General features: G+C 61.6%; 55 protein-coding genes and 1 tRNA gene (2 of these 56 only partly in view). 16 read left to right on the top strand and 40 right to left on the bottom strand.

Annotation, left to right across the window (positions count from 1 at the left end; translation table 11 throughout):
* Both GMET_RS04420 and GMET_RS04415 read left to right on the top strand, forming a co-directional pair.
* A protein-coding gene (locus GMET_RS04420; protein WP_004513029.1) for a 4-deoxy-4-formamido-L-arabinose-phosphoundecaprenol deformylase crosses the window boundary here: on the top strand, positions 1-408 show its 3' portion. The gene continues 519 nt to the left of window position 1, outside the view; 408 of the gene's 927 nt are visible here — the last part of the coding sequence; the start codon falls outside the window, past its left edge; the stop codon is at positions 406-408.
* A gap of 121 nt (positions 409-529) precedes the next feature.
* A complete protein-coding gene (locus GMET_RS04415) occupies positions 530-1,354 on the top strand; it encodes an RMD1 family protein (protein WP_004513028.1) in 825 nt (274 codons plus the stop codon).
* Here GMET_RS04415 and GMET_RS18735 read toward each other — a convergent pair.
* The 4 genes from GMET_RS18735 to sixA form a co-directional block, all read right to left on the bottom strand.
* The gene (locus GMET_RS18735) at positions 1,351-1,527 is read right to left on the bottom strand and encodes a hypothetical protein (RefSeq protein ID WP_004513027.1); all 177 of its coding nucleotides are present in this window, start codon (positions 1,525-1,527) and stop codon (positions 1,351-1,353) included. The two genes, GMET_RS04415 and GMET_RS18735, sit on opposite strands and share 4 nt — an antisense overlap.
* A 67-nt stretch (positions 1,528-1,594) precedes the next feature.
* Entirely contained in the window at positions 1,595-3,136 is a 1,542-nt protein-coding gene (locus GMET_RS04410) for a Ppx/GppA phosphatase family protein (protein WP_004513026.1), read from the bottom strand.
* Entirely contained in the window at positions 3,133-4,023 is an 891-nt protein-coding gene (locus tag GMET_RS04405; RefSeq protein WP_011365737.1) for a CHAD domain-containing protein, read from the bottom strand. The genes GMET_RS04410 and GMET_RS04405 overlap by 4 nt, the downstream gene beginning before the upstream one ends.
* A 48-nt stretch (positions 4,024-4,071) precedes the next feature.
* On the bottom strand, positions 4,072-4,572 hold the full coding sequence (gene sixA / locus GMET_RS04400; RefSeq protein ID WP_011365736.1) for a phosphohistidine phosphatase SixA: 501 nt from the start codon (positions 4,570-4,572) through the stop codon (positions 4,072-4,074).
* 227 nt (positions 4,573-4,799) lie between these two features.
* Here sixA and GMET_RS04395 point away from each other — a divergent pair, with 227 nt between their 5' ends.
* From GMET_RS04395 to GMET_RS04385, 3 genes are all read left to right on the top strand, one after another.
* Entirely contained in the window at positions 4,800-5,123 is a 324-nt protein-coding gene (locus GMET_RS04395; RefSeq protein ID WP_004513023.1) for a YcgN family cysteine cluster protein, read from the top strand.
* A gap of 8 nt (positions 5,124-5,131) precedes the next feature.
* Positions 5,132-6,322, top strand: a complete 1,191-nt coding sequence (locus GMET_RS04390) for a DUF6178 family protein (protein ID WP_004513022.1) — start codon at positions 5,132-5,134, stop codon at positions 6,320-6,322.
* A 91-nt stretch (positions 6,323-6,413) separates the two neighbouring features.
* Positions 6,414-7,565, top strand: coding sequence for a sensor histidine kinase (locus GMET_RS04385; protein ID WP_238378974.1), 1,152 nt, complete (start codon positions 6,414-6,416; stop codon positions 7,563-7,565).
* Here GMET_RS04385 and mtaB read toward each other — a convergent pair.
* From mtaB to GMET_RS04255, 26 genes are all read right to left on the bottom strand, one after another.
* The gene (gene mtaB / locus GMET_RS04380) at positions 7,552-8,847 is read right to left on the bottom strand and encodes a tRNA (N(6)-L-threonylcarbamoyladenosine(37)-C(2))-methylthiotransferase MtaB (RefSeq protein ID WP_004513020.1); all 1,296 of its coding nucleotides are present in this window, start codon (positions 8,845-8,847) and stop codon (positions 7,552-7,554) included. The genes GMET_RS04385 and mtaB overlap by 14 nt on opposite strands.
* Positions 8,848-8,861: 14 nt before the next feature.
* On the bottom strand, positions 8,862-9,968 hold the full coding sequence (mnmA, locus tag GMET_RS04375) for a tRNA 2-thiouridine(34) synthase MnmA (RefSeq protein ID WP_004513019.1): 1,107 nt from the start codon (positions 9,966-9,968) through the stop codon (positions 8,862-8,864).
* On the bottom strand, positions 9,965-11,104 hold the full coding sequence (locus GMET_RS04370; RefSeq protein WP_004513018.1) for a cysteine desulfurase family protein: 1,140 nt from the start codon (positions 11,102-11,104) through the stop codon (positions 9,965-9,967). Before GMET_RS04370 ends, mnmA begins: the two co-directional genes overlap by 4 nt.
* A gap of 31 nt (positions 11,105-11,135) precedes the next feature.
* Positions 11,136-11,564: an Rrf2 family transcriptional regulator gene (locus GMET_RS04365; protein WP_004513017.1), complete on the bottom strand. Its 429-nt coding sequence runs from the start codon at positions 11,562-11,564 to the stop codon at positions 11,136-11,138.
* Positions 11,565-11,801: 237 nt separating this feature from the next.
* Positions 11,802-12,479, bottom strand: a complete 678-nt coding sequence (cysE, locus tag GMET_RS04360) for a serine O-acetyltransferase (RefSeq protein WP_004513016.1) — start codon at positions 12,477-12,479, stop codon at positions 11,802-11,804.
* Between the two features lie 146 nt (positions 12,480-12,625).
* Entirely contained in the window at positions 12,626-12,979 is a 354-nt protein-coding gene (locus GMET_RS04355) for a hypothetical protein (protein WP_004513015.1), read from the bottom strand.
* 64 nt (positions 12,980-13,043) lie between these two features.
* Positions 13,044-13,131, bottom strand: a tRNA-Leu gene (locus tag GMET_RS04350).
* Between the two features lie 9 nt (positions 13,132-13,140).
* Positions 13,141-13,428: an integration host factor subunit beta gene (locus tag GMET_RS04345; RefSeq protein ID WP_004513014.1), complete on the bottom strand. Its 288-nt coding sequence runs from the start codon at positions 13,426-13,428 to the stop codon at positions 13,141-13,143.
* Between the two features lie 125 nt (positions 13,429-13,553).
* The gene (locus tag GMET_RS04340; RefSeq protein ID WP_004513013.1) at positions 13,554-15,314 is read right to left on the bottom strand and encodes a 30S ribosomal protein S1; all 1,761 of its coding nucleotides are present in this window, start codon (positions 15,312-15,314) and stop codon (positions 13,554-13,556) included.
* 68 nt (positions 15,315-15,382) lie between these two features.
* Positions 15,383-16,231 (bottom strand): 4-hydroxy-3-methylbut-2-enyl diphosphate reductase, encoded by an 849-nt coding sequence (locus GMET_RS04335; RefSeq protein ID WP_004513012.1) that lies wholly within the window; start codon positions 16,229-16,231, stop codon positions 15,383-15,385.
* A gap of 39 nt (positions 16,232-16,270) precedes the next feature.
* Positions 16,271-16,978 (bottom strand): (d)CMP kinase, encoded by a 708-nt coding sequence (cmk, locus tag GMET_RS04330; RefSeq protein WP_004513011.1) that lies wholly within the window; start codon positions 16,976-16,978, stop codon positions 16,271-16,273.
* Positions 16,975-18,264, bottom strand: a complete 1,290-nt coding sequence (gene aroA, locus GMET_RS04325) for a 3-phosphoshikimate 1-carboxyvinyltransferase (protein ID WP_004513010.1) — start codon at positions 18,262-18,264, stop codon at positions 16,975-16,977. The genes cmk and aroA overlap by 4 nt, the downstream gene beginning before the upstream one ends.
* 38 nt (positions 18,265-18,302) lie before the next feature.
* On the bottom strand, positions 18,303-19,163 hold the full coding sequence (locus GMET_RS04320) for a prephenate dehydrogenase (RefSeq protein ID WP_004513009.1): 861 nt from the start codon (positions 19,161-19,163) through the stop codon (positions 18,303-18,305).
* A gap of 12 nt (positions 19,164-19,175) precedes the next feature.
* Positions 19,176-20,243, bottom strand: a complete 1,068-nt coding sequence (pheA, locus tag GMET_RS04315) for a prephenate dehydratase (RefSeq protein ID WP_004513008.1) — start codon at positions 20,241-20,243, stop codon at positions 19,176-19,178.
* A 105-nt stretch (positions 20,244-20,348) separates the two neighbouring features.
* Positions 20,349-22,277, bottom strand: coding sequence for a GspE/PulE family protein (locus GMET_RS04310; protein ID WP_004513007.1), 1,929 nt, complete (start codon positions 22,275-22,277; stop codon positions 20,349-20,351).
* An 18-nt stretch (positions 22,278-22,295) separates the two neighbouring features.
* On the bottom strand, positions 22,296-23,885 hold the full coding sequence (locus tag GMET_RS04305; protein WP_004513006.1) for a LysM peptidoglycan-binding domain-containing protein: 1,590 nt from the start codon (positions 23,883-23,885) through the stop codon (positions 22,296-22,298).
* A gap of 145 nt (positions 23,886-24,030) precedes the next feature.
* Positions 24,031-25,515, bottom strand: a complete 1,485-nt coding sequence (locus tag GMET_RS04300; RefSeq protein ID WP_011365733.1) for a hypothetical protein — start codon at positions 25,513-25,515, stop codon at positions 24,031-24,033.
* Positions 25,516-25,631: 116 nt separating this feature from the next.
* Complete coding sequence (locus tag GMET_RS04295) at positions 25,632-26,531, bottom strand: cation diffusion facilitator family transporter (protein ID WP_004513003.1); 900 nt, start codon at positions 26,529-26,531, stop codon at positions 25,632-25,634.
* Positions 26,525-28,261, bottom strand: a complete 1,737-nt coding sequence (gene recJ / locus GMET_RS04290; RefSeq protein ID WP_004513002.1) for a single-stranded-DNA-specific exonuclease RecJ — start codon at positions 28,259-28,261, stop codon at positions 26,525-26,527. The genes GMET_RS04295 and recJ overlap by 7 nt, the downstream gene beginning before the upstream one ends.
* A gap of 71 nt (positions 28,262-28,332) precedes the next feature.
* Positions 28,333-28,929 (bottom strand): tetratricopeptide repeat protein, encoded by a 597-nt coding sequence (locus tag GMET_RS04285; protein WP_004513001.1) that lies wholly within the window; start codon positions 28,927-28,929, stop codon positions 28,333-28,335.
* Positions 28,930-28,947: 18 nt separating this feature from the next.
* The gene (secF, locus tag GMET_RS04280) at positions 28,948-29,856 is read right to left on the bottom strand and encodes a protein translocase subunit SecF (protein WP_004513000.1); all 909 of its coding nucleotides are present in this window, start codon (positions 29,854-29,856) and stop codon (positions 28,948-28,950) included.
* A gap of 9 nt (positions 29,857-29,865) precedes the next feature.
* Positions 29,866-31,467, bottom strand: coding sequence for a protein translocase subunit SecD (gene secD / locus GMET_RS04275; RefSeq protein WP_004512999.1), 1,602 nt, complete (start codon positions 31,465-31,467; stop codon positions 29,866-29,868).
* A gap of 31 nt (positions 31,468-31,498) precedes the next feature.
* A complete protein-coding gene (gene yajC, locus GMET_RS04270; RefSeq protein ID WP_004512998.1) occupies positions 31,499-31,819 on the bottom strand; it encodes a preprotein translocase subunit YajC in 321 nt (106 codons plus the stop codon).
* Positions 31,820-31,885: 66 nt separating this feature from the next.
* Positions 31,886-32,998 (bottom strand): tRNA guanosine(34) transglycosylase Tgt, encoded by a 1,113-nt coding sequence (tgt, locus tag GMET_RS04265; RefSeq protein ID WP_004512997.1) that lies wholly within the window; start codon positions 32,996-32,998, stop codon positions 31,886-31,888.
* 45 nt (positions 32,999-33,043) lie between these two features.
* Positions 33,044-34,075 (bottom strand): tRNA preQ1(34) S-adenosylmethionine ribosyltransferase-isomerase QueA, encoded by a 1,032-nt coding sequence (gene queA, locus GMET_RS04260; RefSeq protein ID WP_004512996.1) that lies wholly within the window; start codon positions 34,073-34,075, stop codon positions 33,044-33,046.
* A complete protein-coding gene (locus tag GMET_RS04255; protein ID WP_390139140.1) occupies positions 34,065-35,195 on the bottom strand; it encodes a SpoIID/LytB domain-containing protein in 1,131 nt (376 codons plus the stop codon). Before GMET_RS04255 ends, queA begins: the two co-directional genes overlap by 11 nt.
* 378 nt (positions 35,196-35,573) lie before the next feature.
* On the opposite strand from GMET_RS04255, the gene GMET_RS04250 reads away from it, so the two are divergent.
* From GMET_RS04250 to GMET_RS04230, 5 genes are all read left to right on the top strand, one after another.
* Positions 35,574-37,706, top strand: a complete 2,133-nt coding sequence (locus GMET_RS04250; RefSeq protein ID WP_011365732.1) for an HD domain-containing phosphohydrolase — start codon at positions 35,574-35,576, stop codon at positions 37,704-37,706.
* 118 nt (positions 37,707-37,824) lie between these two features.
* On the top strand, positions 37,825-38,787 hold the full coding sequence (locus tag GMET_RS04245) for an ABC transporter ATP-binding protein (RefSeq protein ID WP_004512992.1): 963 nt from the start codon (positions 37,825-37,827) through the stop codon (positions 38,785-38,787).
* On the top strand, positions 38,784-39,761 hold the full coding sequence (locus GMET_RS04240; protein ID WP_004512991.1) for an ABC transporter ATP-binding protein: 978 nt from the start codon (positions 38,784-38,786) through the stop codon (positions 39,759-39,761). The genes GMET_RS04245 and GMET_RS04240 overlap by 4 nt, the downstream gene beginning before the upstream one ends.
* Positions 39,762-39,885: 124 nt before the next feature.
* The gene (locus tag GMET_RS04235; RefSeq protein WP_004512990.1) at positions 39,886-40,161 is read left to right on the top strand and encodes an ArsR/SmtB family transcription factor; all 276 of its coding nucleotides are present in this window, start codon (positions 39,886-39,888) and stop codon (positions 40,159-40,161) included.
* A gap of 67 nt (positions 40,162-40,228) precedes the next feature.
* A complete protein-coding gene (locus GMET_RS04230; RefSeq protein ID WP_004512989.1) occupies positions 40,229-41,416 on the top strand; it encodes a class I SAM-dependent rRNA methyltransferase in 1,188 nt (395 codons plus the stop codon).
* 57 nt (positions 41,417-41,473) lie between these two features.
* On the opposite strand, the gene GMET_RS04225 is transcribed toward GMET_RS04230, so the two are convergent.
* Genes GMET_RS04225 through bioF form a run of 3 tightly spaced genes read right to left on the bottom strand, consistent with a single transcriptional unit; the run spans position 41,474 to position 44,288 of the window.
* On the bottom strand, positions 41,474-42,283 hold the full coding sequence (locus GMET_RS04225; protein ID WP_004512988.1) for a methyltransferase domain-containing protein: 810 nt from the start codon (positions 42,281-42,283) through the stop codon (positions 41,474-41,476).
* Positions 42,276-43,094: an alpha/beta fold hydrolase gene (locus GMET_RS04220; protein ID WP_004512987.1), complete on the bottom strand. Its 819-nt coding sequence runs from the start codon at positions 43,092-43,094 to the stop codon at positions 42,276-42,278. Before GMET_RS04220 ends, GMET_RS04225 begins: the two co-directional genes overlap by 8 nt.
* Before the next feature lie 3 nt (positions 43,095-43,097).
* Entirely contained in the window at positions 43,098-44,288 is a 1,191-nt protein-coding gene (gene bioF, locus GMET_RS04215; RefSeq protein ID WP_004512986.1) for an 8-amino-7-oxononanoate synthase, read from the bottom strand.
* 149 nt (positions 44,289-44,437) lie between these two features.
* On the opposite strand from bioF, the gene GMET_RS04210 reads away from it, so the two are divergent.
* The 6 genes from GMET_RS04210 to GMET_RS04185 all read left to right on the top strand — a co-directional run bounded on the left by GMET_RS04210 (position 44,438) and on the right by GMET_RS04185 (position 50,436).
* A complete protein-coding gene (locus tag GMET_RS04210) occupies positions 44,438-45,118 on the top strand; it encodes a metallophosphoesterase family protein (RefSeq protein ID WP_004512985.1) in 681 nt (226 codons plus the stop codon).
* Between the two features lie 70 nt (positions 45,119-45,188).
* Positions 45,189-46,424, top strand: coding sequence for a GGDEF domain-containing protein (locus GMET_RS04205; protein WP_004512984.1), 1,236 nt, complete (start codon positions 45,189-45,191; stop codon positions 46,422-46,424).
* Positions 46,425-46,562: 138 nt separating this feature from the next.
* A complete protein-coding gene (locus GMET_RS04200; RefSeq protein WP_004512983.1) occupies positions 46,563-47,180 on the top strand; it encodes a glycine zipper 2TM domain-containing protein in 618 nt (205 codons plus the stop codon).
* A 33-nt stretch (positions 47,181-47,213) separates the two neighbouring features.
* Positions 47,214-47,678 carry a (2Fe-2S)-binding protein gene (locus GMET_RS04195; protein WP_004512982.1) on the top strand — a complete coding sequence of 155 codons (465 nt, stop codon included), beginning with the start codon at positions 47,214-47,216 and terminating at the stop codon, positions 47,676-47,678.
* Positions 47,675-49,849: a xanthine dehydrogenase family protein molybdopterin-binding subunit gene (locus GMET_RS04190; RefSeq protein WP_004512981.1), complete on the top strand. Its 2,175-nt coding sequence runs from the start codon at positions 47,675-47,677 to the stop codon at positions 49,847-49,849. The genes GMET_RS04195 and GMET_RS04190 overlap by 4 nt, the downstream gene beginning before the upstream one ends.
* A complete protein-coding gene (locus tag GMET_RS04185) occupies positions 49,846-50,436 on the top strand; it encodes a nucleotidyltransferase family protein (protein ID WP_004512980.1) in 591 nt (196 codons plus the stop codon). The genes GMET_RS04190 and GMET_RS04185 overlap by 4 nt, the downstream gene beginning before the upstream one ends.
* Before the next feature lie 87 nt (positions 50,437-50,523).
* Here the strand turns inward: GMET_RS04185 and GMET_RS04180 are convergent, their stop codons facing one another.
* The 7 genes from GMET_RS04180 to GMET_RS04150 form a co-directional block, all read right to left on the bottom strand.
* Positions 50,524-50,859 (bottom strand): hypothetical protein, encoded by a 336-nt coding sequence (locus GMET_RS04180; RefSeq protein WP_004512979.1) that lies wholly within the window; start codon positions 50,857-50,859, stop codon positions 50,524-50,526.
* 56 nt (positions 50,860-50,915) lie between these two features.
* Positions 50,916-51,326, bottom strand: coding sequence for a bacteriohemerythrin (locus GMET_RS04175; RefSeq protein WP_004512978.1), 411 nt, complete (start codon positions 51,324-51,326; stop codon positions 50,916-50,918).
* Between the two features lie 94 nt (positions 51,327-51,420).
* On the bottom strand, positions 51,421-53,274 hold the full coding sequence (locus tag GMET_RS04170) for an alpha-amylase family glycosyl hydrolase (RefSeq protein ID WP_004512977.1): 1,854 nt from the start codon (positions 53,272-53,274) through the stop codon (positions 51,421-51,423).
* Between the two features lie 62 nt (positions 53,275-53,336).
* Positions 53,337-54,323 (bottom strand): NAD(P)H-quinone oxidoreductase, encoded by a 987-nt coding sequence (locus GMET_RS04165; RefSeq protein WP_004512976.1) that lies wholly within the window; start codon positions 54,321-54,323, stop codon positions 53,337-53,339.
* A gap of 108 nt (positions 54,324-54,431) precedes the next feature.
* The gene (locus GMET_RS04160; RefSeq protein WP_238378973.1) at positions 54,432-56,273 is read right to left on the bottom strand and encodes a hypothetical protein; all 1,842 of its coding nucleotides are present in this window, start codon (positions 56,271-56,273) and stop codon (positions 54,432-54,434) included.
* Positions 56,274-56,705: 432 nt separating this feature from the next.
* Positions 56,706-57,380, bottom strand: coding sequence for a roadblock/LC7 domain-containing protein (locus GMET_RS04155; protein ID WP_004512974.1), 675 nt, complete (start codon positions 57,378-57,380; stop codon positions 56,706-56,708).
* A 27-nt stretch (positions 57,381-57,407) separates the two neighbouring features.
* Positions 57,408-57,671 carry the end of a DUF4388 domain-containing protein gene (locus tag GMET_RS04150; protein ID WP_011365729.1) on the bottom strand. 450 nt of this gene lie beyond the right edge of the window, so 264 of the gene's 714 nt are visible here — the last part of the coding sequence; its start codon lies beyond the right edge, outside the window; its stop codon occupies positions 57,408-57,410.

The raw sequence follows: 57,671 nt of genomic DNA, 5'->3' as shown, positions 1-57,671 counted from the left end.
GACAGCCGGGGGATCCACCCCTTCTACCCCGTGATGGACGACCGGCGTTTCCATACTCTCCAGATTCCGACTACCCTTCCCACTATGGACGAACTCTTGGGGGAGAACGGTATCACGGCGGAAACCGTGAACGACCACTACCTCTCCCTGATCCAACCGGGGCTCAACGTTCACACCATCCATGCCGAACTGGAGGGGGGAGTGCTGTCCCCCGTCTTTATCGACCTTCTGGAGCGGCTCCAGGCGAAGGGCTGCCGCTTTGTCACCCTTGCCGAAGCGGCTGAAGAGGCCCATCGGGGAGAAATCCCCTGCTGCAGGCTGGCGATGGGAGAGCTTCTCGGCCGGGCCGGCGAAGTGGCAATCCAGGGGAAGATGACAAGAGAGCCGAGGAAGAAGATTCGGGATTGAAAAGACGGCATACATGGACAAGGAAGGCGTACCGGAGTGTACGCCTTTTTTCATTTCTCCAGGGGAGGTCAGGATTTGCGTCCACGTATCCCGTCGGGTAAGCTTTTTTCAGGAGGATGCGATGATCGATTTCGCCGCCTATGCCCTTTCGGGGGAACTGGACCTGAACCGCTTGGCGGGGTCCCTCGGATTTCCCCGGCGCTATCGCTGGGAAGAGCCCATGGTGCTCGACCTGACAAGCCTCAGACCTCTTCCGGGGGATATGGGAGAAACCAAGAGGGTCTATCTCTACTACTTCGGCGGGGTGGTCTTCGTGAACTGCACGGAGGAGGAGATCGGCTCTTTCTTCTGGAGCATGGGGCACCATGGGGAGGCATTTAAGGAGTACCCTGCCGTCCGGTACCGGGACGAGTATTCCCTGAAGCGGGGGGAGGGGGAACGGGTTGAGGTCACCAACGACGTGGCGACCATGCCGGGGTACGATCCGGCCTACGTGGACACCATCTGTTTCGTCATCGCCAAGTCGGTGGCCCTGGAGCGGATCGAGGAGCGGGTTGACCAGGTTCTCGACGAGATGGAAACCATCATCGCCCTTCTCGACCGGGGGAAGTTGGGAATCTCGGACCGGCGCCTGGCAAAGCTGGCGGCCAACGTCCTCACCTACAAATACCAGTCCATCTCCCACATCATGGTCCTGGAGAAGCCGGAATTCACCTGGGAGAACCCCGTGGCAGACCGGCTCTACCTGACCATGGCCAACATCTTTGAGCTGAACCAGCGCTACAACGAGATCAAGCACAAGGGGGAGACGCTCCTGGACATCACCGGCGTCTTCACGAGCCTCGCCCACGCCCGCCGCGCCTCACGGCTGGAATGGATCATCATCATCCTCATCTTCATCGAGATCGTGATCTACATCTTCGAGCTGATGCGCAAGACAGGCTAAAATCCGCCGCACAGGGCGAAATGCTCACCCTCCCGGGCAGTTGTGTCGAAGTGCTTGTGGCAGGCTCCGCAGCTCACAACACCGACAGCGAATTTCTGCTGAAGGGTAAGATTGCGCGTGTCGCACCAGTCGCAGTACCAGACGTAGTAGTCACCGAGGAGCTTGATGTTCATGTTGGACCTCCTATCAAGGGTTTTACCCATCATAGCCGGTCCATGTTGCGGCGCCGTTACGATCGCCTTAACTCTGGGTGTGCTCTGCCACGAGGAGAAGCCGCTTCCTGAACGCCTCCTCGAAGAGATCACCCTTAATCTTCCCGCCGAAGAGCTCCACCGAGATATCCTCGCTGCTGGCGATGGTGACGATGACCGTGCCGTTGGAAACGGAGCAGGTGACGCCGGAGACGACACCGCTGCGGCGCCGGTCGAGGCCGTCGGCCAGCCGAAGAACCCCCCCCAGGCGGCTCACCAGCTGCCGGTCGGGCTCGGCGAGGCGCACGTAGGCGTCGTGCTTCTTCTTGGGGAGAGCCTTGCGGTGATAGCGGGCCGCGTTGGCAATGATCTCCCGCTCCCGAGGGGTGAAGCCGAAGAGGTCGGCGTGACGGATGAGATGGTAGGAATGCTTGTGGTGGCTGGAATAGTTGATGAAGTACCCCACGTCGTGGAGGATGGCGGCCGCCTCCAGCATCCGACGCGCCCCGGCCCCCAGCCCGTAGGCCGGCTCCAGCGCGTCGAAGAGTTTGAGCGCCAGCTTGGTCACGTGGAGGGCATGATCCTCGTCCATGTGACAGGAGCGGCCGAACTCCAGCACCGCGTCGCGCCAGGTCCGGGGCTCCGCCGCGCCGGGGATGAGGCCGTGGGTGCGAAGCGCCTTGACGATGAGCCCTTCCCGTATTCCCCGCTCGTTGACCCGCAGAACGTTGGCGTCGAAAAAGCGCATGAGCTCGTCCACCACCGTGACCCCGGCCACGATGATGTCGGCCCGGTCCGGGTTGAGCCCCGGCACCTCCCGCCGCTCCTTTACCGTTTTGCGCGCCAGCATGGCGAGGAGGTGCACCACCTCGGAACGGAGCACCTCGTAGCGGTGGACCGAGCCGTACCCCTCCCCCCGCATGGCCATGACCATGGCTGCGATCGCGGTGATGGTGCCGCCGGAGCCCACGAGGCACTGGAACTGGGACCGCTCCCCGGCAAAGACCTCCTTGAGGCTTGAGCGGACGTATTTGCGGAGCTTATCCTGACCGGGCTGCCGCGCGGAATCCCCCGCCATGAACTTCTCGGTGAGAAAGACCGCCCCCAGCTCCAGGGAATAGATCTCCTCGATGTGGGTGCCAAGGGCCGACACCACCTCCAGGCTCCCGCCGCCGATGTCGACCATGGCGTAACGGGCGCCTTCCATGTCGAAGTGGTTCCGCACCGAGAGGGCCGCCAGCTCCGCCTCCTCCTCGCCGCTGATGACTACCACCGCAACCCCCACCTGCTCGGCGATGGCAGCGATGAACGCCGCGCCGTTGGCGGCCTTCCGAACCGCGCTCGTGGCCACCGCCTCGATGGCCTTCACGCCGTAGCCGTCCACGATCTTCTTCATCCGCGTGAGAGCCGTCACGGCTCGCTCCCAGGCGGCCTGCGAGAGGGAACCGCTGGCGGCCAGCCCCTCCCCCAGGCGCACCGTGGCCTTCTCGTCGTCCAGGACGCGGAAGGAGCCGGTCTTCGTCACCTCCACCACGATGCAGCGGATGGAGTTGGTCCCGATATCGATGGCTGCAAGCCGGTTCTTCTTCACAGCGCTCTCCTCACCTCTTCTCCGATCAGTTCGAAGGGATGCCCTCCGAGCAGTTCCCCGAAGCGGGCAAAAGACTTCCCGCGCCGCTCGGCAATGGCATTCAGGATGACACATTCAACTTCCGGAGGCAACCCCCCGTGCCGCACCATGTCGACGAAGACATCCAGGTCGTGCATGGTTCCCAGGCAGTCCTGGTAGGCCTTGATCGTGGCGTGGATATCCCCGTACCCCTCCGCGGCCATGAGGAACGAGAGAATCTCGACGCGGTAGCGGTAGTGCTTGACGGCGATCCGTAGCGCGTGCTGGGCCGCCGCTGCTTCTTCGTCACGCGCTGAAGGCACCAGGGGGAGAAGATCGGCGAGGCTTCCATCTAGGGCCGCGGCGGCAAAAGAGCCGATGGGGGTGAAGGGATCGACGGCGACAGGGGGTTGCGGAAAAACGGCCGGCCGTGCCATGGCCCGGACAAAGGCGGAGTTGGTCTTCCCCGCGCCGAGACTCTCAAGCCCCTTCGCGAGCCGCCGATGTTCTACGTTCCTCAGGGCCTCCTGACGGCCCATGAGGACGCCGAGACTTTCCCTGCACGGCTCCGGAAGCGCCACGGACAGCTCCCGGAAAAAGAAAACAGCCTCGTCGGCATTGCGGAGGGGGCCCAGGAGCCTCGTCACCTTCCGCACCCGCCGGATGACCCGGGCGAGTCCGTCCGGGTAGAGGGGAGAGAAAAGGACACATCCCTCCCGGAGCCGACGGGAGGAGACCCGCAGATCGTGAATATCCTCAGAATCCAGGGTCTTCAGTGCCCTGCGCCACCGGCCGAAGAAATCATCGGTCCGGGCCGCCAGAAGCGCCGGTGCTGCGACCCAGAGAGGCGTTTCGTCCGTGATCGTCAAGGGCTTCCCCTTCCCTGCGCCGGTCAAATTTTCGAATTTCACCGAACCTTAACCGGGTTCGGGAAGTTCACGAAACTTCTTGCCCCGCTGAATCATCCACAGGAACCGGGCAGGCGTTCCGCTCTCCGCCGAATCCAGCCTCAGTGCCACAATCGCCCCTTTTTTGAGGGGAAGCGCGCCGTCGCGCCCCAACAACCGACCGAAAACCTCACCCAGGTCGGGCTCGTGCCCTACCACAGCCAGGCTCCGGGGCGATCCGCGGACACCTGCCAGGCGGAAGAGCCCCTCTGAACTGAACCCCGGCGCCAGCTCCTGCGATACGGTGACTTCGCCGGAAAAACCGAGAACCTCGGCGAGGATATCGGCCGTCTGCACGGCCCGCACCAGGGGACTCGTAACGATTACTTCGGGAGCGACCACCTTCTTTGCCAGACGTCGGGCGTTTGCCCGGAACCCGTCACGCCCGACGGCGGTAAGCCAGCGGTCCTCCTCCCGGACCGTCTCGCCCCGCTCGACGGCCTCCCCATGGCGGATCAGATAGAGTTTCACGTTTCCTCTCCTTTCCCGGAGAAGGCCCCGCGGGGACTCCTCCGGCATCCAGCCGACCTGCTCCCTTCGCTGGTTAAGTAAAACAGAGCCCGGGGAGTTTTCAATGGCCGCTTGCCCCCCTGTTGCGGGTCCGAGGGTATTTTCACCGTTGTAACACAGTCCCTGCCGGTGCCGTCAGCCGGCATCATCCGTTGACAGGTTGACGACCCTTCCGGTATCCTCACCCCATGAAACAGCCCGACAACCACGACGCCGCCTGGGAGTCCCTCTGCCGACAATGCGGCCTCTGCTGCTTCGAGAAGATCGAGGACGACTCCGGCACCATCTTTTTCACCCAGACCCCGTGCCGCTACCTAGATGTGGCCACCCGCCAGTGCGTCATCTACGAACGCCGCTTCGAGATAAATCCCGAATGCGTCAAGCTGACCGAAGAACTGGTCCGAGAGCTCCCCTGGCTCCATGACGACTGCGCCTATCGCCGGGCGCTGGGGATAAAGCGTACGCGGACAACGATGAATGGGCGGCCGAAACGGTCCAAGACAAAGGAGTGATCCGATACATGGGAAATAATGACACGATAGCCGCCCTGCGGGAACTGCCGGCGAAGCAGCGGATGGACCTCATCCTTGCCGATCCGGAGGCGAAGTCCCTTGCCCGGTCGCTCCCCGAACAGGAACTCTATTGGCTCATCAAGGAGATCGGCGAGACGGACGCCATGGGGCTCTGGGAACTGGCGTCACCCGAACAGCGAACCTTCATCCTCGACATGGAGCTCTGGGACAAATGGAACTTCACCGCCGACAAGTCCTACGAATGGCTCGGCCATCTTCTTGAGGCGGGGGAGGAGGTGGTTGCGGAGCAGCTTCCTCACCTGGACCTGGAGCTTCTCCTCCTCATGCTCGAAAAGGAGATCAGCGTGGGGGGCGGAATCGGCGAGCTCCTGCCGGACGAGGAACGGACCGCCGACTGGGACCATACCTTCGACAACCTCTATTTCATCACGTTCAAAAATGACAAGCACGCCCGGACCGTCGGCAGTTTCCTCGACATCGTCTATCGCACCAATCACGAGTTCTACCTGGGAATTATGGAAGGGGTGAAGAGTGAAGTCGAGGATGAGCTGGAAGAACTCGCTTTCCGCTTCCGCTCGGGGCGGCTCGCCGACCTGGGGTTCCCCGAACAGGAGGAGGCCCAGTCCCTCTATGCCCGCATCGATCCGGCGTCCTTCGTCCTCGAGGGAGGAAAGGAACTCTTCCCGGCGGCGGTCCACCGCCACCTTCCCGTCCGCCCCGGCGCCGCCGAATCGCTCCTCGGACGGCTCCTGGCACGGCCCGGCGCCGAGGAGATCAACCAGGAGCTCACGTATCTGGTGAACAGCGCCCTGGTGGTCGACGGCACCGCCCTCCACGACCGGGAGGCGATGCTGGCGATTTTCGAGCGGGTCCACGGCTACCTGAACATAGCCCTGGAATTTCTGGCCCGCAACGACGAGGAAAAGGCCGCCGCCATCCTGGCCGGCGAACGCCTCAAGCGCCTCTTCCGGTTGGGTTTCAGCATCGTCATGGACCTGGCGAAACAGGCCCGCGGCCTCACCAGTGACGATTACGCCACCGGCAAGGCACTGCGTGCCCTCACTGCCACGCCCCCCCGCTACCACCGGGCCTTCGACCCCGATGGCGTTGATGGATTCCGGGAATTCCGGGAGATGGCGGACGTGGAACGGGTCAGGGAGTTCCTGGTCCGTGTCTGAATCACTGCTGGCTAACCGGGAATTCTCCAGTCTGCCATGACCAAACCGCCACTGGGCAGAAACTGGTAAACAGAGAATAGGGAGGCACTGTTTGACGGGAGAGACGCTTCGCATCCTCCACCTGGAGGACGATTCGATGGATGCGGAACTGGTGCGGGCGAAGCTTGCTTCAGAGGAAATTTCGTGCACCATAACGGTTGCACCTGATGGGAAACAGTTCGCCCGCGTCCTGGAGGAGAGTGCAGACTGCTTCGACCTCATACTGGCGGATATGAGCATCCCCGGCTACGATGGGGTCGCAGCCCTGAAACTGGCTCTGGAACAGTGCCCGGACACCCCATTCATCGTCATTTCCGGAACAGTGGGCGAGGAACGGGCCGTAGAGACCCTCCGCAAGGGGGCGACGGACTTCATTCTGAAGGGTAACATGGGACGCCTTGGGTCGGCGATACGACGCGCCCTCAAGGAAGCGGAGGAACATTGCAATCGCCAGCGGGCCGAGGAGTCCCTGCGCCGCCTTAACGCGGAACTGGAGCAGCGGGTCCAGGAGCGAACCGCCCAGTTGGAAGCGACCAATCAGGAACTACAGGCCTTCAACTTCTCAGTCTCCCACGACCTCCGGGCACCCCTTACCATCATCGACGGTTTCAGCAAGGCGATCCTGGAGGATTTCGGCACCGATCTTCCCTCCGAGGCGCTGGACTATCTCCAGCGGATCCAGAAAGCGGGCCAGCGGATGACCAGGCTCATCGATGCGCTCCTGAACCTGTCGAGACTTGGCCGAGAGCCCATTACCCCGGAACAGACCGACCTCTCCGCCATCGCCGGCACCATCGAGCAGGAACTCCGCTACATCCACCCGGACCGCACCGGGGTCACCATCCGGATCACCGACGGCATCACCGTCCGCGGCGACCGGCGGCTCCTGCGGTCGGTCGTGGAAAATCTTTTGAGCAATGCCTGGAAATATACGGCAAGGCGGGAACAGGCCGAGATCGAATTCGGCGTCATGAAACAGGGGGAGAAACCGGTTTACTTTGTCCGGGACAACGGCGCCGGCTTCGATATGCGCTACGCCGGGCAGCTTTTCACCCCTTTCCAGCGTATGCACCGGTCTGAGGAATTCGAAGGGAACGGCATCGGGCTCGCCACGGTCCAGCGGATCGTTCACCGCCACGGGGGAAGAATCTGGGCCGAAGCAGAAGAGGGCAAGGGTGCAACCTTCTTCTTTACCCTCGGATGATTCCCCCCACTCCGTCCGGCGTCACCTCCGTGACCATGACCGTCGCCTCGGCGTTCATCTCCCCTGCGTAGCCGGGCACCCGGACCGGCAGGTAGTTGCGCGACAGCCCCACAGCTTCGCCGTCACGGCCCCGGTTCTGCATCAGGACCGCCAGCTCACGCCCCACGAACCGCTCGCAGAAAGAGCGCCGCTTACGCTCGCCAACCTCCCTCAGGATCTCAGCCCGGCCGCGAATCACCTTCCCATCCACCTGTCCCTCCATCCGGGCAGCCGCCGTCCCCTCCCGCCGGGAATAGGGGAAGACGTGGAGGGAGGCCACCGGCAGTTCCTCGATGAGACGTACGGTGTTCTGGAACTCCTCGTCAGTCTCTCCCGGAAAACCGGCAATGACGTCGCAGCCGATGAAGATGTCGGGGACCACCGCCACGAGCCGTTCCACCCGTTCCCGGAAGAACGCCGCCGTGTAGCGCCGCCCCATCCGTTCGAGCACCCGGTCATCGCCGCTCTGGAGCGGGATGTGGAGGTGGGGGCAGACCGTCTCCGACCGGGCCAGGAAATCAACGAGAGCGTCGGTCAGTTCATTGGGCTCCACCGACCCGACCCGGAGCCGCGGCACCGCCTTTTCCGCCTCGGAGGCCTCCAGAAGCGCCAGGAGGTTCGTCGGCGGGGCAAGGTCAAGGCCGTAGGCCCCCAGGTGGATGCCGGTCAGCACCACCTCCCGGAACCCCTGGGCGGCGAAGTTCCTGATCCCTGCGAGGGCTTCGCTGAAGGAGACGCTCCGGCTCCGCCCCCGGGCATAGGGGACGATGCAGTAGGAGCAGAAGGCATCGCACCCGTTCTGGACCTGGAGGAAGGCCCGGGTATGCTCGGCAAAGCTTTCGAGACGGAGCCCCTCCGCGGTCCGCTCCCGGGAAATGTCCGACACCATGACCTTTTCCGCCGGGGCAGCGTCCCGCAAAAGCTCGCCGATGCTCCGCTTCTCGCTATTCCCCACCACCAGAGCCACGCCAGGAAGATCTTTCACCGCATCGGGGGCCACCTGGGCGTAGCAGCCGGTCACCACCACCCGGGCCGCGGGATTGCGGCGCAGGGCGCGACGAATCAGGCGCCGCGACTCGGCATCGGTTTTCGCGGTCACCGTGCAGGTGTTGATCACGTAAATGTCGGCATCCTCGTCAAAGGGGACCACCCGGAACCCTTCCCTACCGAGGCTCTCGGTCATGGCCGCCGACTCGAACTGGTTGATCTTGCAACCCAGGGTTGAAATCGCCACTCTCTGCATGAATCCCTCTTCCGCTACCCCTCGGTCATCGCCGCATCGATCCAACCGCCACCGAGCACCTCGTCACCGTGGTAGAAGACCACCGCCTGCCCCGGCGTGACCGACTTCTCCGGCTCCCGGAACCGGACCTGTGCCCGGTTGCCGGCAAGAACCGTCACCGTGCAGGGCACGGGATGGTGCCGGTAGCGGATCTTGCACGCTGCCTCCAGGGTCTCCGTTGCCAGGGCAATGACCCACGTCACATCCGTGGCCACGAGCCCCGGGGCCAGGAGTTCCTCCTTGGGCCCGACAATCACCTGCCGCCGCTCCGCATCGACCCCCACCACGTAGAGGGGATGGGGATGGGCAATGCCGAGCCCCCGGCGCTGCCCCACGGTGTAGCGGTAGGTCCCTTCGTGGTGTCCCAGTACGGTGCCAGCCCGGTCGACAATCTCCCCGACCAGTTGACCTGCGCCCCGCTCATCCTCCAGAAACCGGACGTAATCGTTGTCCGGGACAAAGCAGATCTCCTGGCTCTCCCCCTTCTCTGCCACCCGCAGGCCGAACCGGGTCGCCAGCTGCCTCACTTCCGGCTTAGTCATCCCCCCCAAGGGGAAGGTGACCCGGGCAAGCTGCTCCTGGGTGAGGGTGAAGAGGAAGTAGCTCTGGTCCTTGCCGGGATCATCCCCCCGCAGGAGATGGAACAGACCGTCACCACCACGCTCGATCCGGGCGTAGTGGCCAGTGGCCAGGAGGTCGGCTCCCAGCTCCCGGGCCTTCCGGAGCAAGAGCTCAAACTTCACCCGCTGGTTGCACCGCACGCAGGGGTTGGGGGTTCGCCCCCGAAAATACTCGTCCACAAAGTCGTCAATGACCAGCCGCTGGAACTCCTCCTCGAAATTCACCACGTAGAAGGGGATCCCGATCTGCTCCGCCACCCGGCGGGCGTCGTGGATGTCATCCAGGGAGCAGCAGGTGTCGAACTTCTCTCCCTCCGGGGCGCTGAATTTGGAGTAATCCCAGACCTGCATGGAGATGCCGATGACCTCGTGCCCCTCCTCCTTCAGGAGCGCCGCCGTCACCGACGAATCGACCCCGCCGCTCATGGCGACGACAATCCGTTTTCTCGCTTTTTCCGTCATGATTCTCCCCGCAACCGGGCAACGATGGCCGGCAGAACCGCCAGCACCCGGTCTATCTCCTCGACGGTATTCCCCTTCCCCAGCGAGAACCGCACCGAACCCTTGGCCTCCTCGGGAGTGCGTCCCATGGCGGCCAGGACCGGCGAGAGCTTGAGGGTGCCGGAACTGCACGCGGAGCCCGATGACGCAGCTATCCCCTCCAGGTCCAGTGCCATGAGGAGCGAATCGGCCTCCACACCGGGAATCGTGATATTGGTAGTGGTGGGGAGCCGCTGCTCCCGGTGGCCGTTCACGCAGGCGCCGGAAACCCGTGACAGTATCCCCTCTTCCAACCGGTCGCGCAATCCTTTAATCCGCCCCATTTCGCCATTCATGGTTTCGCGGGCAATGGCGCACGCCCTGCCAAAGGCCACGATGCCGGCCACGTTCTCGGTCCCTCCGCGGCGGTTGCGCTCCTGGGAGCCACCATGGATCAGCGGGTGGCACTTCACCCCGCGCCGCACCACCAAGGCTCCTATCCCCTTCGGGGCATAGAGCTTGTGCCCCGAGAGGGCCAGAAACGAGATGCTGTCATCCCGGACCGAGAGTGGAATCCTGCCGGCCGCCTGGACCCCGTCGCAGTGGAAATAGACACGGCGGCACGCTGCAATCTCACCGATCTCGCGTACCGGGAAGAGGACGCCGGTCTCGTTGTTGGCGGCCATGGCCGAGATGAGAATGGTCCGGTCGGTGATGGCCGCCTCCAGCCGCTCCAGGTCCAGAAGGCCGTCCCGGTCCACGGTCACGCGGGTCACCTCGAAACCGAGACTCTCCAGGTAGAGGCAGGGGTTTGCCACTCCTGGGTGCTCCACCTGGGTGGTGACGATGTGGTTGCCGCGCCCCCCAAGGGCCGCAGCGACCCCCTTGATGGCCATGTTGTCGGCCTCGGTTCCCGACGAGGTGAACACCACCTCACCCGGCTCGCATCCCACGAGCGCCGACACCTGTTCCCGGGCCTCCTCCACCGCCCCCTTCACGGCCCGACCGGCCCAGTGGATGCTGGACGGGTTGCCGAACTTCCCCTGCAGAAACGGCAACAACGCCTCCACCACATCAGGGTGGACCGGCGTTGTCGCATTGTGGTCCAGATAGATCATCATGCAGTCTCAAATGCGGGCAATACCGCCCTCACTCCTCGCCTCCGCGCCCCCGTGCCTCGATTACCAGGTCCTCCAGGGTAATGGAATCGAGAAAGGTTCTGATCCGCTCGCCGAGCATCTCCCAGACATTGTGGGTGGTGCAGGCGGCCGTCCGGGTGCAACGCCCCTTCCCCTTGTCCATGCACGAAACCGGCGTCAGGGGTTCCTCAACCGTGGCCACGATCTCCCCCACCCGGATTGCCGAACTCTCCCGGGCCAGGAGGTATCCTCCCCCGGGTCCCCGCACACTCTCCACGATGGCACCGCGGCGCAGCCGGTTGAAGAGCTGCTCCAGATAGTTGAGGGGAATATCCTCCCGCAGGGCAATATCCTTGAGCGAGACCGGTCTCCCCTCCGAGTGGAGGGAAAGATCCACCATGGCCCGAACCGCATACTGTGCCCGTGTCGAAAGCCGCATAAATCAGCCTCTTCTCCTTCTACGTTGTCACCTTTCCCACCACTGGTTCCCGGAAGGGGCGGAGCTCTCGCGGAGAACCGATCCCCGCAAGAAACCACCTCCGGTATCAGCGGAGGGAAAGCCTCGGGAATAGCTGTTCACATGCCACGAAGACCGGCTAGTGACGCTGGATCGGTTCGGAGCGAGAGCTCCGCTCCTTTCCGACGCCATCCGCCGACACAAGGTGACACAGTAGAACTACTTCCCTGACTCCACCCGACGCCTGAGCGCGGCATGTTCGTCCGCAAGATCGGCATACTTGCGCTCCAGTTCCCGCAGTTGATCGAAGAGGCACGAAATGGCTTTCGCTTCCGGGTCGGGAAGCTTCCCGTGCTCGAAGTCTGCTTTCTTGGCCGGCTCATCGGCAGCCATGACCACCCGTCCCGGAATGCCGACTACCGTTGCGTTCGCCGGCACCTCCTTCACCACCACCGAGTTGGAGCCGATCTTCGCCCCCACCCCAACCGTAAAGGGGCCGAGCACCTTGGCGCCGGAGCCGATGACTGCATTGTTATCCACCGTGGGATGGCGCTTCTTCTTCTCCAGGCTCACGCCACCAAGGGTGACCCCGTGGTAGATGGTGACATCGTCGCCGATCTCGGCCGTCTCGCCGATCACCACCCCCATGCCGTGGTCGATGAAGAGCCGCCGCCCGATGGTGGCGCCGGGATGGATCTCGATGCCGGTAAAGAAGCGACCAATGTGCGAGAGAAATCGGCCGAGAAAAAAGAACTCACGCATCCAGAACCAGTGGGCAAACCGATGGAACCAGATGGCGTGAAGGCCGGGGTAGCAGAAAAAGACCTCAACGCTGCTGCGGGCGGCGGGGTCCCGTTCTTTGACCGATTGGATATCCTCATGCAGGCGTGCGAACATTGGCGATCCTTCCCGGGGACAGCGTCCCCTCAACGGGAGTGGAAACAGAACGAGTGCCGACCTTCTCTGGCAGACACTCGTCTCACTGAATAGCTGTACATATGTCAGGTATCATACCTTACAAAATCTGTCAACTATAGTTTCCCTCACTCAAGATTCCACTCTCCCCGCTCCCAGCGCTCAAGGGCCATGCCTGCCCGAAAACCCAAGAGCCCCTCTTCAGCGGAAAGCCTGCGAAGCACGGTAATGGCACGCTCGGGGCAGTAGCGGAGCGAGTAGACTGCCGCCATCCCCGCCACAGCCTTTCGGTCGCTGTCCACAAGGGCAAGGAGACCCTCTCTCCCCGCTTCCCCTGTCAGCACTATTTCGCGATAAAGCCCCTGGAGCACAAACGCGTGCCGGTTGACCTTATTCTCGTCCATGGCTTCCATGGCAGCGGCATGGGCCTCGGCAGCAGCAGCGAAACGGTGCAGGAACCTGGTCATTCGTTCATCGGTCATTTATCCCATCCAAAAAGAGAAGGGGCTCAGCCACTGAAAGCAAAGCCCCTTCACGCCCATCCATTGGTGCCCGAAGCCGGGGTCGAACCGGCACAACACTAAGTGTCGAGGGATTTTAAGTCCCTTGTGTCTACCAATTCCACCATTCGGGCTAAGAAAATCTACTCTTCCTTGGTGTTGACCCGCTCGCGAAGTTCCTTGCCGGTCTTGAAGAACGGCGTTTTCTTGGCGGGGATCTTCACAACATCACCACTCTTGGGATTTCTCGCTTCGCGGGCGCCGCGCTCGCGGACGGTAAAACTGCCGAAGCCGCGAATCTCCACCTTTTCGCCCCTCTTGAGCGCATCGCTGATGCTGTCGAAGACAAGGTTCACTATCATCTCCGAATCCTTGCGGGTAAGCCACGTATTCTTCTCTGCCAACTGTTCTACCAGTTCACTTTTCGTCATTCATGCACTCCTTGCTGCAAGGTTCCGTGAGCCGGGCCAGCGGCCCGCCCCCCTCCTGCGGAAGTTCCGCCGGGATTGCCTACCCGGTCGGCTCATGCTCATTCACGTTAACAGCACCAGCGCGGTTAGTCGTTTCCGTCACCGTTTTTCCGGAACCCCACCTTGAGAAGCTCGCCGAGGTTGGACGTGGCCTCACCCTGGGCCTGCATGTACGACTCGATCTCTGCTTTTTCAGCCGCCATCTGGAGAGATTTGATGGAAAGGGCAATTTTCTTTTCCGACTCGTCGACGCTGAGCACCACCGCGTCAAGTTCGTCGCCGACATTGGTGAACTCCTTGGGAGATGCCACCTTTTCCCGTGAAAGTTCAGACACGTGAATGAGCCCTTCGATCCCTTCCTCGATCTCCAGGAAGACACCGAAGTCGGTGACCGACGTGACCTTGCCGTGAACGCGGGTACCGGGACGATACTTGACCGGAATCTCGCTCCAGGGATCGAGCAGAAGCTGCTTGATGCCGAGGGAGAGGCGCTCGTTCTCGGGGTCGATGTTCAGCACGACAGCCTGGACCGTCTGCCCCTTGGTGAACACTTCACCCGGGTGCTTGATCCGTTTTGTCCACGAGATGTCGGAGACATGGACAAGACCGTCGATCCCCTCTTCGATGCCGATGAAAACACCGAAGTCGGTGATGCTCTTGATCTGCCCCTCAAGCTTGGTGCCCACGGGGTACTTCTCCTCAAGCTGCGTCCAGGGGTTCACCTGCACCTGCTTAAGGCCGAGGGAGATACGGCGATTGCCCATATCGACACCGAGGACCACCGTTTCCACCTCGTCGCCCACGGTAAGGATTTCCGAGGGATGACGCAGCCTGCGGGTCCAGGACATTTCAGAGACATGGACAAGCCCCTCTACCCCGTCCTCCAGGGCGATAAATGCCCCGTAATCGGTCAGGCTCACAACCTTCCCCTTTACCCGGTCGCCCTGGTTGTACTTCTGCTCTACGGAGACCCAGGGGTCAGGGGTAACCTGCTTGAGGCCAAGGGAGATTTTCCCTTTTTCCTGGTCGTACTTGAGCACCTTGACATTCAGCTTGTCGCCCGGCTTGAGAATCTCGGAAGGATGCCCGAGGCGGCCCCACGACATATCGGTCACGTGGAGGAGGCCGTCAACACCGCCGATGTCCACAAAGGCGCCATAATCGGTAATATTTTTGACCACCCCTTCACGGACCTGCCCTTCGGCAAGGGTGGCGAGGGTCTCTTTGCGCGAAGACTCCCGTTCCTCCTCCATGAGTACCCTGCGGGAGAGAACGATATTGCCCCGCTTTTTGTTGAGCTTGAGGACCTTGAACCGGTCGGTGGTGCCGATGTATTTGTCGAGGTTGCCCCCGGGCCGGAGATCGACCTGGGAGGCGGGAAGGAAAGCCTGAACGCCGATATCGACGGTAAGCCCACCCTTTACCTTACCGGTAATCTTGCCTTCGATGATGCCACCTTCGCCGCCGGCTTCATCGATAACATCCCAGACGGCCAGACGCTCGGCCTTGCGCCGCGAGAGAACCGCATACCCCTTTTGGTTCTCCTTCCGCTCGAAGAGCGCCTTCACTTCGTCGCCGACCTTGACGGTCAGATTGCCGTCTTCGTCAAGGAATTCGTCTATGGCAATGCACCCCTCGGACTTGTAGCCGATGTCGACAAGCACAAATTCATTGCTGATGTGAACAACCTTGCCGGTGACGACCTCTCCCACGCGGTGCTGCTTGATGCTCTCCTGGAAAAGCTCGGCGAACTCCCCCGACCCCCCGTGCTCCCCATCCTCCTCCACATCGACGAATCGCTTGATCGTCATGGCGTTGCGGTTCTTCATGTCCTTGTCTTCACTCATTAAAGCTGGCCTCCCTGAATCGTTTGTGGATTAGGATATGCAAACGTAACACATATCTATTTGAAAATTCAACTAGTTTTAGCACTATCAATCTCTCTGATCCGCTCGATCACCTCATCGATGAGCCACTTGGGAGTTGACGCTCCGGCGGTCACCCCCACCTTGGCTACCCCCTCGAACCAGGCAGGGTTGATCTCCTGGGCCGTCTCAATCTGATGGGTCCGGGGTTGGAGTTCAGCGCAGACCTCGGCGAGGCGTTTGGTATTGGCGCTGTTGTAGCCACCGATAACGATCATGCAGTCAACCGTGCGGGCCAAAGCCGTCGCCTCCTGCTGGCGCACGGCCGTCGCATCACAGATGGTGTTGAAGATGCGAATTTCTGCCCCCTTGCGAAGACATTCGAGGACCACATGCTTCAGATTATCGAAAGATTGAGTGGTCTGGGCGACTATGCCGATCTTCTTCATCTTCGGCAACCGTGCCGCTTCCTCCTCGGACCCGACCACGCAAACCTTCCCCTTGGCGTAGGAAACGATCCCCTGGACCTCGGGATGATCGGCATCCCCCACAACAACCACTTCGTAACCGGCCTCGGAGAGATTCTGAACATTCTCTTGGGCCTTCTTGACAAAGGGACAGGTGGCATCGACGACTTCAAGTTCCTTCCGGACCGCCTCTTCCAACTCCTCCGAAGTCACGCCGTGGGAACGGACTATGATGGTCCCGTCGGTTATTTCGCCGAGCCCCTTGAGAACCTTAACACCCATCTCCTCAAGCCGGTGCACCACCTGAGGCGAGTGGATTATGGGACCGAGGGAGTAGGTTTTCCCCTCTTTTTCGGCCGCCTCGAAGGCCATCTGGGTGGCCCGTTTAACGCCGAAGCAAAAGCCGGCCCGCTTGGCCAGAATTATTTCCATATGATTGAGACTCCAGAGTGTTCTTTATTCGTTGGTTTTTCAGGGGGCGCAGACGCTGTGGGCCTGCTCCTTTTCCCGGACCATCCCCTCCATGATGGCGATCACCTGATCTATGGAAAGGCCGGTCGAATCGACGTCTATGGCGTCATCGGCTCGCCTGAGGGGAGCATGCTCGCGCCCCGAATCCTGTTTATCCCTCAGGGCGACGGCCGAAACCGTGTCTTCCAAGGTGACATTCACGCCCTTGCCCGTCAATTCGAGCCAGCGGCGTCGTCCGCGCTCCTCCACCGACGCAGAGAGGAAGAATTTGACATCAGCATTGGGGAAAACCACGGTGCCGATGTCCCGCCCCTCCAGGATCACGCCCCCTTCATTCCCCATACGGCGTTGGAGCGTCAGAAGAAAATCACGGACGACCTTGCGGGCCGAGATGGCCGATGTCAGGGAACTGATGTCCGGCGTCCTGATGGCTTCGGTCACATCCTCGCCGTTGACGATGACGCGGCAGCAGCCGTTGTTGCGAAAAAAATCGATCTCTATCCCACGGCACAACCGCTCAAGGGACTCGTCGTCGGCACCGTCCAGGCCTGCCCGTTTCGCAACGAGAGCCACTGCCCGGAACATGGCGCCGGTGTCGATGTGGACATAGCCGAGGCGGTCGGCCAGGCGCTTGGTGATGGTGCTCTTCCCTGCGCCGGAGGGTCCGTCAATGGCTATGATGAGTCCCCGTCTTCCCACGCCGCTCACCGGGCCGCAACCTTTTCGAGCAGCGGGAAGAACGTGGGGAACGACGTGCCGATACACTCGGTGTCGGTAACGGTAATATCGCCCCCTGCCGTGAGGCCCGCGATGAGCATCGACATGGCGATCCGGTGATCGCCGAAGCTCTCCACGGTGCCTGCGGCAATCTGCTCCGCCCCCTCGATATCCATGCCGTCTTCGCTTTCGGTGACCGTCACACCTACCGCCCGCAGGTTGGTGGCCATGGCGGCAATCCGGTCGGTCTCCTTGACACGGAGTTCCCGGGCCTCCCTGACGACAGTGCGCCCCTCGGCCACGGCAGCGGCGACACAGATGACGGGGAATTCATCGATGGCCCGGGGGACCACCTCGCCGGCAATTTCAATCCCCTTGAGGCGAGACGAGCGTACCAGTATATCGGCAACCGGCTCTCCGGAAACCTCCCGCTGGTCGAGCAACTCCAGGGAGCCTCCCATGGCGGTCAGGATGTCGATGATGCCGGTGCGTGTCGGGTTCACCCCGACCCCGCGGATGAGAAGCTCGGAGCCGGGGACGATGAGGGCCGCCACCATGAAGAAGGCGGCAGACGAGATATCTCCGGGAACTATAATGTCCCGCCCTTCCAACTCCCGGCCGCCGCGGACGACTACTCCGGCGGGGCCGTTCTCGATGTCGGCTCCGAAGTGGCGAAACATCCGCTCCGAGTGATCCCGGGAAAGGTGCGGCTCGGTAACCCGCGTCTCACCTTCTGCATAGAGCCCGGCCAGCATGAGCGCCGACTTCACCTGGGCACTCGCAACGGACGACGTGTAGGAGATCCCTTTCAGGTCCCGTCCGACAATGGCAAGGGGCGCCTTTTCCCCTCCTTCACGACCATGAATGCAGGCACCCATCCGTGAGAGGGGCTCCACCACCCGCCGCATGGGACGGCGCCGCAGGTACTGGTCGCCGGACAGCACCGAGTAGAACCGTTGGGGAGCCAGAAGACCGGTCAGAAGCCTCATGGAAGTCCCGGAATTGCCGCAGTCAAGGACGTCCGTCGGTTCCGCGAGGCCACGAAGTCCTTTCCCGGCGATGCGGAGCGTCTCGCCGTCGTCGTCGATGACAACGCCCATGGCCCGGAAGGCGTTCAGGGTGGCAATATTGTCCTCGCCCCGGAGAAAGCCGCGCACCGTGGTTTCCCCGCGGGCAATGGAACCGAGCATGATGGAACGGTGGGATATGGACTTGTCGCCGGGAACGGTGATCTCGCCACGAATCCCCTTGGCCGGCCGAACGGTATAGCTCTGCACGATTAACCACCTTGGCTGAGATTTAGGAACTGCCTTCCCTACAGAATAGCGTCTCTGCTTTCCTTCGATTCCCGGAAGAAGCGTTCGAGTCCAGGGGCGTCGGCCGCTGCCACCAACTCCCGGAGTCTCGCAAAGTATGCGGCAAAATGGTCCATCATTTCGATGACCGCTTCCCGATTCATGAGGGCGATGTCCCGCCACATGGCCGGGTCCGACGAGGCTATCCGGGTAAAGTCGCGGAACCCGCCGGCGGAGTAGCGAAGGATACTCTCCTCGAAGCGGTCGTACCCTTCAACGGCATTCACCAGAGCATAGGCAACCATGTGGGGGAGATGGGAAATGGCCGCAAGCACCCGGTCGTGCTTCTCCGTATCCATGATGACCACTTCGGAACCGGCGACCTCCCACATCCGCACCACCTTGGCAAGGGCATCCTGGCTGGTACGGGAGGTAGGGGTCACGATGCAGCGCTTTCCCACATAGAGGGAGGAAAACGACGCTTCCACACCCGAGTGCTCGGTGCCGGCGATGGGGTGCCCGCCGACGAAATGAATCCCGTTCGGCATGAGGGGTTCGCAGGCGGAAACAATCTCTTCCTTCACGCTCCCCCCGTCGGTCACCACGCAACCGGGAGCCAGATGGGGGGCAATCTCGGCCGTTATGGAAGGAATGGAGCAGACCGGCGTGGCCAGGAAAACGACGTCAGCACCCTCGACGCCGGCTACGGAATCCAGGGAGTACCGATCGATAACCCCAAGTTCCACCGCCTTGCGCAGGTTTGCTTCGCCGCGCCCGATTCCGACAATCTCCCCCACCGCCCCCTTCTCTCGCAGGATGCGGGCCAGGGAGCCGCCGATAAGGCCAACGCCGATGATGGCTAATCTATGGATGAAGGGCATTGTATCCAACGGCTATTTCGCCCGGGGGTATGATCCGAGGATCTTGACAAACTGGCAGTAGTTCTTCAGTTCCTGGACCGCGTCGGACACCACCGGATCTGAGATGTGGCCGGCCAGATCGAGGAAAAATATGTACTCCCAGGCCTTTTTCTTGAGGGGGCGCGACTCGATCTTGGACAGGTTGACCCCCCGTTTGGCAAAGGGCTCCAGCATCCGGTGGAGGATTCCCGGCTCGTCCTTGACCGAAAACATGAGGGAGGTCTTGTCGTCGCCGCACCGATCTGCCATTTTCCGCCCCACAACCAGGAAGCGGGTGAAGTTGTTCACCTGGTCCTCGATCCTGTGGCGCACCACTTTCAGATCATACAGCGCCGCAGCAAACTCGCTGGCAATGGCGGCGGCGGTATAGTCCTCCCCGACGATCTGGGCCGCCAGGGCCGTGGAGGCCACATCCACCACCGGCACGCCCGACAGATTCTCGTCGAGCCAGTTGCGGCACTGGGCAATGGCCTGGGGGTGGGAGTAGACCTTCTTCACATCCTCCAAGCGGCCGGTGCGGGAGAGGAGATCATGGGAAACCTCCAGGAGTATCTCCGCGTTGATTTTGAGATCGCTCTCCATGAACATGTCGAGGGTGTGGGAAACCATCCCCTCGGTGGAGTTTTCCACCGGAACCACGCCGTAGAGGGAACGCCCCTTGCTGACCTCCTCGAAAACAGCAGGGATAGACTTCTGGGGGACGAGTTCCGCCGACAGGCCGAAATGCTGCAGGGAAGCAAGATGAGTGAACGTCGCCTTGGGGCCGAGAAAGGCAACCTTCATGGGGGATTCGAGGGCAAGGGAAGCAGAAATGATCTCCCGGAAGACGCTCCGGACCGCCTCGTTCGGGAAGGGTCCAGAATTCCCGGCCGCAAGCCGCTCATAGATTTCCCGTTCACGGCTCGGGACGTGGAAGTCGCGGTTCTCTCCCGCTTTGACCTTGCCGACCTCTATGGCCAGCCGGGAGCGGCTGTTAAGAAGATCCAGGATCTGATCATCAATGGCGTCGATATCACGACGCAGCTCTTGGAGCGTTTTCATGGTGCGTATGGGACCATCCGGTGGGGAGTTAGCGGACATGCCGTGGAGGGGGTAATGTATAGGAAAGATGGCAAAAATGCAAATCTTTTCTGGTTTACACAAACATCATTTCAGACAAACCTTGCGGACCTCGTGGATGTCGGTGAGGCCCTGTAAGACCTTAAGTATGCCGTCCTGACGAAGGGTCGTCATCCCTTCGTCCATGGCCAGGCGGCGGATAAGTTCGGTTTCAGACCGCTTTTTTATCAGGCTTTTCAGACCATCCGTACATTCGAGCACCTCGTGGATACCGAGGCGGCCGCGGTAGCCGGTCTGGCCACAGGAAGGGCACCCCACTGCCCGGGCAAGGACGAGTTCGTTTCCCACGAGGCCGGTGGCGGCGAACTGCTCCTCGCCGTACTCCGCGATGATCTCTGCAAGCTCCTGCCTGTCAGGACGGTAGACCTCGCGGCACTCCTCGCAGAGACGCCGGGCCAGGCGCTGGGCAACGATACAGATAAGCGAATCGGAGAAGCTGAACGGATCAAGCCCGATCTCCAAAAGGCGGGTCACGGTTTCGGGGGCCGAGTTGGTATGGAGTGTGGAAAGGACCAGGTGTCCGGTCAGGGAAGCCTCCACGGCGATGGAAGCGGTTTCCTCGTCCCGCATTTCCCCCACCATGATGACATCGGGGTCGAGCCGCAGGAACGAACGAAGCGCCGCCGGGAAGGTGAGGCCAATCCGGGGGTTGACCTGCACCTGCCGCAGTCCCTTCTGAGTGATCTCCACCGGGTCCTCGGCGGTCCAGATCTTCACCTCGGGACTGTTTATCCGGGAAATCGCCGCGTGGAGCGTGGTGGTCTTGCCGCTCCCCGTGGGGCCCACCACGAGAACCAGGCCGTAGGGCTTGCTTACGGCCTCGCTGAAGATGCGCATGTTCCGTTCGGTCAGGCCCAGTTTATCAAAGGAAAAGGTCTCGCCGGTATTAACAAGCCGGATCACCACATCCTCCAACCCGCCGGCGGTAGGCATGGTGGCGATGCGAAGCTCCATGTCGAGGGGACCGAACTTCTTGAAATTGATCTTTCCGTCCTGGGGCTTGCGTTTTTCGGCAATGTCGAGCTCGGCCATGATCTTGAGGCGGGAGGGGATCGCGTACTTATAGCGGTAGGGGATGCGCTGGTAGACCTTGCACCGACCGTCCACCCGCATCCGGACAACAATATCGTTCTTGCCGTGGTACGGCTCGATATGAATGTCGGAGGCACGGCTCTGGTGGGCGTCGAAGATGATCTTGTTGACGAGCTTCACAATAATGCTGTCACGCTCGGATACCTTCTTGACCTCGTCCTCGATGTCGGGTTCATCGTCGGCATTGGCCCCCAGGATTTCCGAGATGCTTCCCGGACCGATCTCAAGGTCAGCCTCATCGAAGGTGGCAACAGAACTGGCAGCGGTCCGGTAGAGGCGCTGTTGGGCCTTGAGGATTTCACTCTCCACGGCGATAACGGGAATAATCCGCGAACGGATGCTCTGCTCGAGATCCTTCAGCTCCTGGAGTCTTATCGGATAGGCCATGGCCAGGGTCAGGGTATTGCCAATCTTGGAGATGGGGACAATCCGCTGCTTCTGGGCATAGGAGGGGTTGATGTAGCGGGCAAGCTCCGCTTCAATCTCAAGGGTATTGATGTGCACGAAAGACAGATCGTACTGGACGGCCACCGCCTTGGCGAGGGGTTCCTCCTCCACAACGCGAAGCTTGCGCAGAGCCCTGGCGAGGGGGATGCCGTCCCGCTTGGCGACCTCGCGGGCCTGGCCAAGACGTTCCTGGTCGATGAGCCGCTCACGCACGAGGATATCGCCAAGCTTCTGGCGCTTGCCGGTCTGTTCAAGGATGTAGGAGAGATCGCTTTCGGTAAGGAAGCCGAGCTTGCAGAGGAGCTGCCCCACGGGCTGATCGGGGAAGACCTTCTGAAGTTCCAGGGCCTCCCGCAGCTGATCTTCGGTAATCAGCCGATTTTCAACAAGTATCTCTCCGACCTTCTTTACGGACATGGCAGCAGGAAACCCTCTTTAATGGGAAATGACCGAGTAGCCGCTGTAATCGAGGAGATCCCTGAAGAGCGGATCGAGCTCGACATTGGTAAGAAAGACCGACTCTCCCCCTGCCCCCTGGGCACGCATGCGGACCCCCGACATCTGGATGCCGTAGGGCGCGTCCCGGTACTGGAGGAGATCGTGCTGGGCGAAAACACCGGGAAGCCGGAGCCTAGCCAGTAGTTTTTCGGAAACCTTCCGGAAGTCGTCCTTCGGGTCAAGGACAACGACCCGATACCCCCGGGTCTCAAGGAGCCTCGTCAGGGTATAGGAAACCGGATCTCCATCAAAGTAGCTCACGACATAGCGGTCGCGCCCGTCCTCGAAGTAGCGGTCGGCCCGCACTTCGAGCCTGAGCCCGCCGTCGGACATACCGTAGAGCTCTACGCTGCGGTCAGCCTCGTAGCGCACGTCGAGTGCCCGCAGAAGACCATCGACGATCCCCCGGGTATCGTGGGCAGTGATCTGGTGAAGGGTCCGCCCGCCACGGGGCAATGCCTGGTCACCGGCGGGAAAGGGCTCCAGAACCTGAAACCCCTCGCGGCGAAGAAACTGGACCAGAACCGGCGGCATACCGCGCCGGTACTCCTCGACGCTCATCAGCACCACATCGTGATTCAGGACGCTTTCCGGGGTCTTTTCGATCTTGAAATCGGCGTTGACCGTCAGCTTGGGATCGGCGCCAAACGAGAGGGCGACATTGTCCGCCACCGAATAGAAGCGGGCGCCTTCCAGAAGCGACGCCATAAAGCGCTTGCGGTTGCGGGGGCTCTCGGAAACGATGCGCACCGACGGATCCTTCTCCTCAATGAGGGATCTCACGAGAGGAGGAATCTTCCCCCCGGCATCCACAAGCACTCTTCCCCCATCTGCCGCGGGGAACGAGGGGAATGATTCCGGGTCGAGGGACAGGGAAAAGTTCTTGTCCTCGATGGAAATCGGCCGAGAGGATACCGGCCGGGAAGGGACAAGGCCACCCCAGACTTGACGAACCGCGTCGAGATTGGCCGGTTCCTGCTCGGGGGAGAGATTCATCATCCGCATGGTGTGACCCGCGGACTTCCCGTCACTGCCGGCTGAGGCTGCGGCAAGAGACCCCGGCCTTTTCCCTCCAGCACCGTCAGTCCTTGCAGGCGCCCCGCGGACAATCTTCGATTCCTTCCGCTCAGCCACATCGGCATGTTCGCGCCGGTGCGTCAGCGGGATGCGCAGGGACTGCCCCGCATGGAGTCTCCTGATGTCCGTGATTCCGTTAAGACGCTTCACTTCGGGCACGAGGGCTTCGGCCTCGGCATTGGAAAGACCGTACTCCTTCATGAGAATTTTGAAAATGTGGTCCCCCGGCTTAACGGTATAGGTATAGTGAGACGCCCCGGTCGCCGACCGTGCCGCTTTTCGAACCGGCCGTTCCTCCCGTTCCTTGGCAGGTGATTCAGCGGTCTTGTCAAGGAAACGCGGATCGAGCTCAAAGCGCGGGTCAATGGCGCGCACCTGCGTCGGCAGAGCGCCGAAGGCCAGCATCGCGAGTGCGATGGCAACAGCTTGTCGGGGGGGGGTAGCTATCATTGCATCTCCCGTTTTCAAGTACTTGTACAAAATTATTATAGGAAGAACAGAAAAAAGCTCCCCCGTGTATCGCCGCAAAAATGCAGCTGTAAAGCTCAGGCCGCAAAAACAGGGGCAGGCATTGATTATCCCGGGGCATCATGCCTCAGTTGAGGGTTACAACAACCCCCCGGACGCCCCCTCCTTTGCGGTAGATGACGACCTCGCCCTTTCCGTCAACCTTGCCTACCTGACGCAGGTACCCCCCCTTTTTTGTCTGGGACGATACTGCGCCGAGGCGTTCGCTCCCCGTCAATTCCCTGACAACGGCAACAACGAGGGTATCGGGGACAGCAGTGCCACGGAGGGCAATGACCTGCACCGCCTTCAGGCGGCCGTTCTCACGGAATAGACGGTACTCTGTTCCCCTGCCGAGATATCGCTCCCAACCGGGATGGACCTTACCAAAACCCTCATCCTTCCCCGATGCGGGGATAAAAGAAGGAAGCGCCGCGGGGGTAGTCTTCAGAGGGATCGCCTTTGCGGGAGGGGCCGGCGCAGGCGAAGTCCGGGTCGGGGCCGTTTGCATTGCTTCCGGTTTCGGGGAAGGTTTTTTCTTATTCCCTTCTCCCTTCAGCAGTAAAGCCCCGCCCACCATCGCGCCAAGGAGGAGCACCACAATGGCGGCAGCCCATACGGTGAGACGCTGTCCTGTCGCCCCTCCGAGTTCCCGGTCCGGCGGAGGAATGGTCACCCACTCCGCCTTTGCCTCTTTAGTCATCTCTGCGCTGAAGTCGGCCATGGAGGCGGCGGTTCTCTCACGGGAAGATTCGACCGCTTGAAGCGGAGAAGGTTGACGTAAAGGGGCTGGCTTCGGCTCCGCTTCGCGCAGTGGAGTCAGTGGCGGAGAAGGGGTGGCCGGGGTCGAGGGAATCTGTTCCGAAAAGGTAGACTGGGTGGTGGCGGACTCTTCGATAATCGACGGCATCACGTTCCGAAGTTCGGACCCTGGCGAAGGCATCCCAGGGCCGGTTGTTGCCGCTCCCCTGCCGACCAGAACCTGCGAGACATCCGGCAAAGAATCGCTTTCATCCCTCTCCTCAACTTCGGAGTGCGCCTGATGACAGGGTGGCTGAACGGCATGGGGAACGGCATCCCCGGGCGCCTCCCAATCAAAGGGTTCAGCCTCTCCATGAGAAGGTGCAGGGTGGTCCGACACATTAGGGGCAGCAGCGGCGACGTTTCCAGCATGACGAGTCGGCACGTCATTCGTTTCAATGCGGAGATCGGGGGCAATCTCCATCAGCCGAAGCTTAAATTGATCAGCAAGCTCCGCCTGCGGCAGAGAGAAATCGATTGCATCATCGAACCATTTTTTCACTCCCTGCGTCGGCAGGGGTGCTGTATGTATGAGCACAATGCGGGGTGCATCACCACGGAGGAGGGTTTTTATGTGGCGCGCAACGGTCTCACCGGAGATTCCCGAGATGTCACCCTGGATGAAGACTGCAGAGGGCCTGTTGTCAAATACCTCCTTGAGCCCCTGATCGAAATCGGTAGCGAGCCTCATTCTGGCCTTGAGCTGGGACTGCACCCGGGCAATGAGGTCAGGAACCCGAGTATCGTCGGAGATGAAAAGTATCGTTATCATCGTATTCCCTGAGTGTCCGTCACTGGCATGAGTCAGATAGCGACATTGACAACTACGGCACGTAAATTAAGTTGTCATCAATATCCATAATAGCATGACAATGTCAATTGCAACCGTTACAGCCTGATCAGATCCTCATGTTCTTCGTCATGGGGATTAATGTGGATCATCACGTCTCCCACATTGGGGAATTGCTCGAAAATAAGCCGCTTAACCGTTGTGGCGATGTCATGGGAGCGCTTGACGGTCATCTCTGGGTCCATATCGAGTTTGAGATCAATAATGATGTACTGGCCCGATCTCCTCCCCCGGATTTCATGGACGTGCTCCACTCCGTCAACCGCTTCGGCCACTTCGGAGATCGATTGGATAAGATCACCGGAGGGGAGGCCATCCATGAGGTCATGGATGGCTCCCATGCATGTTTCATAGCCGATGTGAAAAATGAAGAACGCCGTGAGTCCGGCGGCCAGGGGATCCATGACGCCGGCCCCCAGGTAGGCGCCGAAGACGCCAACGAGGGTGGCGATGGACGTCACAGCATCCTTGCGATGATCCTTGGCAACCGCCGCCAGTGCGGGGCTCTCAAGATGCTTTCCGGTCGATACCGTGTAGCGGTACAACCATTCCTTGACCGCAATGGTGACAAGAGCAGCAAGCACCGCAATCAGATCAGGGGTCTGATAGGTGCGGTCCATAATGGTGTGGACGGCCTTAACAAGAATCCCTATGCCCGTTGAAAAGATGACCAGCGAAACAAGGACTGCCGCGATGCTCTCCGCTTTGCCGTGCCCGTAGGGATGTTTCGGGTCGAATGGTTGACGTCCGACCTTAAGCGCAATCATCGTGGAGAGAATCGCAATGAAATCACAGGCGCTCTCCAGGCCATCGGCAAACACCGCTTCCGATTTCCCGAAATAGCCGGCCAGGAGTTTCATGATCATGAGCCCTGCGTTGGCCCAGAATCCGACCGCGATAATACGGTCAGCTTTATTGAAACGCTCTTCCCTCAGCATGGCTCAAGCACCTGACCGGACTCCCTGATGTCCTTGAGGCTCAGTTGCAGGGTTTTGCGGCCGTTCCACTCGTTCCAGCCGAGCGTAAAAACGATATCCACGAGATCTGGCAAGCTGTCCTCCTTCGTTGCAAGATTAAAACCAATGGCGTCAAAAGTGAATCCTCCACCAGAAAGCCGTACTTTGAGATGGTTGCCGCGAACGGCCCACCGCCGCACGATCTCCATATCTTTCAGCACGAACAGCGGTTCGGGATTTCCCGCGCCGAAGGGCTCCAGGGACGAAAGCGCGTCCGCCAGACCAGCTGTCACCTGCTGGGCCGAGAGTACAGCATCCACGCGGAGCACCGGTATCAGGTCGTCGGCGGACAGCAACCCCGCAGCAACTTCTTCGAAGCGGTCCACGAACAGTTCCAGCGTTGGCTCATCAATTGAAAGCCCGGCAGCGTAACGGTGCCCGCCGAACTTCACGAGTTGGTCGGCGCAGGCGCCGAGGGCATCGTAGAGGTGAAAGCCCGGAATACTGCGCCCCGATCCCCGGCCGTTTCCTTCCTGCAGAGCAATGAGCACGGTCGGACGATGGAAGAGATCGACCATTCGCGAGGCAACGATCCCGATGACCCCCGGATGCCACGCAGCGGAGGCGAGAACGATACTTTTTCTCCCCTCCATGGCGGTATTCCCTTGAACCCGTCCCAGGGCGTCCGTCAGAATCTGCCGCTCCAGGGCCTGGCGCTCGTCGTTATTCGCATCCAGTTCCGCGGCAATGGCCGCGGCACGGCCAGGCTCGGTCTCAAGGAGAAGTTCAACCCCGGCAGCGGCATCCTCCATTCTGCCGGCTGCGTTAAGTCGCGGTGCAAGCCTGAAGCCGACAGCACCACAACTCACGGCGCCGGTGACTCCCGCCACATCCTTAAGGGCCTTCACTCCAACCCGCGACGAAGCGGAAAGTTCCCGGAGCCCATATTTAACGAATATCCGGTTCTCTCCCACGAGAGGAACCACATCGGCAATGGTTCCGAGGGCGACGAGGTCGAGGTATTCCCGCAGATTCGGTCCGTTTCCTCCGGCGAATGCCCCTTCCGCCCTGAGACGCCCCCGAAGGGCGACCATCACGTTAAAAGCGACGCCCACGCCTGCAAGGGATTTAAAGGGATAGGAACAGCCCGGCTGAAGTGGATTGATAACGGCACAGGCTTTCGGGATGGCCGGACCAGGGGTGTGGTGGTCGGTGATGACGAGGTCAACCCCTAACGTAAGGCAGAGTTCCGCCTCGGCCACGGCATTCACCCCACAGTCGACCGTAACGACAACCTGCGCCTGCTCGGCCACCTTGCGCAGGCCGTCCACCGAAAGGCCGTATCCCTCTTCGAGGCGTTTCGGAATATGATAGAAGCAGCGGATACCAACCGCACGAAAAAAGCTTACCAGCAATGCCGTGGCAGTAATCCCATCCACATCATAATCGCCGTAGACGCACACAGTTTCACGTCGTGCCCGTGCCGCACAGAGGCGGGCAACTGCCTCTTCCATTCCCTTCAGAAGGAAGGGATCGCTCACGTCCCCCAGGGAAGAGGAAAGAAAGCGGCGCGCGGATTCGCCATCCGCGATGCCCCGGTTGGCGAGCAGCGCTGCCAGGAAGGGGTCGACCGAAGAGTCCGAGGCAATTCTCTGCGCAGCCTCCTTGTCATTGGTCCGTAACTCCCATCGCTTTTCGGCAACCGCTTTCATTCTCTGCCACCCCACCTCGCACAATGGCCACAAAAAAACCCCGCCGAAGCGGGGAATTCGATGCCGTCAAATCACTTCCTGAAGAGTTGCCCCTGGGGGGATGGGGTCTGCGCCATCCCCTTGGCCTCCTCCAACATCGTCCGAATTTGCTGGGAGTTGGGCCCCATGGGATCCAGTTCAAGGTAGCGTTCCCAGTATTTCACCGCCTTGGCGGGTTGTTTCAGGTCGCTCATATAGACAACCCCGAGATTGTAAAGACTCTGCAGGTGTTTTGGATCGAGCTGTTGCGCCTTCTCGAAGTTGGCAATGGCCTTATCGAACCACCCGACCCGCTTGAACATGATCCCCTGGTCAGTAAGTACGTTGGCGTTGGTCGGGTCGAGCTCCAGGGCCTTGCCGTAGGCGTTGATAGCCTTCTGGGCCTGATCGGTGTCGAAATAGTCATTGCCCAGCTGGATCCAGGCCTGGAGGTTCTTGGGATCGTTGGCAACGACTTTCTCGGCCTCGGCAATCCGCTGCTGGTAGTCGACGGGAGATCCGCCGCCGGCGGGAATGCCTGCCGTGGCCGGGGCAGGTTTCTGCTTGTTGACCACGCCGACCACGAGAACGGTGCCGAGGATGCCGACAAGAAGCGCAATGACCACGTAAAGCACAGTTTCCTTATTCATCATCGTCTCCTCTTGACGTCAAGCCTTGCTGGCCTTGGGACGACGCCCCCAGACCTCGACAATGGGACTCGCCACGAACACGGATGAGTAGACACCGACGAGGATGCCGACCACAAGGGCCAGGGCAAAGTCATGGATAACCTCGCCGCCGAAGAAGTAAAGGGAGCCGGCGGCCAGGAAGGTGGTAAGTGCCGTAATAATGGTCCGGGAAAGGACTTCGTTGATGCTGAAGTTGAAGATCGTCTCCAGCGAATCCTTGGTGTTCTTATGGAGATTCTCCCGGATGCGGTCAAAGACGACCACGGTATCGGTGAGTGAATAGCCGGCGATGGTGAGGACCGCCGTAATGAAGAGGAGATTGACCTCCTTGTCCAGGAGGAAAAAGACGGCAAACATGGCGAGGACGTCGTGAAGCGTTGCAACGAGCGCTCCCACGCCGAAGGTAAAGTCGAACCGCCAGGCAATGTAGATGAGGATGCCGATCATGGAGATGGCCACGGCGACCAGGGTGTCCTTGCGGAGCTTGTCGCCGATGGCAGGGCCGATCTCGGTGGAGCTTTCAACCACGAAGGTATTGCCGGTCAACTCTTTCTGGAAGGCAGTCTGGATCAGGTCCGCCGCGTTCCCCTGGGGGAGTGAGGTCTTCCCTACCTTCACGAGGAGTTTGTTCCCCGTCTTGAGCTCCTGAAGGTTGGCGTCATGGATACCGTGCTTCGCCAAGGCCTCACGGGCCCGGTCGATATGCACCGGCTGGGCGAATTTGAGCTGCACGGCGGTGCCTCCGGAGAAGTCGATCCCCATGTTGGCTGTCCCGAGGGCAATCCGCACGATGCCGATAATGCCGAGAATCGCTATGACAATGGAAATGGCGAAGGAAAACTTCTTCATCCCCATAAAATCGATATGTGTCTTGCCGATAAATTCCATGGACTCCCCCTAGATGCTCAGACGCTTGATCCGCAGGCGCGAAAGGGCGAAGTCGAAAATTGACTTGGTGCCCACGAGAGCGGTGAACAGGTTGATGATAATCCCCAGGCTCAACGACACGGCAAATCCCTTGACCGGTCCGGTGCCGAACTGGAAGAGGACGGCGGCCGTGATGAGCGTCGTCACGTGGGAGTCCATGATGGTCAGGAACGCCTTGTCATAGCCGGCATCCAATGCCGCTTTGGGAGGTTTGCCGAGCCGCATCTCCTCCCGGATCCGTTCGAAGATGAGGACGTTGGAGTCAACGGACATGCCGATCAGCAGGACGATGGCGGCGATGCCCGGCAGGGTCAGGGTCGCTCCTAGGGCCGCCAGGGCGCCCATGAGGTAGAGCACGTTGAGCACCATGCCGAAGTTGGCCACCAGGCCGGCGAGCTTATAGTATATCGCCATGAAGACAACGACGAGCGCCACCCCCACGAGACCGGCCATCAGCCCCTTGGTGATGGAGTCCTGCCCCAGGGAAGGACCAACCGTCTCGTTCTGGATCACCTTGACCGGTGCGGGGAGAGATCCCGCCCGGAGTACGATGGCCAGGTCAGCGGCCTCTTTCTCGGAGAACGAGCCGGAGATTTGGGCGCTGCCACCCGAAATCCGCTCCCGGATCACCGGCGCGGAGTAGATATTGTTATCGAGCACAATGGCGAAACGTTTCCCCACGTTGGCGGCGGTTACCTGGTCGAAGAGGCGGGCGCCGGTGGAGTTGAACTCGATCGCCACGTAGGGCTGGTTGAACTGGGAATCGATCCGGACCTGGGCGTTGGTGAGGAGATCACCGGTAATCATCGCCTTTTTCTTGACCACCAGGGGTATTTCGGTTACGGCGCCGGTGGTGGGGTCGGTCTTCTTCTCCATGAGGAGCTCGGAGTCTTCGGGGATGGTGCCGGGAGTTGCCGTGGCCGGATTGACCGTCTCGTCAACCAGCTTGAACTCCAGCCGGGCCGTCCGGCCGATGAGCTCGATGGCCCGCTTCGGGTCTTTTATGCCCGGAAGCTGGACCACGATATGGGTGAGCCCTTCCCGGGCAATGACCGGCTCGGAAACGCCGAACTGGTCTATCCGGTTGCGGATCGTCTCAAGTGCCTGGGCAACGGCCCGGTCCTTGCGCTCCTGGGCTTCCTTCTCACCCATGCGGAGCTGCATGCTGACGAATCCCCCCTCGTCATAGGGAGGGACGAGCTCCAGGGTCGGATATTTCTCCTTGACCATCTTCTGCACCGTGTCGGCGGTGCCCCGGTCGTAGAACGTGAGCTGGATCCGATCCGATGCGATCCGCCCGATCTTCTTGAACCGGATGGTCTTGGCGGAAAGGCTGTCTTCCAGATCGCTCGCGATGAGGTCGAGGGCGCCCTCCACCGCCTTCTGGATCTCCACCTCCATCACCAGGTGTGTCCCCCCCTGAAGGTCAAGCCCCAGGTTGATCCGGTCCTTGGGAAGAAGCCCTTTCCACCACGACGGAAGGGGAGACACAAAGGTCGGGGTCAGGTAGATACCCGACAGAAAAATGAACAGCAGGATAAGGCCAAAGCGCCAGGTAAGCCCCTTTGACATGCGCGAAGCTCCTTTCAGATCCCCGTAGGTTCTAATCCTTCTTCAGGGTGGCGATATAACCCTTGGAAATCTTGATGGTGACCCCCGAGGCAATTTCGAGGAGCACGACGTCGCCGTCTATGGCGCCCACCTTCCCGTGGATGCCGCCGGCGGTAACAACCTGATCCCCCTTCTTGAGGGAATCGAGAAGCGTGCGGTGATCCTTGGCCTTCTTCTGTTGGGGGCGGATCAGAAGGAAGTAGAAGATGGCGAACATGAAGACGAGGGGCAGGATAGCCTGAAAAGCGCCCATGGCGCCGCCGGGCTGGGCTCCTCCCGGTTGTGCAGCCATTGCAAAAGCAACTCCGAACATTGTGTAACCTCCGGACGATTTATAGAGAGGAAGCCCGAAGCCCCCTCTTTTTTTATGGAGCAATCTCTAGGATTGCCCCTGCAACTCCCTCTTGGCGTAAAACTCCTGCCGGAACGCGGCGAACCGTCCCTCGGCAATGGCGGCCCGCGCCTTTGCCATGAGGGACAGATAATAGTACAGGTTATGGTACGTGTTGAGCCGCGACGCGAGAATCTCCCCCGAGCGGTACAGATGCCTCAGATAGGCCCTGCTGTAGGTGCGACAGACGTAACAGTCGCATTCGGAATCCAGAGGGCCGGCGTCCTCGGCATAGGCCGCCCCCTTGATGTTGACCCTACCAAAGGAGGTGAAGAGCATCCCGTTGCGGGCGTTTCGCGTGGGCATCACGCAATCGAACATGTCGAAGCCGTGCCAGACCGCCTCGATGAGATCCTCCGGCGCCCCGATTCCCATCACATAGCGGGGCCGGTCTTCGGGAAGCATCGGCGCGGCGTACTCCAGCACCTCGTGCATGACTTCCTTTTCCTCGCCAACGGAGAGCCCTCCCATGGCGTAACCGTCAAAGCCGATCTCCCGCAGTTCCGCGGCGCTTCGCTCCCGCAGGTCCCGGTACATCCCCCCCTGAACGATCCCGAAGAGAGCCTGATCCTCCCGCGTCTTCGCATCCTTGCAGCGCCTGGCCCACCGGGTGGTCATCTCCATGGAGCGGCGGGCGTAGTCGTGGGTGGCCGGGTAGGGAGTACACTCGTCGAAACACATGGCGATGTCGCTCCCCAGAGCCCCCTGAATGGCAATGGCGTCCTCGGGAGAGATAAAATGATAGGAACCGTCCAGATGGGACCGGAACTTGACCCCCTCCTCGGTGATTTTGCGCAGTTCGTTCAGGCTGAAGACCTGAAACCCGCCGCTGTCGGTAAGGATCGGCCGATCCCAGTTCATGAAACGGTGAAGCCCGCCCATGCGCCTCACCAATTCATGGCCGGGGCGAATATAAAGATGGTACGTGTTGGCCAGGATGATCCGGGCACCGATGGTCTTCAGCTCCTCGGGGGTCATGGCCTTCACTGTGGCCTGGGTTCCGACCGGCATGAAAATCGGCGTCTCGATGGTGCCGCGGGGGGTTGTCAAAGAGCCGAGACGGGCTGCGCCGTCTTTCTTTATAAGTTTGAAATGGATCAAAATCCGTCCTGATTATCTCGCGGTCAGCCGGCAACGGCAAGCGGCCTAATGTACAAACATCGCGTCGCCGTAGCTGAAAAACCGGAAACGCCGAGTCACCGCCTCATGGTATGCCCTGAAGAGAAGCTCCTTCCCGGCAAAGGCCGAAACGAGCATGAGCAGGGTCGATTTGGGGAGGTGAAAATTGGTAATGAGGGCATCCACCGTTTTGAAGTGGTAGCCCGGATAGATAAAGATGCCTGTTTCTCCCGCGCCGGCTGCCACGCGGCCATCGTCACGGGCGGCATGCTCCAGGGTGCGGCACGTGGTGGTTCCCAGAGCGATTACCCTCCCTTTGCCCCCCTTCCGGGCATTCACCGCGTCGGCGGTCGCAGAGGGGATGATATACCGCTCACGGTGCATCCGGTGCTCTTCCACCCGTTCAACCCTGATTGGCATAAACGTACCGAGCCCCACATGGAGGGTAAGGGTGGCAATCTCTACGCCTCGCTCCCGTAGCTCATCCAGCAGTTCGGGAGTAAAATGGAGGCCTGCCGTCGGTGCGGCGACCGCGCCACGCTGGCGGGAAAAAACCGTCTGATACCGCTCCCGGTCTGCGTCAGCCGCGCTCCTCCTTATGTAAGGAGGCAGAGGCATTGCGCCGTTGCGTTCCAGCCATTCATCGAACCCTGTCACGGGGGTAAACGAAACACACCACGTATCCCCGTCACTGCGCCCGATGACCTCCGCGGACACACCTTCCGCGAGCACTATCCGGGTACCGGGTCGCGACGGCTTGGAGGAACGGAGCAGACACTGCCACCGTTCTCCCACGGCGGCAAGCCTCCTTTCCAGGAAAACCTCCACACGGCCACCACTCTCCTTGACGCCGAAAAAACGCGCCGGAATGACACGGGTGTCGTTCACCACCAGGAGGTCTCCCGGCCGGAAAAGCCGGGTTATTTCGCGGAAAGAGACCTCGCCGACCTCTCCCTTCAACCGGTCGACGGTCATGAGTCGGGTGGCGTCACGTCGGTCCAAGGGTTCCTGGGCTATCAACTCCGGAGGCAGTTCATAGTCGAAATCGTCAACGCGCATCGACACCCTGCCCCACCGGGAGCTTGCTCAGGAGCGCACCGGGATAGTAATAGGCAAGAATCTCCCGGTAGGTGAAACCATCGGATGCCCGTTGTTTCGCGCCCCACTGACAGAGGCCGACTCCATGCCCGTAACCGGTACCGGTAAAGCGAACCAAGTCGCTGGTGACTCTAACCGTAAAATTGGTGCTCTTGATGGCGGTATAGCCGACGATCTTGCGGAAGTTCACCGCCGTCACGGTCGTTGTCCCCCCGCCTGAAACAAGAGCAAGGTCAATGAGCCTGCCACTCTCGTTTCGCTTCCCTTCCCTGACATCCCGAAGGCCTGAAACATGGGTTCCCGATCCTCTGAGAAGCGACTCGAGCTTCTTCAACGAGATGGCGTACTCCCAACGGATAGAGGGGTTCGTGGAACAGTAAGCGCAATCTACACTCTTGAGATAGGGTAGCCGGACCCCCCAGACGTTCTCGGCGACTTCGGTTCGGCCGCCACAGTTGGAATGGTAGAATGCCTGGATCGGTTGGCCTCCGTAGGTGAGAATCTCCCCGGCAGTTTCCCGTACCCCCCGCGCAGCACGGCTATCCTCGATCTCGCACCCGTCATAGACCTGGTCAAGCACCGATGACTCCAGGTGGTACGGGGCGTTAGCACGTGCCCGCTTCTGGTATGAGGCATAGGTGCGTGCCACCACCGCCTGGGCCTTCACCGCCTCGATGGGCCACTGGGATGAGATTTCGCAATTGATGAGACCAACCAGATAATCCTCAAGCGGGAGGTCATTCACCACGAGGATCCCTCTGTCGGCGGGAGAAACCTCTATGGTGCCGCGGTAACGCTTGCCGTTAACCTGTATGACCAGGGGAGAAGTAACCGTGAGTCGGGCAACCGTCTGCCCCCCCACGGAGAGAGAGCCTCCGACACGCCTGACCTGCGCGGGGAGAGTCAGACGTAGCGGTTCGCCCCTCCCATCGGTGGCAAGCACGCCGTCACCGTCGATCCTTACGCTGTCGACTCCCTTGATAATGGCAACCCGAACGGCCTCCTGCCGGGGGAGGGTCGCTGCGGAACCATCCCCAGCAAGGAGCAGGAGCAGAGCCGCTATGGCAAACAGAAACCTCACGGTGACAGAGAGACCTTCCGACACTGACTTTCAACGACACAAAAAAGAAAGGAAGGGTAAAAGCCCCCTTCGAGCATAGTATACTTGGCAACCAAATTGCTTATGCAGTACGAAGAACAGGGACATTAACCAGATACTGCAACGGATGGTCATCATAGGTGCAGGCCAGTTCAATGTCAAGCATTTAGGGGGCGAAAACCACTGTTCATGCCGGTTTGGACTGACATCCCCATCCCGCGGACGGCAACCGAAATACGCCTTCGCGACAAGCACAACACACAGGATTAGCACAAACTAACCGCCATATAGCCATATTTCAGACCCAAAACGGCCACGATAAACACCGGCGTTGCCAGGGGCAGTCGGTATATTGACGCTATGAATTCACTGAAAGTCAAAATACTCGGGACGATAACCCTTATTGTGTGCTTACTCGTCTCCGTAGTCAGCATCCTGGAATACCAGCACCAGAAACGGCTAATAACGCAGATATCCGCCCAAAACGCCGTCCTTCTTACCACGACGCTTCAAAGCACCATTGAGAACGTGATGATGAGTGGCCGGACCGACGAGGTGCAACGCATCCTCGGCCGGCTAAAGGAAAAGGACAAGATCGAGAACCTGCGGATTTTTGACGAAGCGGGACGTATCCTCAACTCCGCCATCAAGCCGGAAATCGGCCTTCAGGTCGGTCCCGCCGACCTTGCGATGTACAAGGAGGGAAAACGAATCGCTCTCGTTAATGTCGGCAACGAAGACAGCGACAAGATTTTCAAGAGCATTGCCCCCATATATAACAAACCGGCGTGCCACGCCTGCCACGATGCCGGCACCACGCTCCTCGGCGCCCTTGAGGTTGAGCTCTCCATAAGGTACCTTGAGTCGTATCTGGACCAGGACAAGTTCTTCATGTCGGTCTCGATGCTCACCATGGTCGTCCTCATCCTCGCCACCATTTTCATTTTCCTCCACGCCTACGTGAACCGTCCGCTCAAGGCCATTATCTCGTCCATGCAAGGGATAGAGCGGGGCGATTTCGACGTCAAGACCGATATTGCCAGCAGCACCGAGATGAAAGCCCTCTCCGACAACTTCAACATGATGGTGAGCAAACTCCGCTACTTCGTAGACACCACCATCGGCCACGAACGGGAACTGGCACGGGCCCAGTCAAAACTTGCCCATCACCACGAGATGCACCTCATGAACCAGAAGCTGGAGGATCAGCTCCGGGAGATCGAAAACCTCAACGTCGGCATGGAGGAGCGGATCGAGGAGATCGAGGAGGCCAACTACCGCATCGCCGACCTCGCCAGCGAACTCGAAGACAAGAACGTCAACCTGGAGCGGGCCGTGGCCCGCCTCTCGACCCTGTACAAGGTTGGCCTTGCCGTCAACTCCACCATGGAGAGTAAAAAGATCTTCGACCTCATCGTCCGCACTGCCGTTGAGACACTCAATGCTGAGATCGGTTATATCATTCTCTACAACCAGCAGGGACGGAACCTGCTAGTCACCACGCTCCTGGGGCACGAAGTGACGCCGGAAGCCTCTACCATCCTGCAGATGAAGCCGTCGAGCGTCTCGACCTGGGTCGTTGAAAACCGAACTCCGCTCCTCATTCCCGACATCAACGAGTTTCCCCAGTTCGACCGCTTCAGCGCCCTGGGCTATGAGCGCAAAAACCTCATCTGCGCGCCGCTTATGATCAAGGACGAGATCATCGGCACCATCACCGCCGTCAACAAGCGGGACAGTTCCACCTACAACGCGGAAGAACTGGAGCTTCTCGTCACCATCGCCGCCCAGGCGAGCATCGCCATCAAGAACGCCCAGCTCTACGACGAGCAGCAGGCCACCTATCTCCATACGATCCAGGCACTGGTCTCCGCCATCGAGGCCAGCGACAGCTACACCCGTGGCCATTCAGAGCGGGTGACCCGCTACTCTTTGGAGCTAGCCCGCAAACTGACGCTCCCCCCCGAACGGCTCAAAATTATCGAGCGGGCCGCCATCCTCCATGACATCGGAAAGATCGGCATCGACCTGAACCTTCTCCACAAAGAAGGAAAGCTCTCTCCCGAGGAAATTCACGACCTCCAGCAGCATCCAGTCATCGGCATGAGGATTCTGGAGCCCATCGACTTCCTCCAGGACGTCCGCATCTGCATCGGCCAACACCACGAGCGGTACGACGGCCGGGGCTACCCGAACCGCATCCCTGCCGGCGAACTCCTTCTGGAGTCGCGCATCCTCGCCATCGCCGACGCCTTTGACGCCATGACATCAGACCGCCCCTACCGCAAAGCGCTTCCCGTTGAAGCGGCGGCAAAGGAACTGATCGACCATGCCGGAGCCCAGTTCGACCCGGAACTGGTGCCTCACTTTATCGAACTCATCGAGAGCGGCACCTTCGGCTTCTCCTGCGATAAATCCGACATGGAAGAGACCCCGATGCGGGAACGGCGCAAAGTGGTCCCCCTCAGCGACTACGGCATCCGCATCGGTTGACCCCTTCCCCTAATCCGTCATCGCATTACGATTTGCCCCCTTCCCGTGATCGTGGTATAAGGTCTCCCTGACCACCACGCCACTCCGACAGCACAACTATCCTCTCAGGAACCCCATCGTGCCGGACCTTCTCACCGTCAAAGGGCTCACCACCCGCTTCCGCCTCTCAGTGGGGGACGTTCATGCCGTGAACGGCGTCGACTTCACCGTGGCCGAAGGCGAGACCGTGGCCGTCGTGGGGGAATCCGGATGCGGCAAGAGCGTGACCGCCCTGTCGCTTCTGCGCCTAATCCTCCCCCCCGGCGTGATCACGGCAGGCGAAATCGTTTTTGAAGGACGCGACCTCCTCCGCCTCAGCGACGAAGAAATGCAGGACATCCGCGGAAACCGGATCGCCATGATCTTCCAGGAGCCCATGACCTCCCTGAACCCGGTATTTCCCATCGGCCGGCAGATAGCCGAGGGGTTGATCATCCACCGGGGAGTCTCCCGGCGGGAGGCGCTGGAGGAAGCGGAGCGACTCCTGGCACAGGTGGGGATCCCCTCCCCAGCCGAAAGGCTCCGGGACTACCCCCACCAGCTTTCGGGAGGGATGCGCCAGAGGGTCATGATCGCCATGGCCCTTGCCTGCAAACCCCGGCTCCTCATTGCCGACGAACCGACCACCGCCCTCGACGTAACCATCCAGGCCCAGATTCTGGAGCTCATGGACCGGCTCAGGGAAGAGCACCGGATGGCGCTTCTCCTCATCACCCACGACCTGGGGGTGGTGGCCGAGCGGGCCAACCGGACCCTTGTCATGTATGCGGGACAAATCGTGGAAGAAGGCCCGACGGGCACGCTTCTCACCACCCCCCTCCACCCCTACACCGAAGGGCTCCTCGCCTCGCTCCCCCAGCGGAGCGAACCGGGCCGCCCCCTCACGACGATACCGGGCCACGTGCCGAGCCTCTTCGGGGATCTCCCCGGTTGCGGTTTCTGCTCCCGCTGCCCGCAGAAACAGTGGGAATGCGACCGTGAAACACCTCAGCTCAGGGAAATCACGCCGGGACACCGGGTCCGGTGCTGGAAATACCGATGACGACACCTCTCATCGCACTGGAAAACATCTCCAAGACCTTTATCGTAAGACCGAGCCCCTTCACACCCAGCAAGGTGCTGCGGGCCGTTGACGGCGTGTCGCTCCGGATAGGAGAGGGGGAAACCCTGGGGCTTGCCGGCGAATCCGGCTGCGGCAAGTCCACCGTGGGCAAGCTCCTCATGGGTCTTCTTGAGGCCGACGGCGGCGCAATCCGGTTCCGGGGCGCGGATATGGCCGGGGCAACGGCCGATGAACGGGCCGCCTTCCGCAAGGACGTGCAGATGATCTTCCAGGACCCCTTCTCGTCTCTCAACCCACGGATGCGGGTCGGGGACATCATCGGGGAGCCCCTGGCCATCCACGGCCTCGTCCCGAAGGAGAGGCGCCGGGAGCGGGTCATGGAGCTCATGGAAATGGTAGGACTCACGGCGGAGCAGATCAACCGCTACCCCCACGAGTTTTCCGGTGGGCAGCGGCAACGGATCGGCATTGCCCGGGCACTGGCGGTCTCTCCAAGGTTGATTGTCGCCGATGAGCCGGTGTCGGCCCTCGACCTCTCCATCCAGGCCCAGATCATCAACCTGCTGGACGAACTGAAGCGAACCCTGGGGCTCTCCTACCTCTTCATCGCCCATGATCTCTCCGTAGTCCGACACCTGAGCGATCGGGTCGCGGTCATGTATCTGGGAAGGATTGTCGAGACCGGCCCCCGGGACGCAATCTTTGCCCGCTTCCAGCACCCTTACACCGAGGCGCTCCTGTCGGCGGTTCCCCGGATCACCCCTTCCGAGGGGAAGAAACGGATCATCCTCAAGGGGGACCCCCCCACCCCCCTCAACCCGCCGACGGGATGTCCCTTCCACCCCCGCTGCCCCTATGCGGAACCGGTCTGCGCCACCTCCTCCCCTCCCCTCGAAGAGAAGCGCGCAGGCCATCTGGCAGCCTGCCATTTCAGTCATAAACTGTTTTGCTGATCAGTACCTTTTCCTTGACAACACAGGTCGGGAACAATATAAATATATTTAGATTTCTCCTCAAACGTGAGGGGAGTTGCACTCTGCATGGCAAGGGTTCTCCCCCGGCCACAGGACGGAATCCATGGACTTCGACATCAGCAGGAATTTCTCCGAGGAAGCGGAAATCTTCAAGGTGCTCGGCCACCCGATCCGGCTCAAGATCGTTGCAGGGCTCTGTACGCGGGAGTGCAACGTGAAGCATATCTGGGAGTGCCTCGGACTTCCCCAGGCCACCGTCTCCCAGCATCTGGCCCTTCTGAAGAACAAGGGAATCATCGAGGGGAAGCGGGACGGGGTGGAAGTCCACTACTCGGTGGTACATCCCCTGGCCAAGAAACTCATCGAGGTTCTCGGCTGAACGGCAGCCTGCATACCGACACCACACGAATCCCCTCCCGGCGAGGGGATTTTTTTTGGAGATGACCATGGAAACGACCACTATCCGCGTGACCCTCAACCGTGGCGAAGACCGCCGAATCAAGGGAGGCCACCCCTGGGTCTTCAGTAACGAGATCCGGGAGGCAAAGGGGGAACGGATCCCCGGCGCCACCGCCGAGGTCTACGATGTGGGGGGCGGGTTTCTCGGCACCGGCTACTACAACCCCCACTCCCTCATCGCGGTGCGGCTCCTCTCCCGGGAGCGGGAGGAGATCGACTCGCCGGCGTTTTTCAAGGAGCGAATCAACCAGGCGTTGAAACTGCGTCGCAGCCTCTACCCGGACATGGCCACCTTCCGGGTCGTCCACGGCGAAGGGGACTTTCTCCCCGGTCTCGTCGTCGACAAGTACGGCGACCGGCTTTCGGTCCAGATACTGACCGCGGGGATAGAGGCACGCCGGGGAGCCATCGTGGAGGCCCTCGTGGAACTTTTCGCCCCCAAGGGGATCATCGCCCGCAACGACGTGGCCGTGCGGTCACTGGAGGGGCTGGCGGAAACCGTGGAAATTTTGTATAGAGAGATCCCGGAGACGGTGGAGGCGGAGGAGCACGGTCTGCGCTTCCGGGTCGACCTGGCCGGAGGCCAGAAGACTGGCCACTTTCTGGACCAGAAGGAAAACCATCTCGTACTGAAGGGAATGGCTGCAGGAAAGAGGGTTCTGGACTGTTTCTCCTACTCGGGGAGTTGGGGAGTCCATGCCGCGGCCTTTGGTGCCGCGGAAGTGACCTGCCTCGACATCTCGGAGCGGGCCGCGGCCCTTGCCCGGGAGAACGCGGCCCTGAACGGGCTTGAAGGAGTGGTGAGCGTGGAGGTCTGCGACGCCTTTGACCGGCTCCGGAGCCTGAGGCACGAGGGGCGGCGCTTCGACGTGGTGGTCCTCGATCCCCCTGCCTTCGTGAAGAACAAGAAGGCGTTGAAGGAGGCGGAGAAGGGATATCTCACCATCAATCGGCGTGGGTTGGAACTCCTCGACGCTGGAGGGTACCTGATCACCTGCTCCTGTTCCTACCACATGGGGCGGGAGTTGTTCAGGGATCTCCTGGCCCAGGCGGCCCGCCAGGCGGGGCGTCAGGTGCGGATCGTGGAGACCCGCTCCCAGGCCCCGGATCACCCCGCGCTCCTGGCCGTGCCGGAGACCGAGTACCTCAAGTGTTTCGTGCTGCAGTGCGTGTAACGAAGCGAGATGGTGAGATAGCGAGATAGCAAGCAGCAAAACCATCTCGCTACCTCGCTACTTGCGCCCACTCTTCACTCCCACCCCGTAAATCACCGTGTAGGTGGCCGGAATCCCCCGCTCCCCGCCGTACCGTTCCCCGTAGACCCGCATCATCTCCACCATGACCCGCCGCTCCGCGAGGCCCCGGCCCCGGAGCGGCGAGGCGTTGCCGGCACCGACCCGCTTCACGGAGCGGAGGAAAGCCGGCACGTCCGGGTGCCACTCCACCTCATCCTCGACGCAGAGGCGCCTCACCCCGAAGCCGGTCCGCTCCAGGGCCGCTCCGGCCTCGGCTTCGGTGAAAAAGCGCTGGGTCCGGTCCTCATCCTCGCGCCCCACGGCGGTCAGAGCAGACCGGTAGGAGTCTTTCAGCTCGTGGAAGGTGCCGTGGCCGAAGAGGGCGAAGGCGAAGAGCCCGCCGGGGGCCAGCACCCGCCACACCTCGCCAAAAGCGGCGTCGAGGGTGGTGAGCCACTGGAAGGTGGAGGTGGAGACGACGCAGTCGAACGAGGCGCCGGCAAAGGGGAGGTGTTCCGCATCTGCCACGGCCACCAGTGCCCGGGAGCCGAGGCGTTGTCGCGCCGTTGCGGCCATGCCGGGGGCCAGGTCGACGCAGGAGAGAAGCGCCGCGGGGTGACAGTCGGCAAGCTGACGGGCCAGGAGTCCGGTGCCCGCCCCCACGTCGAGGATCCGGAGGGGAGAGCCCACCTCGTCGTCCAAGATCTGGAGAAACCGTTCCACGACCCGTTTCTGGACAGCTGCATGGGCGTCGTACTCCAGGGCCTGCCGGTGGAAGGAATGTCTCACCCTGCGGCGGTCAATCACGGTCGATCACCTCCGTAAGGAAGCGGCTCAGCTCCTGGTTGAACCGCTCTGGCTGCGAGAGGAACGGGGCATGCCCTGTCCCCTCCAGGGAGAGGAAGCGGGCGCCGGGAATCCCCTCGGCCAGGTACCGGCCAGCACTGGGGGAACAGATGGCATCCCGGTCGCCGTGGATGACGAGGGTCGGCGCGGCGATAGCGGGCAGGAGATTGCGGTGGTCGCCGCCGGCGAGGGTGACGAGGCATGCCTGCACCGCGCCGGGATCGGGGAGGTGCCGGGGAATCACGATCTCCCGGACGATGCGCTGATACTGATCGTGGGACAGCTCCCCCTCCGCGAACATCTGCCGGAAAAAGTCCCCCAGGGTGGCGTCATAGGCCCGCTTCAGCCGCAGGCCGAGCCCTCGTGCCTCATGTGGCGGGAGGCCGTGGGGCCAGCCGTCTGCGGTGGTGAACTTGGGGGTGCCGGCCACGAGCACCAGGGCAGCAACGCGGTCCTCCAGGAGCGGAACGGCCTCCAGGGCCACCTGGGCCCCCAGGGACCAGCCGACAAGTGCAGCGCGCTCGAGTCCCAACCGGTCGAAGAGGGCTGCCAGGTCGGCGGCGAAGTCGGAAAAGGCGTAACCGGGAGCAGCGGACGATTTTCCGTGCCCCCGAAGGTCCAACGTAATGAGGCGAAAATGGTCAGCCAGGGGCTTCTGGAAGGCCCAGACCTTCCCGGACATGGCCCAGCCATGGACGAAGACAAGGGGAAAGCCCGAACCTTCGTCCTCATAGTGGATCGTTACCTTCTGAGCGGTTTCCACAAAGGGCATCGGTCAGATTACCCCCATCCCTTTGCCAATTGCCGCCATGAGCGCCACTGCCCGAGCCAGGTCCTCCTCTGCATGGGTCGCCATGAGAGTGCAACGGAGCCGGCAGGTCCCGGCCGGGACCGTGGGAGGGCGTATCCCCTGGGCAAAGACCCCTGCCTCCAGCAACCGGGCCGTGAAGGCCATGGTCTCTTCGGCTCCCCCCACGAAGAGGGGAACGATCTGGGTCTCGCTCCCCATGGTGTCGAAACCGGCGGCGCACAAGCCCTCTCTGAAAAAAGCGGTGTTGCGGGCAAGCCGCTCCCGGAGCGCCGCGCCATCGGGGGAGTCGACCAGATCGACGGCGGCAAGGGATGCGGCCAGGACCGCCGGTGGGAGCGACGTGGAAAAGATGAAACTGCGGGCCTTGTTCGCCAGGTAATCGATCACGTCCTCCGAAGCCGCGGCGTAGGCGCCGAAACTGCCGAGGGCCTTGCCGAGGGTTCCCATGTGGATGTCGATCTCCGCCATCACCCCCTGAAGCTCGGCGCTCCCCCGGCCGGTCGCGCCCAGAACGCCGGTGCCGTGGGCATCGTCCACCATGAGGAGGGCGCCGAATTCCCGCTTGAGGGCCGCCAGCTCCCGCAGCGGCGCCATGTCACCGTCCATGCTGAAGACCCCGTCGGTGACGAGGAGCCGCCGGCCCGCGGTTTCGTGCCGCTCCATAAGCCGCCGCAGGGCAGCCGTGTCGTTATGGGGATAGCGGACCATGGTGGCCCGGGAGAGGAGGCAGCCATCCACGATGCTCGCGTGGTTGAGCCGGTCGGAGAAGACCACGTCCCCCTTCCCCACCAGGGCCGGGATGATGCCGCTGTTGGCGGCATAGCCCGAGTTGAAGACCAGGGCCGCGCCGGTCCCCTTGAAGCGGGCGATCCGCTCTTCGAGGAGGGCGTGGAGTTCCATGGTGCCGGAGACGAGACGCGATGCGCCGCTGGAGGTGCCGTAGCGCTCCACGGCCCGGATGGCCGCCTCCGCCAGGCGGGGATGGTCGGCCAGCCCCAGGTAGTTGTTGGAGCAGAGGAGGAGAGCCTCCTTCCCGTCCACAACGGCCCTGCTCCCCTGGCTTCCGGCGATGCGGCGCATCCTCCGGTGAAGCCCCTGGGCCTTCAGCATCTCCAGTTCTTCGGCAAAGCTTTTCGACACGGGTTCTCCTTTCATCGGCGCTCCGTTTGTAGCACATTCGCCGCCTTTTCGTCAACCAAGCCAGACACAAAGGTTGACAATCAGTGACCGTTTACTTGACAGGGGTCCGCATGGTATAAGGGGTCATTACTTCGAATGAATTTTGCTTCCCGAATGGTATCGCATTGAAAAGAACCCAACTCTCCCGCCGCTTTGTCATCCCCGATATCCACGGCTGCGCCCTGACTCTGGACCGCCTTCTCCGGGAAGTCATCCACCTGAGACGCAGCGACGAGCTCTATCTCCTGGGGGACTACATCGACCGGGGCCCCCGCAGCAGGGAAGTCCTCGACATCCTCATGGGGCTCACCCTGAAAGGATATCGGGTCTTCCCCGTGCGGGGAAACCACGAGGAGATGCTCCTGGAGAGCTGCGGCGACCGCAACATGTTCCGGATGTGGTTCGAAAACGGCGGTCGCGCCACCCTCGACAGTTTCGGCGTGGAGGATGCTTGCGAGATCCCTCTCCCTTACCGCCGCTTCATGGCCGAGATGCCCTACTATCGCATTCTACCCGACTTCGTGCTGCTCCACGCGAGTCTCAACTTTGCCATCCCCTCCCCCTTTGCCGACACCGAGGCAATGCTCTGGAGCCGATCCCTGGAGGTCCGCAAGGAGGTGATCGGTGGCCGGCGCGTCATCGGCGGCCACACCCCCATGAGCCGCTCAGAAATTCTCAGGGGACTTTCCACCGACCGTATCGTCCTCGACAACGGCTGCGTCTACCGGGAGCGGGCCGGCATGGGGTGCCTGGCCGCCCTGGAGCTGGACTCAATGACCCTCTCTTTTCAGGAAAATATTGATTAAGCCTTCTAAAGTTTTCTCATTTTTCTCCGATATGTTTGCTTAGGACCCATCAACCAGGAGCCTTTGCAGCATGCATGCTCTTTCAATGAAAAACCTGACCATTTTCCTTATTCCCGCTGCGTTTCTCACAGCCACCATCTGGTTCTTCCCCCAGGTGGCAACGCTACCGCCGGGGCGGCTGGAGCTTCTCCCCTTCATTCCCTATCTGACCATGGCTTTGGGCATGATGCTCTCGTTCCATTTTCACCGGGGGAGGGCATTTTTCGTTTTTCTCGTTCTGATTGCCGTTTACTGGAGCTTCCGGGGGCACCTGAACGGCGCTCCGACCGGAATCACGGCCACGGTCCTGTTCCAGTCCGTTTGCGTTCTTGTCCCCCTGAACATCGCGCTCTTCTCCCTCATGCGCGAGCGGGGGATCATGACCGTTGCCGGCCGGCTCCGTTTCGCCTTCCTGGCGCTCCAGGCCCTTTTCGTGGGATGGGCCATGGAACCGGGGCATGTGGCGGTCCAGCAACTTCTCTCCTGCCGGTTCACCGAGAGCCACCTCCTGGCTGGGCTCCAGCTTCCCCAGCCGGCACTGCCGGTAATCGTCCTCGGGACGGCCGTGGTAATCGGTCGGGCCGCCAGGGGCCAGTCTCCCATAGACGCAAGCCTTCTGGGAGTCATGGCGGCCTTTGTGGTGGCCTGCAACGGCATCGGGACAGAGTTCGTCACGCCGGTTTTCATGGCTGCCGCCGCCGCCATCCTCACCCTCGGGGTTTTGAAGGACTCCTACAACATGGCCTTCAGGGACGAGCTGACCGGCCTCCCCTCCCGCCGCGCCCTCAACGAGCAGCTCACATGGCTCGGGCGGCGCTACACCGTGGCCATGGTGGACGTGGACCATTTCAAGAGGTTCAACGACACCTACGGCCACGACGTGGGGGACCAGGTGCTGCGGATGGTTGCATCGAAGCTGCGGGGCGTGGGCGGGGGCGGAAAGGTCTACCGCTACGGCGGTGAAGAGTTCACTATCCTCTTCCACCGCAAGGAGCGAGAGGAGGTTCTCGCCGACCTGGAAGGGCTGCGCCGCACCATTGCCGACTACCAGATGCGCCTGCGCGGCACCGACCGCCCCAGTTCGTCCAAAGAGGGGAAAAAACTCCGCTACGGCACCGGACGCGGCAACGCCACCGTCTCAGTGACCGTCAGCATCGGCGTTGCCGAGAGCAGCGCCGACCGCCGCCGCCCCGCCGACGTCATCAAGGCGGCCGACCAGGCCCTCTACCGGGCCAAAGGTGGCGGTCGCAACCGCGTCTGCAGCTGACGGCACGCCCCCCCTCCATTCACTCCTTCTCATCCTCCCCCCCGTTGCATTCGTTTCCCTCCCCGCTATACTTTTTCCGTTACTCACCAAACAAGTACGCGCGATGACGGGAACACGGCACCGCCAAGGAGGGAACCCATGAAAATCAGGCTGATTTCACTCGTTACGCTTGCGGCATTCACGTTGGGGGGCATCACGGGGTGCGTCACCATTCAGAAGGAACACGAGGGAGCGGCAAAGGGGGCAGGCTACGGCGGCGCCGCCGGCGCCCTGGCCGGTGCACTGCTGGCCGGAGAGGGTTCACGGACCAAGGGAGCCGTTCTCGGCGGTCTGGCCGGAGCGCTCATCGGCGGCGTCATCGGCAACTACACCATCGACAAGAAGCTCACTGCCGAGGAGACCGCCGCTAAGTACAACGTCCAGCCATCGTCGGGGACCATGGTGCGCCTCGAAAACGTGACCACCACCCCCATAACCGTGAACCCCGGAGAACGGGTGGAGGTCCAGACCACCTACGCACTCCTCACCCCGTCCACCACCGAGCAGGTAGGGCTGACCGAGTCCGTCGAAATCTACCACGGGGGTGAACTCGTCGGGAATCCCGAGGCCATGGTCACCCATGGCGGCGGCACCTACACCTTCACCATCCCCATCGTCCTCCCCAAAGACGCTAAGACGGGGAACTACCGGGTAATCTCCACGGTCAAGAGCGCCACGGCAAAGGATAGCCGCGAAACCAGCTTTACGGTGCGGTAGCCGCACCCCCATCCACGGAAGGAGGGAAAACGCATGATAGCTCTGACTGTCAACGGCACGCGGCACCAGGTGGACGTTCCCCCCGACACGCCGCTTCTCTGGGTGATCCGGGAGGTGATCGGCCTCACGGGAACCAAATTCGGCTGCGGCATGTCCCTCTGCGGCGCCTGTACCGTCCACGTGGAGGGGCGGGCGATCCGCTCCTGCGTCACCCCCGTGTCGGCCGTGGCCGGCAAGGAGGTAACCACCATCGAGGGGATTCCCGAGTCTCACCCGGTGAAGCAGGCGTGGATCGCCGATGATGTCCCCCAATGCGGCTGGTGCCAGCCGGGACAGATTATGGCTGCCACGGCCCTTCTGGCAACTAACCCCAAGCCCGACGATGCCGCCATTGACGAGGCCATGGAGGGAATCCTCTGCCGATGCGGCACCTACCAGCGCATCCGCCGGGCAATCCACCGGGCCGCCGGCACGCCGGCGAAAGGGGGTGCGTCATGAGCGGAATCGTCATCGTGAGCCGCCGTGATTTTCTGAAGGCAGGCATCGTTCTGGGGGGCGGGCTGATCATAGGGGTCCACCTGCCGGGAGGAACCGCCGCCGGCATGGAGCCCCCCCGCGAGACCTTCGCTCCCGACGCCTTCATCCGGATCGGCACCGACGATTCGGTGACGGTGATCGTCAACAAGTCGGAGATGGGCCAGGGGGTCTATACCGCGCTTCCCATGATCGTTGCCGAGGAACTGGAGGTGGATCCGGCCACCATCCGGGTTGAGGCGGCGCCGGTGACCCCGCCCTACAACCACGCCGAGTGGGGGATCCAGGCGACCGGTGGCAGCACGAGCGTGCGGTCCGAATGGGACCGTCTCGCAAGAGCGGGGGCAACGGCCCGGATGATGCTCGTGGCTGCCGCCGCCGAAACCTGGAAGGTGAAGCCTGGTCAGTGCCGGGCCGAAAAGGGATTTGTCCTCCATCAGGCCAGCGGCAGGCGCCTCTCCTACGGGAAACTGGCTGAACGGGCCGCCCGGCTGAAGCCCCCGGCGGAGGTGCAGCTGAAGTCACCCAAGGATTACAGCGTCATCGGCCGGCCGGTCAAACGGCTCGACACTCCTGCCAAAGTGGACGGCACCGCACTCTTCGGCCTCGATGTCGCCATACCCGGCATGCTCACCGCCGTGGTGGCGCGGCCGCCGGTCTTCGGCGCCAAGGCCATGAAGATTCACCATGACAAGGCGGAAAAGGTGCCGGGAGTGAAGAGGGTGATCCCCATCGATGCGGGGGTGGCGGTCATTGCCGAGAGTTTCCCGGCTGCCGTCAAGGGACGGGAGACCCTGGAAATCGAATGGAACGAAGGGCCCCTGGCAGGCCTCGACAGCGGCCGCCAGCGGGATGAGTACGCGGAGATGGCAAAACGCCCCGGAGCCGTGGCTGCCCGCCGGGGAGACCCGGACGCCGCGCTGAAGCAAGCAGTAAAGCGGATCGACGCCGTCTACGAGCTCCCGTACCTGGCCCACGCCCCTCTGGAGCCCTTGAACTGCGTGGCGAGGGTGGAGCCCGGCCGCTGCGACATCTGGACAGGCACCCAGATGCAGACCGGGGACCGGAACGCGGCGGCAAAGATCACTGGCCTTCCCCCCGAGAAGATAACCCTCCGCACCATGTTCCTGGGGGGCGGGTTCGGGAGGCGGGCAGTCCCCGATTCCCACTTCGTGCGGGAAGCGGTGCAGGCATCCAAGGCCATGGGCAAGCCGGTGAAGGTGGTCTGGACCCGGGATGACGACATCCACGGCGGCTGGTACCGCCCCACTTTCCATAACGAGCTCTCCGCCGGCCTTGACGCCGCCGGAATGCCCGTTGCCTGGAAACACCGGATCGTCTGCCAGTCCATCGCCATCGGCACCCCCTTCGAGAAGGGAATGGTGAAAAACGGCGTCGACGACACCTCCGTGGAGGGGGCCGCCGATTCACCCTACGCGGTGCCAAACTTCCTCTGCGACTACCACATGGCGCCGGCCGGAGTGCCGGTCCTCTGGTGGCGGTCGGTGGGGCATTCGGCCACCGCCTTCGTGAAGGAGAGCTTCATCGACGAACTTGCCCACCTGGCGGGGAAGGATCCCTATCAGTACCGCCGGCAACTCCTGGGGAAGCATCCGCGACTCGTGGGAGCCCTGGACCTGGCTACGGAAAAGGCTGGGTGGGGAAAAGCGCTGCCCGAGGGGCGGGGACGGGGAATCGCCGTCCATGAGTCCTTCGGGAGCATCGTGGCCCAGGTGGCAGAGGTATCGGTCGGTGCGAAAGGAGAAATCCGGGTGCACCGGGTCGTCTGCGCCGTGGATTGCGGCCGGTTCGTGAATCCCGGCATCATCGAGGCCCAGATGGAGTCGGGGATCGCCTTCGGCCTCTCGGCGGCCCTTCACGGAGCCATCACCTTCAAGAACGGCCGGGTGGAGCAGTCCAACTACCATGACTACCCCATCATCCGGATGAATGAGATGCCCCGGGTGGAGACCCACATTGTCCGGAACGGGGAGAAGCCGGGAGGGATCGGCGAGCCGGGAGTCCCGCCAGTGGCTCCTGCCGTGGCTAACGCCCTGTTCGCCCTCACCGGAGCCCGCCTGCGGACCCTGCCGATGACGCCGGAACGGGTTCTGGCTGCAACGGGCAAGACATGAACGTCGCCGCAATCCTTCTGGCTGCCGGCAAGTCGCAACGGATGGGACTCTGCAAACAACTCCTGCAGCTTGCCGACCGCCCCGCCGTGGCCCATTGCCTCGACACCCTCACCGCCGTCGGCTTGCAGGAGATCATCGTCGTGGTCAGCCCCGGTGGAGACGAGGTTGCCGCGGCCGTTTCCCGCTACCCCGTCGTGGTGGCCGTTAATGAATCAGACTCCTGTGACATGGCCGACTCGGCCAGAACGGGCCTTGCCCGGCTGATATCGGATCCGACGGGAGTTCTCGTGGCCCTGGCCGACCATCCCCTTGTCAGGCCCGACACGGTACGGGCCCTCGTGAACCGCCACGGAGAGGAGCCAGACGCCATCCTCATTCCGGTCCACGACGGTGCGAAGGGTCACCCGACCCTCTTCCCCGCCGCCATCCTCCAGGAGATTGGCCAGGTGGCCACCCTGCGGGACATCATCGGACGGCACCGCGACAAGGTTCGGCTGGTGCCGGTGGCCGACGAGGGGGTGGTCATGGACATGGATGTGTGGGAGGACTACCTGGCGATGGCGGAGCGGCTCAACCCGCCGGGGTGAGCTAGTGGGGTCGTTTGCGGGCAACAAAAAGCGGGACCCGGCAGTGCGCCGGAGTCCCGCTTTTTGTCGTGTGACCTCGGGAGAACGTTAGTCGTCGTATTCCCTGCCCCATCGGTCGGTGAACGTCAGGCGGCGAAGCCTGTTCTGGGACATAACCTCGTCGGTGATGGCATCGGCCTCCTCCGGGCTGAACCCGACGCTGGGCCTCACCCCCATCCAGTGGGAGGCATCGGTCGTGGGGTTGTCCAGGGGACGCGGCACCGGCGGTCCCGGCTTGTATTTGCCGTTCAGGAACAGGGCCGCCTCGTACTGGCGTGGCCGTTTCACGAGGCGCACGTCGACGAGGAATCCATTCTTTGTTTCTTTGGACAGAATCGAGTCCAACACGTCCATATCCCGCGGTACATCTGAAAATTCTGGCATACCTTCCCCCACCGTTCCGGTTGATTGACTGGAAAGCTGATGCTTCCCCCGGTTAACTATATCGGATTGCAACGCATTTTCTTGAGAAGAAATTCGCTCATTTCCTTGTCCACGGCGAGAATATGGAACTTGAGCCAGTCAATGAGCGTCTGGTTCACCCTGAGAACGAGGTCCCGAGTCGGGGCCGCGGCGGCCACCTCTTCCACAAAACGGTTGATTCGCCGCATGAATTCTTCGTGCTCGGCCCGGTGTTTCTCGTAGCCGGGATAGCCGTACTCTTGCTGCAGCTTCTCCTCGGCGGAAAAATGGGCCACCACGTACTGATCGAGGAAGCAGAGCATGGTCACCACCTCTTCCCGCTCCCCCCCGGCCACGCATGCGTCCAGAAGCTTATCCAGTTGCTCGAACAGCGCCTTGTGCTGGCTGTCAATTTCATCGATCCCCACTGCCAGATCATCGGTCCACATGCAGCTCTCCCTGAATTGAAATGTAGAACTTGGTTCACACAGCAAAGTATGGGCCATGACGACACCTCCTTCGCCGCCACGACATCAGCAGATGTCATCGCTGTTCAAGCATCACGAAACCGGCTGCGGGAACCGTCACCTGTATCGCCTGAACGGCATCGTTGATCCGCTGGACAGCGGTTGTTCCGCGTACCTGCCCCGGATCGGTGGAGTAGCGGTAGGCGAAGCGGTCACCCTCCCGGTGGAGGCTCCCGTCAACCAGCACCCAGGCGGTGCGGGGGGAGTCGGCATCGGTGTTGATGGCAAGAACCATCTCTTCGGTGTCAAAGATGCGGGACCAGGGGACCACCGAGCGAATCTCGCCCCCGATGACATAGGGAAGCCCGAAAGTGACCCCGTCCCCCGAGATCTCCCGCAGATACTGGCGCCCGCGCCGCAGGGGGAGCTTCTCCCGGCGCAGGGCGAGAATCTTCGCGAACTCGCGGTAGACCGGGTTTTCCTCGTCAAAAAATTGGACGCCCCGGGTTCTGAACGCGCCGAAAGGACCGCCGAACATGCACTCGCGCAGATACCGGTCATCGCCCCCCTCGCCGTCAAAGGCCTGCTCGGTGCCATAGTAGACGCAGGGGATGCCGAGGGTGGTCGTGTTCAGGGCCAGGGCGTTCAGCACGAGCCGGCGCCACTTGGGATCGCCGGCGCAGAAACGCTCCTTCTTGGCCCCCCGACAGACCTGGTCGTGGTCGTCGATGACCGTCACCACCTTGTCCCGGAACCAGACGTGGGACTCCTTCCGCACCAGGAGGGAGTTGCGGAAGAGGTTGAAGTAGTCGGCGGGGTTTGCCCTCCCTTTCACCAGGTCCTCAAGGCGCAGCGGAATGTCGTCCACGCCGAGTGCCGCGTTGAGGCCGGTGGTCGCCAGGGTGTTGAAGGCATTGTCGCGGCCGCCGGTGATCTCGCCGATGAGGTAAAAGTTCTCCTTGCCGATGGCCTGGGCGAACTCGTGGATCACCGAGGCGAAAAACCGGGTGGCCCCGGCACCCATGTGCTTCACCGTGTCGATGCGGTATCCGTCCACATCGGAGAGGGCAATCCAGTACTTGTAAACCTCGCAGAGGGCCAGGAGTGCCGGCGACGGACGGAAAGCATCAACCTCGCCCTCACCCAGGTGGATGTCCTTCAGGTCGAAGAAGTCACCGTCCAGGTATTCGTGGTAGCTGTCCCAATCCCGGATGTGGCCCATGCGGGTATAGGCGTTGGCCGCCTGAAGCTCCCGGGGCCAGACCGCGCCATCGGGCCAGGCATCGGGGTTGGCCTTGGTATCGATGGGGCCGAAGGGGAGGTTCGGCGTGCCGTCGGCGGAGCGAAACCCCGTCACCGGGTAGACGGTGGAGCCGTCATAGGGGGTATAGCCCCGGTCGTAGGCAAAGATATTGCCGGCGTGGTTCAGGATGATGTCGAGGATGACGTAGATGCCGTTGGCATGGGCAACATGGACCAGTTCCCGCAGGTCGTCGGCGGTGCCGAAATGGGGGTCCACCTCGAGGAAGTTCTGGATGCCGTAGCCGTGGTAGGTAGGGACGAAGGAGCACTGCTTGAAGAGGGGGCTGACCCAGACGGCGGTCACTCCCATGCGCTTGAGATACCCCATCTTGCTGGCTAGCCCCTTCAGGGTTCCGCCGCACCAGCGGCTCCCCGACTCGCGCCAGACGGCAGCCTCGGGCTCGGTGCGGATGGCATTCCCCGCGTCGCCTGGCTGGTAAAGGGGCGTTTCCCCCTTCGCGACCCGCCTCCCCCGGTTGTCGCGGTATCCGGTCTCCTTCCCGTCGGAAAAGCGGTCGAGCAGGAGAAAGTAGAGCACCTGGTCTTCCCAGGCCACGGGCGAAGGGTGAAACGTGCGATTCGTGAGGTTCTTGAGATCCAGTTCCGTGATCGATTGCGGTACCGTCATGGCGTCATCTCCCCAAGAGGAAAGGGGCGCCGTTCGCCGCGCCCCTTCCTGTGTCGTGTACCCTACGATATCTTCAGCACGATCTTCCCGAAGTGCTTGTCTTCTTCCATCATCCGGTGGGCTTCCACCACCTGGTCGATGGTGAACACCTTCTCGATGATGGGGACAATGGTCCGGTCGGCGAATTTCGGCAGCGCCGTTCTGGTGAACTCGGCAACGATCTCCCCCTTGTCCTTCACGGGGCGGGAGCGGAGCACGGAACCGATGATCTGCTGCCGCTTCACCATCATGAGGGCCAGGTTCAACTCCGCCTTGATGCCGCTGATGACCCCGATGATGACGAGGCGGCCGGCATAGGCCAGGGAGTTCATGTTGGGCGCCAGGTACTTGGCCCCCACATGGTCGAGGATCACGTCAGCCCCCTTCTTGTTGGTGAACTCCTTCACCGCCTCCGAGAAATCGGGGGTCTGGGTGAAGTCGATGACCAGGTCGGCGCCCAGTTCCTTCACCCGCGCCATCTTGCTCGGATGGGAGGTGACGATGATCTTCGTATTGGGAACCAGGGCCTTGCAGAGTTGAAGGCCGGCGGTATTTACCCCCCCGCCGCCGCCGTGGAGGATGACGGTGTTGTTGTCCTTGAGGCCGCCGATCATGAAGACGTTGAGAAACGCCGTGATGCACGATTCGCAGACGCAGGCCGCCTCCTCGAAGCTCATGGACTCGGGGATCCGCATCAGGTGACTGGCGTAGGCCACGGCATACTCGGCGTAGGCGCCGCCACCCACCAGCGTCATGACCCGGTCCCCCACCTGCCAGCCGGTCACGCCGGGGCCCAACTCTTCAACGGTGCCGGAAACCTCCAACCCCAGGATCTCAGAATCGCCCGGCGGAGGGGGATACTTCCCTTCCCGCTGCACCAGGTCCGGACGATTGATGGACGTTGCCACCACTTTCACAAGAACCTGCCCCTCCCCCGGTTTCGGCCTCTCAACCTCCCCCACCGTGAGCACATCGAGACCGCCGAAACCATTGAGCAGAACTGCTTTCATACGCCTTTTCCTCCTTGCATTGGATAGCTGACAAAATCAATCCGGCAACTCTAGCGAAGTGGCGGGATTGTGTAAACAGGAAATCCGGAGAGCGGTCATAATGCCCGGCTACCGCTTCAGGCGGAGGACGGGAATCTTCGCCAGAGCCCTTCCGCGCTTGTCCGGATCGGGGTTCAGCCGGACCGTGTCCATCATGAAGCCGACGGTTTCCACAAAGGCCAGGGCGTCCCGCACCACCTTGGCGCACTCGCCGGCATCCGCCGGCTGCTTCTCGGGAGAGTAGACAAGGGTGGAGTGGTCGGCGGTGAGGCTCCAGGCCACGTGGACTCGAAAACACTCTCTTTTTTTGAGGGCAACGATATAGGCGCCGCAGGGCTGGGGAGTGTGCCCCGCCGGGGTGATGTTGACCACGTTGAGGGAGTTGTGGACCTCGATAACATCCGCCGGGCCGTCGTACTCGATCGTTTCCAGCCCTTTGTCGAGACTGAACCCCACACCCGCCCCGGAGTCCCCTCCTCCACCGGCGGCGCCGAACGAAACGAACTCCTCCCCTTCCCCCATGAAGCTGAAGGGATCGGTTTGCCCTTCCGCAAGGACCTCTCCCACGACAGCGGCCACTTCATCGTCCCAATCGACCGACGTTGACGCCTCCGAAGCCGCTGCGGCCTCTCCTGTCGCGGCAATAACCGACTCCGGCTTCTCGGGCTCATGCTTGACCTGCTCCCCGTGGCCACGGCGCGCCGAAGCCGGGGGCTCTCCCTGGGAGGCAAGCCGCGTGACTTCAGCCTGAAGGGTCGAAACCCGCGCGGTGCTCGCCTGCGTAGCAAGGGTCTTCTCCGCCGCCAGCCGTTCGATTTCCCTCCTGAGGGTTGCCGCTTCGGCCTCGGCCCGGGCCAGGGCTCCCGCCATCTCGCCGCCCCCCTTCCGGGAGATAACCTGCTCGACGGCCTCCCGCTCGGCCACAAGAACCTCGACCTCGGCGGCCAGCCGAACGAGCCGGTCGACTGCCAGCTTACGGGCCGCCTCCTTCTCCGCCGCCCGTTTCTCGATCACCGCCTCCAAAGCGGCAATGTCCGCCGCGGCCTTCTTTTCGGCAGAGGCAATCTCGGCCGTCAGCCGCTCCGCCTCGGCTTCAAGCTCCTTGATCCTGGCCGCATTCCCCTTGGCGGCAGTTGCCTGTTCCGTGGCAAGGTCGGCCAGCCGCGTCGTGAGGGATTCAATCCGCTTGGCCGCTGCGCTTGCCCCCTTATCCCGCGCTGCGGCAAGTTTATCCACTTCCGCGCGTAACCGCTCTTCCTCCCGAGCGGTTTCCTCGCCGGCCTTGTCCTTCTCGGCCTTCAGCCAGGCAATCTCATCCCGCAGGGAAGCGGCAGCCGACGATCCCCCCTTCCCCAAGGCCTCCAACTCTCCCTTGAGACGTTCCACCGTGCTCCGGAGGGAAGCTGTTGCCTGGGCGTGCTCCTGGCCGGCCTCCTCCTTCTCCGCGGTCAAGCGCGCAATTTCACCCTGCAGGGCCGCTTCCTGGGCCGCCATGGCGGCGTCCTGCTCCTTCCGCTCTGCAAACAGACTATCGACGCGGGCCTTGAGCTCCGCAAAGCGCTCCCGCGACTCCCGCTCCGCTGCGGCCTTTTCGGCGGCAAGGCGGTCTGCCAAAGCCGTTGCTTCGCTCTCGTCCTTGGGCGAAGGTTTCTCTTCCCGCTTTTCCGCAGGGGGGGGCTCCTCCTTGTTCTCCTTCGGAGCCGCCTCTCTCTTTGCATCGCCGGGAGCATCCTTTGCCCCATCGGCGCTCGCCGGTCCCGTGGCGGACGGGCGGCGAAGGACCGGGATATCGCGGATGACCACTTCCCGCATCGCCTTGCCATAGCTGAGATTGACCTCCTGCATGGTGAACCCGAGCGACGTTGCGAAGGCCAGTCCTTCCTTGAGAAGCGGGAGATATGCCTCACCCACCGGGATACCCTTGGGCGAGGCAAAAACCCAGCGTCCCCTCCGGTCAGCGTGTTCAAGGACTACGTAGACACGGGTCAGCCCTTTGCGTTGAATGGCACAAACATATGCATTGCACGGGCGGGGGGATATCCCTTCAGGGGCTGCGGAGGCCGACCCCAATGAACGGTGGACGGCGGCGACATCGGCCTCCTCAGCCTCAACGAAAGACAGTGACGAATCATGGACAAACATGACAGACCTCTGGGAAGTTGGTGAAGTTGGTGACATTTTGGCTGCGGAAGGCGCAGGAGGGGTCGCGACCTTGGGAAGGACCCACCGACTACACTCTACCCGATTTTCCCGCCATGGCAAACTCCGGAGATGGAGAGGGTGGGGATAACAAGCTGCGGGGAAGGGATGAACCGGGAGAGAAGAACCGTCCAGGGACGCGCGTTACGGAATTTCGACGAGGAGGCCATCGCCCTGGAGGGCTTCCAGCTTCTTCTCGATGGACTTGCAGAGGATAATTTTACCGTCGTAGGAAGAATCGCTCTCGTTAACGATCATTACAGGGAAAATATCGAAAATTCCGTTCACCCTGTTGGTGATCTTCAGCTTCTTGAAGGCCTCCCTCTTGTAGAAGGAAGAAACCTGCCGGGCAGTGGCAGGCGTAAGGGCTGCCATGCCGAACTGTTCGAAGGAACTCCCCTTTGTCCCGTCAGCGAGATGGCATACCGCAAGCTCCAAGAGATCGGGAGCAGCTGCAGCGGGTTTCTGCCGCTCTCCCCGTGCAACAAGGTGCGATTCCAGCTTTATCTTTGCCACGTTGAGGGAAATGGCGAGCACCCCGAGGTTGACCTTTTTGGTGCAGAGCAGCAGTACAAAGGCATCCTGCAGGGGTTTAATGATAACCCTTCCGTCGCCATAGCGGAAATCAAGGAGCTCTGCCGGTCCTGTTGCGTCAAAGACTCCACGTGCGGAATCTGTTACGGCGGCCGTAACCCCCTCGATAATGGCTGAGTCGAACAGGGGAGGAAACGCACAGGCAATGGGATCGCCATCGCGCCCGCAGACGAGGCTTCCGATCACTCCCGGAACAGCATTGAGTTGTTGAAGAACTTCGTCCATCCGAATCTCGTACCCTGTCCCAGCCCGCTATTTCCTGCTCCCGAAGGTGGCGCGGATATCCGATTCCACCTGAGCAAGGGAAGTCTCTTTATTCACCGCAATGGAGATGTAGTGATTTTTCGCCTCAAAGAGGAGTTGCTGCTCCCCCTTTGCCTGAACGGCAGCGGATTTCACCCCGCCGAGGCCCAGCAGATCGCCAAGTCTGTTGCCGAGGCGCGACAGCTCACTCCCTTTTTCGGCAAGGGCCTTGGCCTCGGCGCCTTCGTCGTCGACCGGCAAACCGTCCTTCTT

The sequence above is a fragment of the Geobacter metallireducens GS-15 genome, assembly GCF_000012925.1.
GTDB classification, from domain to species: domain Bacteria; phylum Desulfobacterota; class Desulfuromonadia; order Geobacterales; family Geobacteraceae; genus Geobacter; species Geobacter metallireducens.
This window is presented reverse-complemented; position numbering and strand designations above follow the sequence as displayed.

Coding starts and splice junctions, on each gene's coding strand:
- GMET_RS04220 (WP_004512987.1), bottom strand. CDS start 43,094: ATGCCCTTTGTGGAAACCGCTCAGAAGGTAACGATCCACTATGAGGAC.
- bioF (WP_004512986.1), bottom strand. CDS start 44,288: ATGAAAGGAGAACCCGTGTCGAAAAGCTTTGCCGAAGAACTGGAGATG.
- GMET_RS04190 (WP_004512981.1), top strand. CDS start 47,675: ATGAGCGGAATCGTCATCGTGAGCCGCCGTGATTTTCTGAAGGCAGGC.
- GMET_RS04165 (WP_004512976.1), bottom strand. CDS start 54,323: ATGAAAGCAGTTCTGCTCAATGGTTTCGGCGGTCTCGATGTGCTCACG.
- queA (WP_004512996.1), bottom strand. CDS start 34,075: ATGCGCGTTGACGATTTCGACTATGAACTGCCTCCGGAGTTGATAGCC.
- GMET_RS04200 (WP_004512983.1), top strand. CDS start 46,563: ATGAAAATCAGGCTGATTTCACTCGTTACGCTTGCGGCATTCACGTTG.
- GMET_RS04345 (WP_004513014.1), bottom strand. CDS start 13,428: ATGACGAAAAGTGAACTGGTAGAACAGTTGGCAGAGAAGAATACGTGG.
- GMET_RS04305 (WP_004513006.1), bottom strand. CDS start 23,885: ATGATAGCTACCCCCCCCCGACAAGCTGTTGCCATCGCACTCGCGATG.
- GMET_RS04390 (WP_004513022.1), top strand. CDS start 5,132: ATGGGAAATAATGACACGATAGCCGCCCTGCGGGAACTGCCGGCGAAG.
- secD (WP_004512999.1), bottom strand. CDS start 31,467: ATGTCAAAGGGGCTTACCTGGCGCTTTGGCCTTATCCTGCTGTTCATT.
- GMET_RS04415 (WP_004513028.1), top strand. CDS start 530: ATGATCGATTTCGCCGCCTATGCCCTTTCGGGGGAACTGGACCTGAAC.
- GMET_RS04230 (WP_004512989.1), top strand. CDS start 40,229: ATGGAAACGACCACTATCCGCGTGACCCTCAACCGTGGCGAAGACCGC.
- GMET_RS04240 (WP_004512991.1), top strand. CDS start 38,784: ATGACGACACCTCTCATCGCACTGGAAAACATCTCCAAGACCTTTATC.
- GMET_RS04310 (WP_004513007.1), bottom strand. CDS start 22,277: ATGTCCGTAAAGAAGGTCGGAGAGATACTTGTTGAAAATCGGCTGATT.
- GMET_RS04235 (WP_004512990.1), top strand. CDS start 39,886: ATGGACTTCGACATCAGCAGGAATTTCTCCGAGGAAGCGGAAATCTTC.
- GMET_RS04395 (WP_004513023.1), top strand. CDS start 4,800: ATGAAACAGCCCGACAACCACGACGCCGCCTGGGAGTCCCTCTGCCGA.
- GMET_RS04300 (WP_011365733.1), bottom strand. CDS start 25,515: ATGATAACGATACTTTTCATCTCCGACGATACTCGGGTTCCTGACCTC.
- GMET_RS04295 (WP_004513003.1), bottom strand. CDS start 26,531: ATGCTGAGGGAAGAGCGTTTCAATAAAGCTGACCGTATTATCGCGGTC.
- GMET_RS04340 (WP_004513013.1), bottom strand. CDS start 15,314: ATGAGTGAAGACAAGGACATGAAGAACCGCAACGCCATGACGATCAAG.
- GMET_RS04170 (WP_004512977.1), bottom strand. CDS start 53,274: ATGACGGTACCGCAATCGATCACGGAACTGGATCTCAAGAACCTCACG.
- yajC (WP_004512998.1), bottom strand. CDS start 31,819: ATGTTCGGAGTTGCTTTTGCAATGGCTGCACAACCGGGAGGAGCCCAG.
- GMET_RS04185 (WP_004512980.1), top strand. CDS start 49,846: ATGAACGTCGCCGCAATCCTTCTGGCTGCCGGCAAGTCGCAACGGATG.
- mnmA (WP_004513019.1), bottom strand. CDS start 9,968: ATGACGGAAAAAGCGAGAAAACGGATTGTCGTCGCCATGAGCGGCGGG.
- cysE (WP_004513016.1), bottom strand. CDS start 12,479: ATGTTCGCACGCCTGCATGAGGATATCCAATCGGTCAAAGAACGGGAC.
- GMET_RS04250 (WP_011365732.1), top strand. CDS start 35,574: ATGAATTCACTGAAAGTCAAAATACTCGGGACGATAACCCTTATTGTG.
- GMET_RS04335 (WP_004513012.1), bottom strand. CDS start 16,231: ATGGAAATAATTCTGGCCAAGCGGGCCGGCTTTTGCTTCGGCGTTAAA.
- GMET_RS04370 (WP_004513018.1), bottom strand. CDS start 11,104: ATGATCTATCTGGACCACAATGCGACAACGCCGGTCCACCCTGATGTG.
- GMET_RS04180 (WP_004512979.1), bottom strand. CDS start 50,859: ATGCCAGAATTTTCAGATGTACCGCGGGATATGGACGTGTTGGACTCG.
- GMET_RS04155 (WP_004512974.1), bottom strand. CDS start 57,380: ATGGACGAAGTTCTTCAACAACTCAATGCTGTTCCGGGAGTGATCGGA.
- GMET_RS18735 (WP_004513027.1), bottom strand. CDS start 1,527: ATGAACATCAAGCTCCTCGGTGACTACTACGTCTGGTACTGCGACTGG.
- mtaB (WP_004513020.1), bottom strand. CDS start 8,847: ATGCAGAGAGTGGCGATTTCAACCCTGGGTTGCAAGATCAACCAGTTC.
- GMET_RS04285 (WP_004513001.1), bottom strand. CDS start 28,929: ATGAATAAGGAAACTGTGCTTTACGTGGTCATTGCGCTTCTTGTCGGC.
- recJ (WP_004513002.1), bottom strand. CDS start 28,261: ATGAAAGCGGTTGCCGAAAAGCGATGGGAGTTACGGACCAATGACAAG.
- GMET_RS04175 (WP_004512978.1), bottom strand. CDS start 51,326: ATGTGGACCGATGATCTGGCAGTGGGGATCGATGAAATTGACAGCCAG.
- GMET_RS04355 (WP_004513015.1), bottom strand. CDS start 12,979: ATGACCGATGAACGAATGACCAGGTTCCTGCACCGTTTCGCTGCTGCT.
- secF (WP_004513000.1), bottom strand. CDS start 29,856: ATGGAATTTATCGGCAAGACACATATCGATTTTATGGGGATGAAGAAG.
- GMET_RS04365 (WP_004513017.1), bottom strand. CDS start 11,564: ATGCGGCTTTCGACACGGGCACAGTATGCGGTTCGGGCCATGGTGGAT.
- GMET_RS04195 (WP_004512982.1), top strand. CDS start 47,214: ATGATAGCTCTGACTGTCAACGGCACGCGGCACCAGGTGGACGTTCCC.
- GMET_RS04205 (WP_004512984.1), top strand. CDS start 45,189: ATGCATGCTCTTTCAATGAAAAACCTGACCATTTTCCTTATTCCCGCT.
- pheA (WP_004513008.1), bottom strand. CDS start 20,243: ATGAAAACGCTCCAAGAGCTGCGTCGTGATATCGACGCCATTGATGAT.
- GMET_RS04320 (WP_004513009.1), bottom strand. CDS start 19,163: ATGCCCTTCATCCATAGATTAGCCATCATCGGCGTTGGCCTTATCGGC.